Source organism: Clostridium sp. YIM B02500 (assembly GCF_022324665.1).
GTDB classification, from domain to species: domain Bacteria; phylum Bacillota; class Clostridia; order Clostridiales; family Clostridiaceae; genus Clostridium; species Clostridium beijerinckii.
This window is the reverse complement of sequence record NZ_JAKGTE010000016.1, coordinates 14087-71757: the sequence shown is the minus strand read 5'-3', so window position 1 is coordinate 71757 and position 57671 is coordinate 14087. Positions and strand designations below refer to the sequence as shown.

Below are 57671 nucleotides of genomic sequence, written 5' to 3'. Positions count from 1 at the left end.
GGATACAGACCAAATATAGTTGCAAGAAGTTTAAAAACTCAAAGAACAAAGACAATAGGAATTTTACTTCCTGATATATCAAACCAGTTTTACCCAGAAATTGTAAGAGGTGCTGAAGATGTTTCAAATATATACGATTACAATATAATACTTTGTAATTCAGACCTTGATATAGAAAAGGAAAAAGAATACTTAAGGGTACTTAGAGAAAAAATGGTTGATGGTGTAATTTATATGAGTAGTTCTCTTAATGAAGAAATATTAGAACTAATCAATGAATTAGATATAAAAACTGTTTTAGTTGAAACTAAGGATAAAGAAGGAGTTCTACCAAGTGTAACAATTGATAATGTTAAAGCTAGCTATGATAGTACAAAGTTATTAATTGAAAAGGGAATAAAAGAAATTGCCTTTATAGGAGCTGAAAAAGAGAGCAAAAATGCTTGGGGTGATAGATACGTTGGTTATGAAAATGCAATGAAGGAATCAGGAATAGAAATAGATCCTGAACTAGTTCATCTAAGCTCAATGAAAGTAAAGAGTGGATACGAGGGCATACAAAAGTTCATAAAGCAAAATAAGAAATTTAGAGGTGTTGTATGTGCTTCTGATGATATTGCAATGGGCGCAATTAATGCACTAAGAGATAATAACTTAGATATTCCAAAAGATGTAAGTGTAATTGGATTTAATGATAATTTTGCAGCTTCAATTTTCTATCCAAAGATCACAACAATTTCTCAACCAACTTATGATATGGGATCTGTTGCTATGAGAATGCTTATAAAACTTTTAAATAAGAAAGAGCTAGATGAGCCACATTATGTTTTAGAGCATCAGCTAGTTGAAAGAGAAAGTACAGTTTAATAGAAAAATAATCAAATTTTATACTCAGTTAGTATAAATATTAAATGTATATGTTTATAGAGGACTACTTCAAGATAGTTTAGAGCTATTTGGGAGTAGTCCTCTATTAGCGTTAAAGTTATAATTAGTTGCGCACGTAACTAATTTATGCTAATATAGTTTGTATGTAATTATTTGGATATGAAATATGATTATTGTTAATACTATATTAATATGATTAAGATAGGGGAGAAGTAATATGGGTTGCTATCAGCATATAGGTAAGTATATTGGTGAAATACATAGATCTAGCTATATGTATTTTGGCAAGAGATTTAGTAAATTTGGGATAGGGGCTGGTCAGTACTTATTTCTTTTAAATCTTTATGAAAATGATGGTATAACACAAGAAGAATTGACGAAAAAGGTTAGATTAGATAAGGCGACAACAGCTAGGGCAATAAAGAAATTAGAGGATGAAGGTTATGTAAGGAGAATAAAAAAAGAAAGTGATAAGCGTGCATATAGATTGGAACTAACTGAGAAAGCAGAACAAATTAAAGATGATGTATATTCTATAATGAATGAATGGGAATCTGAGATTAGAATGTGTTTTACTGATGAGGAATCTCAAGAATTAATGAATTTGTTGAATAAGTTATCTAGAGTTCTTTAATTAATAAGGAGGATATTCATGAATAAGCAGAATAGATTAGGAGAAATGGGTGTAGGGAAATTGTTGCTTGAGTTTTCAATCCCTGCAATTATAGGAATGTTAGTTAATACATTATATAACATAATAGATAGAATATTTATTGGGCATATAGAAGGCATAGGTGAACTCGCCATGGCTGGTGTTGGAATTACAATGCCAATAATGTTTATAATTTTAGCATTTGGTATGTTAATCGGAATAGGTACAGCTACAAAAGTGTCAATAAAGCTTGGAGAGCATGATAAGGAAGGGGCAGAAAGGCTTCTAGGAAATGCGTTTACATTAATAATAATAATTGGTGTATTGTTAACGTTGTTTGGTCATATATTTGCTAATCCGCTTTTGAAAGCATTTGGAGCGAGTGAAAATATTATAGGTTATGGTGAAGATTTTATAAGGGTAATTATTAGCGGTTGCATATTTAATTTGATGAGTTTCGGTTTGAATCATTCAATTAGAAGTGATGGAAGCCCCAAAATAGCAATGGCGTCTATGCTAATGAGTGCTATTATAAACATCATCTTAGATCCAATATTTATATTCGGTTTAGGTCTTGGAGTTAAAGGAGGAGCCCTTGGAACTGTTGTTGCGCAGACAATAAGCAGTATATGGATTTTATATTATTTCACAAAGGGATCTAGTGTACTTAAGATAAGAAGGAAAAATTTAAAATTGGAGAAGGACGCAGTTTTAAGTATTTTTGCTATAGGGGTCAGTCCATTTAGCATGCAGCTTGCACAAAGTGCAGTTCAAGTGATAACTAATAATTCATTGCAGTCATATGGTGGTGATTTAGCTGTAGGAGCAATGACTATAGTGAACAGCTTAGCTATGATATTTTTAATGCCTATATTTGGATTAAATCAGGGACTTCAGCCTATAATCGGTTATAATTTTGGCGCTAGAAAATATGATAGAGTTAAGCAAGCGGTAAAATACGGGGTTATTATAGCTACAATAATAGTGGTAATAGGATTTATAATAATTGAGGGAATTCCAGAAACATTAGTTAAGATTTTTAATAATGAATCATCGCTTATAGAAGTAACTGCTCATGGAATGAGAATATTTTTAATTATGCTGCCATTTATAGGAGCACAAATTATAATTACGAATTTCTTTCAATCAATAGGAAGAGTAAAAATATCGATGTTTTTAAGCTTATTGAGACAGGTGATAATATTAATTCCATGTCTTATAATAATTCCAAGGTTCAAAGGATTAGATGGAGTATGGATCGCAGGAGCAACATCTGATATACTATCAGTTATAATTACACTCATCGTATTTGTTAAGACATCAAAGGATTTAATGGGAAATGAAAAAGAACAAAAAGTTATTTTAGAAAATTAAAAGAATAGGTATGCCTCAATGTAGTTGTTAATATATTGAGACATACCTATTTTATTTAAAGGATTCCTTCGTTTTTTAGAATATCTTCTAATTTCTGAACTCTATTTGATAAACAAATAAACTTTTCTTTTAACTGTTCTTTTGACGGTTCATCATTGCTTATAACTTTTTCCATGTCTTCTACAGTCTTTAGAGCTTCTTCTACATCTTGTTGAGCTATCTTTAAATTTGAATCGTTCATAAAAATTCTCCTTAAAATAATATAATTATGTTTAGTAATTATATCCTATCACTACTAAAAAATAAGTGCAAGGAATATAAATGTAAAGAATAACTATACTATGGGGGAGAATATGATAAATTATATTTGGTTTTTTCTAATATTTTTTGGAATTCTAGTTGGATTATTGACTGGAAATGGAGAGCTTATTTCCAAAGCAATAATTAGTTCGTCAGGTAATACTGTAACTTTTATAATTGAACTTACAGGAATAATGTGCTTTTGGTGTGGAGTTATGAAGGTTGCGGAAAATAGCGGACTCACTGAGAAATTATCAAAGTTATTAAAGCCTATTCTTAAAAGAATTTTTAAAGAGGCTGCAAAGGATGAAAGGGCTTTAGGTGCTATTGTCATGAATCTTACTGCTAATATGATGGGATTGTCAAATGCAGCAACCCCTTTTGGAATAAAGGCGATGGAAGAAATGGATAGACTTAATTCAGATAAAGAAACAGCCTCAAATGATATGGCGCTTTTTCTTGTCTTAAATGCTACATGTATACAGTTAGTTCCATCGACGATAATATCTATAAGAGCAGCATGTAACTCGGTTAATCCTGGAATAATAATATTGCCAACGATAGCATCAACGGCAACAGCTGCAATAGTTGGAGTAATATGCTGCAAGATATTACAGAAATATTTTTAGAAATATCAACATTAGAATTTAATTAGAAATGCTTCAAGGAGGATTATAGAATTATGTTTAATTACTTAAGTAAAAGCATAATACCAATAATATTTTTACTTATAATAACATATGGTATGTTCAAAGGAAGAAAGGTTTATGAATGGTTTATAGAGGGTGCTAAGGACGGATTGATGGTAACCTTAAGAATATTTCCATATCTTTTAGCTATGATAATTGCAGTGCAAGTATTTAGAGAGGCAAAATTAATGGATTTACTAAATAATCTAATTGCTCCACTTGCAAATTTAATAGGATTACCTAAAGATCTAATACCATTACTAATAATAAAACCACTGTCAGGAAGTGGTGCAATTGGTGTGTTTACAGATATAATAAAAAGTTTAGGACCAGATACAAGAACAGGTCTTATAGCGTCAGTTGTAATGGGAAGCACAGAAACTATATTTTATACAATTACAGTGTATTTTGGAGCAATTAAGGTAAAAAAGATAAGGCATACTTTATGGGCAGCAGTATTTGCTGATGCAACAGCAATAATTATGGCTATATTTATGGTAAATATATGTTTTTAAAATAACAAGTTTAATTATTTGATAAAATTTGTTAGTCAGAATATTTATTAGTTAGAATCATTGGAGTATTATATTAACATAGGAATATATTTTAATAGTAGAAAAGAGGCTAAATTATGAATAAAGATACTTATATAGAAAACAGAAGCAAACTTATGAATAGTGTAGAAGATAATTCAGTAATGATATTATTTGCAGGTAAACCAGCTAAAAAGACTGGAGATGAATTCTATCAATTTACTCCAGATAAGAACTTTTATTATTTAACAGGAATACAAGAAGACGGACATTTGATTGTATTATCTAAATATAATAATATAGTAAGTGAAAAGTTATTTTTGACAGATTTAGATTTGGATAAAGAAATGTGGAGTGGAAAAACATTAAGAGATTTTGAGGGAAAAGAGATATCTGGAATAAATGATGTATCTTATATGAAGGAGTTTACTTCCTACCTAAATGTATTAATAAAGGGAAAAGAAAAAGTTAATTTGTATCTAGATTTGGATAGAGAAGAGTTTGAAGAAAGTGATTCTGTATCAAATAGATTTGCAAAAGAGATTATTAGTAAGTATCCACATATTAATATAAAGAATTTTACAAGTATAATTGCACCTCTAAGAATGGTTAAGTCTGAGAATGAGATAAAAGAAATGAGGAAAGCAATAGAAATAACTATTGAAGGTGTAAAGTCTTTAATGAAAAATGTGAAGGCTGGAATGAAGGAATATGAAATCGAGGCTTATTTTGATTTTGAATGCAAAACAAGAGGCGTTAAAGATTATGCTTTTAGAACAATAGCAGCAGCAGGGAAAAATGCAACAATACTTCATTATGTAGATAATAACAGTGAGTTAAAAGATGGAGATTTAATTCTATTTGATCTTGGAGCTCAATGGAATTTATATAATGCAGATATAACAAGGGCATTCCCTATAAATGGTAAGTTCACTCAAAGACAAAAGGAAGTTTATGAAGCTGTACTTAGAGTTAATAAAGCAGTAATTGAAAGAATAAAGCCTGGAGTGGATTCAAGAGAATTAAATGTATGGGCTAAAGATTTAATTGCACAAGAATGTATTGGATTAGGGCTTATAAAAGAAAAATCAGAAGTTAACAGATATTATTGGCATAAAATAGGTCACAGTTTAGGCCTAGATACTCATGATTTAGGTATACTTGGTAGAGAATTTACATTTGCAGAAGGAATGGTATTTACAGTGGAACCAGGTATATATATAGCTGAAGAAAATATAGGCATAAGAATTGAAGATGATATTTTAGTTACTAAAGATGGATGTGAAGTTTTAACTAAGAACATGATTAAGGAAATTGATGAAATCGAAGAATTCATGAAATAATATATTGTTGCCAAAATAAGAACCTAATAAGATTAAGATACATATATGTGTTTACTTATTAGGTCTTATGACGTTCTTAAAAAATATATTTAAAAGAGGGAATAAATATGAGAGTATCAGAAAGAATACAAAAATTAAGAGAAATAATGAAAAAAGAGAATATAGATTATTATATAGTGCCAAGTGAAGATTTTCATCAAAGTGAATATGTGGCTGAATGTTTTAAGTCTAGAGCATATATAACAGGATTTACTGGTTCAGCAGGAACAGCATTGATCGGAATGGAAAAAGCAATACTATGGACAGATGGAAGATACTTTATACAAGCCAATGAACAATTAAAAGATTCTGGAGTAGAGCTTTTTAAGATGAGAATTCCTGGATGGCCGACTTTAGAAGAGTGGTTGATGGAAAATATGATGGATGGCCAAACTTTAGGTTTTGATGGAAGAGTATTATCGGTTAATCAATATAAAGAAATTCTAAAAATAAAAGAAAATAAAAATATAAACATAGTAATGAATAAAGACTTAATTGAAGAAGTATGGGAAAATAAACCTAAAATGCCCAAAGAAAAAGTTTTTTTGCATGAAGTAAAGTATTGCGGAAAAACCGCAAATGAAAAGATTCAAGAAGTAAGAAATGAAATGAAAAAGCTATGTGGAAAGTCATATATAATATCATCATTAGATGATATAGCATGGATTTTTAATATTAGAGGAAATGATGTAAAGTATACACCAGTAACTTTAGCATATGCATTAATTGATGAAGAGAAAGCTGTGCTATACATAGATAGAGAAAAGATATCATCTGCTGATGAAAAAACATTAACTAAAGAAGGCATAATAATAAAAAATTATGAGGATATATTTGAAGATATAAAAGAAGTACAAGATAGTGTTATATTAGACCCAAGTAAAATAAGTGCGTATATATACAATCAGATTAATAAAAGAATAAAGAAGATAGAAGAAATAAATATAACTACAAAATTAAAGGCCATAAAGAATAAGAAGGAAATAGAAAATCTTAAAAATTGTCAACTTAAAGATGGAGTTGCAATGGTAAGGTTTATTAAGTGGATCAAAGAAGGTCTAGATAAGGAAGATATAACAGAGATCACCTTAGCGGAAAAGTTATGTGATTTTAGGAGTCAAGGAGATTTATTTATTGAGGAAAGCTTTGGAACAATTGCAGGATATAAAGAACATGCAGCGATGATGCATTATTCTGCAACAGAAGAAAGTGCATATAAGTTAGAAAAAGAAGGAATATTATTAGTCGATAGCGGTGGACAATATTTTGATGGGACTACAGATATAACACGTAGCATTGTTTTGGGAAAATTAACTGAAGAAGAAAAACGAGATTTTACGCTGGTTCTAAAAGCACATATCAACCTTATGAAAGCAAAATTTTTAAAAGGAACTACAGGGTCCAATATAGATATTTTAAGTAGAAGAGTTTTATGGGAAGAAGGAATAGATTACAAATGTGGAACAGGTCATGGGGTTGGATTCTGCTTAAGCGTTCACGAAGGTCCACAAACAATAAGGCCAGTACCGAATACAATAGAATTAGAACCGGGAATGATATTAACTAATGAGCCAGGAATATATAGAGAAGGCAAACATGGAATAAGGACAGAAAATATTATGCTAGTTGTTGAGGACGAAAGAAATGCTGAGTTTGGAGAATTTTATAAATTTGAAACCATGTCATATTGTCCAATAGACTTAGGTGGAATCAATGTTGAATTGCTGACAGAGGATGAAAAAGAATGGCTAAATAATTATCATAAAGAGACTTATGATAAATTAAGTCCATTCTTAAGTGATAGTGAAAAACAATTTCTTAAGGAATCAACTAAGGAAATATAATTTAAACATTATAAATAGGTTATTGCACTTGTAAGCAACAAATAGTATAATGTAAATAATTTGGGGATTAATATATATTATAGGTTAAAAATTTTATCTATAAAGTTTGCATAAAATAATCTCTTAAATAAACTAGTATTAATTAAATAGAATGCTATGAAGAGAAGAGTAATAAAAGAATCATTCTATAAGAGAGCTAATATATGCTGAAAGTTAGCGTTTGTGAATTTTATGAAGATGGTCTCAGAGCATGTTTCCTGAGTCAAAATTATTTGGTTAGGGAAATACGGAAGCGACCGTTATATTGCAGGGTGATGTTGGTCACCTACTGAGTTATTTGCTGTGAGGTAAATAAGAATTAGAGTGGTAACACGTATAATACGTCTCTATATAGGTTTTAATACTTATATAGAGATTTTTTTGTGCTTATGAAAAGATTAAAAGATAGAGCCAAGATAATTTGAAGACAAAAACATGAAGATGATAATAATCTTAACAATATATATTCTTTAGAATATATATTCTAATATTCTAATATTCTGAAGAATATGCTTGAAAAATGCGGGCTGGATATGTTATGACACAATATATAGAAGGTAAAAATTAATATTATAATAGAAAAATAGCAATAAATAATTGCTTTAATATAAGGAGGACACAAATAATGTGTACAGATTGTAAAAAAACATATTATATTACGACACCAATTTATTATCCATCAACAAAGCTTCATATAGGTAATACCTATACAACTGTAGCTGCTGATGCTTTAGCAAGATTTAAGAGATTAACAGGCTATGATGTAATGTTCTTAACAGGAACAGATGAACATGGTCAAAAGATCCAAAGAATAGCTGAAGAAAAGGGAATCACACCAAAACAACATGTAGATGAAGTTGTTGCTGGTATTAAAGATCTTTGGAGCATGATGAATATAAGTTATGATAAGTTCATTAGAACTACTGATGATTATCATATTAAAGCTGTTCAAGATATATTTAAGAAATTATATGATCAAGGAGATATATATAAGAGTTCTTATGAAGGTTGGTATTGCACACCTTGTGAATCTTTCTGGACTGATACACAATTAGTAAATGGAAATTGCCCTGATTGCGGAAGACCAGTTGAAAAATCAAAGGAGGAAGCATATTTCTTCAAGATGAGCAAGTATGCTGATAAGTTAATCAAATATATTGAAGACCATCCAGAGTTCATTCAACCAGAATCAAGAAAAAATGAAATGCTAAATAATTTCTTAAGACCAGGTCTTCAAGATCTTTGTGTTTCAAGAACAAGCTTTAACTGGGGAGTACCTGTAACTTTTGATGAAAGTCATGTTGTATATGTTTGGATTGATGCATTATCAAACTATATTACTGCCCTTGGATATGATCAAGAAAATAAAGATTTATATAATAAATACTGGCCAGCAGATGTACATCTAATAGGAAAAGATATTTTAAGATTCCATACTATTTATTGGCCAATAATGTTAATGGCGCTAGATCTACCTCTTCCAAAGCAAGTTTTCGGTCATGGATGGCTACTTGTTGATGGTGGGAAAATGTCAAAATCTAAAGGTAATGTAGTAGATCCAGTTGTTCTTGTAAATGAATTTGGAGTTGATCCTGTAAGATATTATTTATTAAAAGAAATTCCATTTGGAGCAGATGGATTATTTAATAATGAAATATTTATAAAGAAAATAAATTCAGACCTTTGTAATGATTTAGGTAATCTTTTATCAAGAACAGTTGCAATGGTTGAAAAATATTTTGGTGGAGAAATGCCAGCTCAAGATGAAAAAGAAGCTATTGATGATGAATTAATAAATTTAGCATTATCAGCACCAGCTAAAATTGAGGAGGCAATAAACGAATTAAATATACCTCAAGCTTTAGAATATGTTTTTGAATTAATAAGAAGAGCAAACAAATATATAGATGAAACAACTCCATGGATATTAGCTAAAGATGAAAGTAAAAAGGCTAGACTTGGAACAGTTCTTTATAATTTAGCCGAAAGCTTAAGATTTGCATCAGTAATGATTTCAGCGTTCTTGCCAGAAACATCTAAGAAGATTAATGAGCAAATTAATACTACAGAAATTTCATGGGAATCATTAAAGTCATTTGATGGAATTAAGGCAGGAACTAAGGTAGTAAAGGCTGACAACTTATTCCCAAGAATAGATGTAGATAAGAAATTAGAAGAATTAGAAGCTTTAAAGGCTGCTCAAACACCAGCTAAGAGAGAAATTACACCTATAAAGGAAGAAATAACAATAGATGATTTTGAAAAGGTTGATTTAAGAGTAGTAAAAGTATTAGCATGTGAACCAATAAAGGGAGCTAAGAAACTATTAAAATTAAAAGTTGATTTAGGTGGAGAAGAAAGACAAGTGGTTTCTGGAATATCTAAGTTCTATAAACCAGAAGAAATAGTAGGTAAAAATGTAGTTTTAGTTGCTAACTTAAAGCCAGTAAAACTTAGAGGCGAATTATCACAAGGAATGATTTTATGTGCTGCAACAGATGATGACAGTATATTAAAAGCAGTGGATCCAGGTGAGATTCCAACAGGTAGCATTGTAAGATAATTATAAAAAATAGAACGTCTCACTTAGGGGAGTGAGACGTTCATTAACCATACTAAATAAATGGTTAAAAGGGGTAAATAATAATGCTTTAACTACTTTACAATATTAATTTTAATGCATTAATATGTCATTTAAGTGTCAAATAATAAATTCGTAAAAAAATTAGTATTTACGAATTTATTTTTATTTTAATTGCTATGATTTGCATTTGATCATATAGTTTTAAGTAAAGATATCATAAAGAGGTATAAGTAATAATTTTATGTTATTATTTAAATAAGTAATCCTAAATTTAAATGCAGTAGTTTTAGAATATGACAATTTGGAAATAATGTTAATAGGAAAGGAATATTGGTTTATGAATCAAAAATTTAAAATAATAGATAGTCATGCTCATTATGATGATGAAGCTTTTAATGAAGATAGGGAATCCTTGCTAAATGAGATTAATCAAAATGGAGTTATTGGAATCCTAAATTGCGCATCATCATATGATAGTTTAAAAACAACAGATCAACTAACTAAAGATCATAATTTTATCTTTGGAGCTTTAGGAATACATCCGGAAAATGCGAATGAGATGAAAGGCGATACACTAGATGAAATTAAATCTTATATTAAGAATAATGACAAAATAGTAGCTATTGGGGAGATTGGATTAGACTATTATTGGGATGAAAATCCACCTAAAGATATTCAAAAGGATGTATTTAGAAGTCATATGAATTTAGCTAAAGAACTAAATTATCCAGTTGTTATTCATGATAGAGATGCACATCAAGACACATTAGAAATAATTAAGGAATTCCCAGAAGTTACAGGTGTAGTTCACTGTTTTTCAGGGAGTGTAGAATTTGCAAGGGAATGCGTAAAACTAGGATATTATATAGGAATAACAGGTGTTGTTACATTTAAAAATGCAAAAAAAGTTGTTGAAGTAGTTAGAGAAATCCCTTTAGAAAAAATACTTGTAGAAACTGATTGCCCGTATATGGCACCTGAACCAAACAGAGGAAAGAGAAATAAATCAGACTATATTGAATATATAATAACTAAGATAGCAGAAATTAAGAATATTGACCCTTATGAGGCAAATTTGAGATTTAACGAGAATTTTTTTAGATTGATAATAAAGGAAAAATAAGGTAAAATATTAAATGTACACTTTAAATATAATTTTTGTATTCAACATAAAGTAAATCTAATATTAAACTGAAATTATCATTAAGTTTAATAAATGTTTCTATAATTTCATATCATTAAATTTTTAATTTCATAATGAAGTAATATTAAATACCGCTATCATTTTTATATATTATATTTTATGCACAAAGTGCATTATTACAATGCTTCATTATATTGCAAGAGTTTACTAATTTGACAAGTCTAGAATATTAATATATAATTCAAAAGACACTCTTGCCAAAGGAGGGAAAATAATGATAGAAAAATTGAGACAATTTATTAGGCAAAGTTTTTCTAACGGTCCGAAGGCAAAAATTATAATTGGAACAATTGCGATAGCATTTGTAGTTGTTACAGCAGTGACTATAATGAGCATAAGAAAAACGCTCGTAATAAGTATAGACGGTAAAGAAGCGACTTTTGTCACTTACAAGGGGACTGTTAAAGGTGTGTTGCAAGAAAATGGGATAGAAGTATCGCCTAAAGATAAAGTGCAACCGTCCTTGGAATCCAAAGTATCTGAAAAAGAAACTATTAAAGTAAAAAAGGCTGTTCCAGTAGATATTAAGGCTGGTGGAATGGAAGTACAATTGCAAACGGCAGAGGATACGGTTGAGGATATGCTGGATGCAGAGAAAAATACATTAAAAGATCAAGGAATAGAATTTGACAAAGACGTAGATGAAGTATCACCATCCCTAGAGTCTAAGTTAGAGGGTAACGAAAGTGTCCAACTTGTCAAAGTGGAAACAAAAGATGTCACCGAAAAACAGCCAATTAACTTCGATACAATTGTAGAAAAAGATGAAAATTTGGACAGTAGTGTTCAGAAGGTTAAGAGTGAAGGAGTTAATGGTGAGAAACAAATTACTTATCAAATAATATATAAAGATGGGGTAGAAATTTCTCGTAATGTAAAGAGTACTAAAACCATATTGGAACCACAAAATGAAGTTGTGGTCAAAGGAACTGGTCAAGTGTACGCAAGCAGAGGTGGAGACAGAATAACTTATAAGAAAAAGATTAATTGCACAGCAACAGCTTATAGTAACCATTCTACTACAGCTACAGGAAGAACGCCTGTTAGAAATCAAGGTGGTATGAGTACGATTGCAGTAGATCCATCCGTAATACCACTAGGAAGTAAAGTATATGTGGAAGGGTATGGATATGCAATTGCATCAGATACAGGTGGTGCTATAAAGGGCGACAGAATTGACATATACCTTAATTCGTCAAATGAATGTGATTCGTGGGGAAGAAGACCAGTTGATGTATTAGTAGTTGCTTACCCAGGGCAATGGTAAGCTATTTTAAGAGATAACAGATGTTATCTCTATTTTTTTCTTTGAATTTGTGGATGTTTTATCATATTATTAGAAATGAGATAAAATAAATTTAATGCTATTTTATGGTATAGATATATGAATGCAATAAAGTAATTATTAATAAAGAAAGGAAGTAACGCATTGATAAAAGAAGTAATAGTCGTTGAGGGTAGAGATGATGTTGACGCTGTAAAGAAAGCTATAGATGCAGAAATAATCGCTGTAGGAGGATTTGGAATAAATGCAAAGGTCATAGCAAGAATACAGGAGGCCCAGAAAAGAAAAGGGGTAATTGTATTAACAGACCCAGATTTCGCAGGGGAAAAAATAAGAAGAATAATAGCAAAAAGAGTTAAAGGAATAAAACATGCATATATTGCAAAAGAAGATGGACTTAAGAACGGAGATATTGGAGTAGAAAATGCATGCCCAGAAGTTATTTTGAAGGCGCTTGAAATGGCAAAGATAACACAAGAAGAAAAACAATCATTTTTTACTATGCAGGATATGTTTTATTTCAAGCTTACAGGAGATAATACTTCAAAGATTAGAAGAAATATGCTTGGTAAGTTATTAGGAATAGGTTATGGAAATGCGGCGCAGATGGTTTCTAGATTAAATAATTATGGAATAACTAAAGAAGAATTTACTAATGCTATAAAAGAAATAGAAAAACAATTGGAAGTAGGTAAGAAATAAATGGATTTAAAAGATATAAAAACTCAGGAACTAGTCAAAAAATATAATTTTAAGTTCTCAAAAAGCCTTGGGCAAAATTTCTTAGTTGATGATTCTGTTCTTGATGATATAGTTAATGGAGCAGAAGTTAACAATGAAGATTTTATTATAGAGATTGGACCAGGTGTAGGTACGCTTACCGCTCAACTTTTGATGAAAGCTAAAAAAGTAACATCTATTGAATTAGATAATGATTTAATTCCGATACTTGAGCAAGAGTTGGGGGAGCACAAGAATTTTAGTTTAATACATAAAGATGCACTTAAAGTGGATTTTAATGAACTTATTGGAGATGAGAAAAGTGTTAAGCTTGTAGCAAATCTTCCATACTATGTTACAACCCCTATAATAGTTAAGCTTCTAAAAGGTGGATATAATTTTAAATCATTAACTATAATGATTCAAAAGGAAGTTGCAGAGAGAATTAATGCTGAACCTAATTGTAAGGAATATGGTGCATTGTCGGTTTTAGTTCAGTATTATTGTAATACAGACATAATAAGGAAGGTACCACCAACTTGTTTTATTCCTAGACCAAAGGTTGAATCTATAGTAATAAGACTAGATAGATTAGATGAACCAAGAGTTAAAACTAAGGATATCAATATTATGTTTGAGATTGTAAGAGCAGGTTTCAATATGAGAAGAAAAACTTTATGGAATGCAGCAAAAACATTAAAAGTAGATAAAGAGAAATTAGAAGAAGCATTTAAGAAATCAGGAATTGATCCTAAGAGAAGAGCTGAAACATTAACATTAGAAGAATTTGCGGCCTTATCAGATTGTATATATGATATAAGAAACTAAAAGGTGGAGAATGAGTAATTATTGAATTATTCGTTCTCTACTTTTTAGTTTCTATTAAAATTGCTGGGCTATATAGAGTATGAAAATATAGAAAAGTATTAGTTAAATCATAATTCTAATTTCCAAACATATACTATATGGAATAAATATATGTGGAGGGAATATAGGGTTGGCACACAACAAATTGTATAGAAACTTTATAATATTACAAGAAGATGAAAGAGGATATTCTCAATCTAATGATAAAGCTTTGTCTGGATATGCTAAGGTGGAGGCTAAAGGTGATAAGTGTAAAATCTCATTTTATGCGCAGAATCTTAGGCAGGAAGATAATTATTCCATGGTACTTATATGTTGTAAGAAGGATTTAAAACAATTAATTGATATTGGACCTTTAGCAATAAATGAAGTCGGAAAAGGAGATACTAGCAAAGAATATTATGTAAATAACATAGCTAGTCTTGGAATATCTTATGAAAAAATATCTGGTGCTGCTATATGTAGGGTAAAAGATAATGAAACAGAATTTGTAATGCATGGTTTTATGAATGGAGAAGAATCTGCTGATAATTGGAGAAAGTTTAAGATTATAAAAGCTGATTCTAGGAAATATGTTGATAAAACAACATTACAAACTAAGGAAAAAGAAAATTTGACTGTAAGTACATTAAATAAAACTATCACTCAATCAGGTACGAAAGAGGATGAATTAGTAAAGGCACCTAAATTACAAGATGAATCAGTTGAACGAAAAAAAGATGATATTGATCTTCAACCTAAAGCGAACATAGAATCTAAAGTTGAAGATAAACAAAATAGGATTCCAGAAGATCATCAAAACATAACTGAAACTATAGATAATTTAGATGAGGAAAGAAACAAGAATAAAGAGAGCAAAAAATGTGAGAAAGATTATAAACATGACAAGTGCGATAAGCATGATAAAGAAGATAAATATGATAAGTGTGATAAACACGATAAATGTGATAAAGAAGACAAATATGATAAGTGTGATAAACACGATAAATGCGATAAAGAAGAAAAATACGATAAGTGTGATAAACATGATAAATGTGATAAAGAAGATAAGTGCGATAAACATGACAAATATGATAAAGAGGATAAATATGATAAGTACGACAAATATGATAAATGGGATAAAGATGAAAAATATAATAAGTGTGATAAATATGATAAACATGATAAGTATGACTATTTCGAAAAAGAAGAAGATATAGATGATGTTATTGGTAAAATAGCTAAGAAATTAGATACTTATGATGGTGTAATAGATCTAAAAGTAAGTCATCACATGTATGAAGATGTTATAGTATATGGATTTATAAAGGATAAGAAGAATCATAATTCTAAATGGAAGAAATTCAAATTAGAAAAGAAATGTAGAAATGAAAATCAGGATATAGATAATGTGCAAGTTAGCTCTAGGAGAATAGAAGAAAACTTTAAATTGGATAAATTGAATGACGTGGATACATCAGACAGAATGGACATAATAGATTTCGATGAATATGAAAATAATATTCAACAAGGAAATTTAGGTGGAGCCACAGGAGCAAATGATACATCTACGATGAATACGACTGGTACAGTGGAGTCTATGGAGCAAGGTAACTCAAATACTGGAATGGGCCAGGTTGATACAGGAACAATGTGGCAACCATGGTCAGGGAACTCGGCAAATCAGACTAGCACAGGAGATATGAACCAGACAGGCACTAATACTGTAACAGATCAAACATCATCAAATGCTGGAATGAATCAAATGAACACAGGAACAATGGGACAGCCAGAGACTAGCGGTGAAACCGGAGGCATGGGACAGCTAGACTTAAATATGGGAGATACATCAAATGAAAATAATAATAATCAAAATGCCTCAAATCAGGGATTCACTATAAGTGGAGATATAGGTAAGTATTTTGAGAAGTTAGCACAAGATTTTAAACCGTTTATTGGAAAATTGAATGATATAAACTTCTGTAAGTGGTATAAAATCATTGTAAATGGTATAGAAGATTTATCAAATGATTCAAATTATAACAAATATACATTAGCATATTATCCAATGTTAAATTATTATCCTTACATTAGTAAAACAGGACATTTCTTATTAGGATATAAATGTAATAAAGATGGAGAAATGCAATATATTATATATGCAATACCAGGAAGCAAAGAAAAAAATGATCAACCGTATGGTGGAAGAACAGGTTTCGTAACATGGACTAATGATGGTAATAATGGCCAAGGATATTGGTTGATGTTCTATGATTTTAAAAATTCTTCAATCGTAATTCCGGCAAGATAGAGAACATTGTTATGAATAAGAAGCAGTTGATTGTTACGTCAATATTGTTATCATTGATGTTGATACTGGTCATAACCCAGGGCTTCTTTAAAGAAAATTTCGAACAGGTAATTCTTATGGATCAGGGGATAAGCAAATTTAAAGAATATTCTTTTGACGATAATAAATATGTTATATCTCTGCCAAGTGAATGGAATGTGGAGGAAAAAGAAAGTAAAGGGCAATATGTGAGTTATGAATTGGATTTTAAAGACAAAAATAATAAGCTTACTGGTTTATTGCAAGTAGTAAATACCAAAGAGGATATAAACGTGTTTGCAGAAAAAGATTTAAATAGTCAATGCCTAGAATATTATAATTCAGAATTAACATCTTTTAAAAATTCCTATAATTCTGGGGTATTAGTTAAATATGAAACAAAAGTAAAGAATGGATATGATTTTAACAATGAATGCTATTATCTAAATTTAGGAGAAGGTAAAACAGCAAAGATATTATTTAATCTTAAGTCAAAGGATTATAAGGATAATATGAAGACTATTTTAAATACGATTATTTCAAGTATTAAATCATCTCAAAGTTGAAATTAGCCAATTTATTGTATATAAAGTTTTATGGATTATAAGTGGTTAATATGAAAAGACTACATTATATGTTTGATATAAAATATATAATTGTGTGAATGTTGAGTTGATGAGTTAAATAAGATTTGCCAAGGATAAGCATAAGTATTATAATTTAAGTATCAAGGAGAGGCCAGAATAGCTTCTCCTTGATACTTATTTGACGTTTGGAGGCGAGCAATGAGGATAATATTATTTGAGATATTTGGGATACAAATAAAGAGTTATGGATTAATGATTGCAATTGGAATAATAGTTGCAGCTGCTATATTTATAAATAAAGGAAAGAAAAAAGGCTATGATGAGGATTCTTTATTAAATTTAGTAATTTTAGCTGTAATAGGTGGAGCGCTTGGTGGAAAGGGATTATTTATATTAACTGAGATTAAAGATATTATTAAAGAGCCAAGCATATTACTGAACTTTGGATATGGATTTGTTATATATGGTGCCATAGGTGGAGGAGCCTTGGCTATGTACTTATATTCTAGGAAAAAGTCTTGGAACATTGTTGAAATGTTGGATATGACGGTTCCAGGTCTTGCAATAGCCCAAGGTTTTGGTAGAATTGGATGTTTTCTGGCTGGATGTTGTTATGGAGCAGAAACCAAATTACCAATAGGTGTTACATTTCCAAAAGGATCTTTAGCACCAGCAGGAATACACGTGCATCCAACGCAAATTTATTCATCAATATTTGACTTTTTGCTAGGATTTATACTTTTGTACTATAGTAAGAAAGAAAAACAAACAGGAAAGATAGTGGGACTATATTTAATAGTATATAGTATAGGTAGATTTTTAGTAGAGTTTTTAAGAGATGATCCAAGAGGGAGTATCGGGATTCTATCAACATCACAATTTATCGCAATATTTACTTTGGTGATTGGTATTGTTGTATTTAATAACCATAGGATTTTCAAAGGAGCGAAGAAGAACAGTGAGAAATAGTAAGTTTTTAACAATAGTTTTACCATTGGTATTGGTCTCTAGTATGATGCTCTCAGGATGTAGCTTCATTGATAATATAGAAGTTAAAATGAATCTTAAAAATCAACAATTTGATTATATAAAGCAAAATAAGGTGGATAAAATTATTATACAAAGTGTTAGAGATAGTGGATTTAGGTTTGTAGTTAATGATCCTAAAGCCATAGATGACATTTACAAGATTTTATCAGATGGAAGTGAAGTTTCAAAGAAAAGCTCATTAGATCCAGATTATATTTTTGAGGTGTGTACCGGAGATGAAGTGAGAAAGTATCAGTATGTAGTTGGAGCTAACGAACATGGGACAGGAAACTTTTATGATGACGATAAGGCATTTTCAGTACCTAAAAATTTAGAGAATACAATAATGCAAAATCTTTCATTCATAAGAAAGCCAAGAGACTTTAATTATATATATTATCAATCAATATTAAAAGTTATTGATAAGAAAAAAGATAGCTTATCCAACGGAAACAAAGTTGGAGTGAACATAGCTGGAGATACAGATTGTTTGAAATACATATTTTCTGTGGATTTAGAAGATTTTAAGAAAAGTTTGAACAAAACTTTACCTAGTGTTGATTTAGTAAACAATAATTATGAAGATTTTGATACAATAATTAAAGTAAAAAATAGAGGATATAATAGTACTGTTTTCAAAACACTAATAACAGTAGATAATAAAAAGGATAATTCCTTTGAAAGTTACTATGTAACGGCAGAATATAATTATAAAGACTGGGATATTAAAATAAGTGAGCCTAATAAGGTCCCACAAGATTGGTAAGTAAAGGAGCATATATAAATGAGTTGTGAAAGTTGTAAAAGTAAAGACACATGTCAATCTAAAGGAACAGGATGTAGTGAAGAAAGTTTAAAGTTAATATCCAGATATGGAAATATTAAAAATGTTATAGGTATTATAAGTGGAAAAGGTGGAGTTGGTAAATCAACTGTAACTGGAATGATGGCAAGTATGTTATCTAAGAAGGGATATAAAGTAGGAGTGTTGGATGCAGATATTACAGGTCCATCTATGCCTAGATTTTTTGGGGTTAACAATAAAAGAGCTAAAATAATTCCATTAGAAAATGATATGGTAAAATTTGAGCCAGTGGAAACAGAAAGCGGGATAAAAATAATCTCCATGAATCTTTTAACAGCGGTAGAAGATGAACCTGTAATCTGGAGAGGACCTGTAATTACAGGGGTGTTAAAGCAGATGTTTGTAGAAACTAATTGGGAAGAGCTTGACTATTTACTTATAGATATGCCACCAGGTACAGGAGATATTGCTTTAACTGTAATGCAGGAATTCCCTATTGATGAAATTGTAATAGTTTCTACACCACAAGATATGGTGTCCATGATAGTCAAGAAAGTTGTTATTATGGCCCAAAAGATAGGGGTGAAGATTAAGGGCGTAGTAGAGAACATGGCATATATAAACTGTCCAGATTGTGATAAAAAGATACGAGTATTTAGCAGAAAGTCATCAGAAGAAAATGCGGAGTATCTTGGAATTCCTTTAATAGGAGAGTTACCAATTAATATTGAACTTACAGAAGCATTGGAGCAAGGAAAAGCAGAGGAATACGTTAAGGAGAATCCGCTATATTCACTAATATTTGAAGGATTGTATTAAAAGAAAACTTTTTTTCCTTATACTATATTTATTTCATCATTTTAAATTATATTATTAAATATACATAACTTAATATTTCTTGGGAAATAATAAGCTTGTAATTTGATATTAGAGGAGATGAAGTAAACCATGAAACCAAAAGTAGATAAAGATACTTGTATAGCTTGCGGATTATGTCCATCTATATGTCCAGAGTGCTTTGACATGCAAGATGATGGAAAAGCAGGAGCTATAGTTGATGAAGTTCCAGAAGGTTGTGTAGATGAGGCAAAAGAAGCAGAAGAAAGCTGTCCAGTAAATGCAATTGAAATAGAAGAATAAAATTTGATTGCAAAATACAACTAAAACGTCTAAAATAAATAATTTATAAATAATAGTTATTTATTATTTGATCAAAAATAGGATTAATTTTGTTTTATAAAACAAAATTAATCCTATTTTTATTCTATATATTTTGCATTAATAAGCTTAAAATGCTGATAAGTGAAATTTTTAGTTACTAAGTATGGCTTCGAAACTAATTGTATATATAAATTGTTTTATATATACAATTAGTTTGAAATAGTATTTACTGATGATGCATGAAAAATTCTTTCTATAGGAAGAACGGCTAAAATTACTAAGCATATGATTCCTTCTATTCCAATCATTGGACCATTAACAAGTAAAGAATAAACTAATGGGGACATCCCTTCTGGGGCAAATGACCCGAAGAAAACTATACCAGAAATAATATGACATAAAAATCTGACCAGTATTGCAATACTCACTCCAACTAATCTTCTTTGTTTGAAGAATCCGGCAAGACCTAATGCTGTAAAGGGCAATGGATAATCAAATAAAACTTGAACCGGATGTAGTATATATGGATCCAGTATTAGGGTTATTACACCATAAAGAAATCCTGTTAAACATCCGACTTCAGGACCGTATATGAATGCTATGAGCAATACTGGTATCATGCTGCCTAAAGTTATGCTACCACCTTGAGGAAAATGATATAATCTTAGCATTTTTAATATAGTGGCTAACGCTAATGCTATACCAATTCTAGCAATTAGTTCTGGCGTGAATTTTATCTTTTTCGCCTTAGCTAATGCTATAAGTAGTAAAATACATCCTAATAAAGTTATAATGGACATTGGACTTGCAAGAATATCTTGAATGTTTTGAGAGAAATTCTGGAAAGGTTTAGAAAATTGTTCGATCCAATCATTAAAAATTGACATAAAAAAAACCTCCTTAATTGTGCTCGGAGATTATCAACCAAATAAATAGTTTAAAGTTTTTAAGAGGTTGCATTCCCTACGCTAGAATTAACTAGATCAGGTTTTAAGGGTTTATGAATATCAAATCTCAGCCTCTCGGCTCCCCTAGCACATTATAAATATATTACACTTATACTATTTTATACCTATTATTATAGATAGTCAATTACATTGTATGTGTTAAATTTGTTATTATTACTTAAATTGGAATGTGAATTTGAGCTAGAAGCAATCAAATTTATAGAGTGATGTGGGATTGTGCTATTTGGTAATCTATTTGATGAAATGGTGAAGATATCATCATTTCTATTAACAATAGTAGCATCTTTATATGTTGAATCTAATATAAAATCTTTCATAATAACAAAACAGTCCTTTCAGTAAAGATTTCTTTGTTATTATTATTTACAAGTAGAAAAGTAAGTATACCTGTAAAAGGCTAAAGAGCTAAATAAAAAATATGAATTTTAATATTTAGCTCTTTAATTATGAGTAAATAGTTAACATAGATATTTTTTGATTAATCTAATCTTTCAACTATAAATCCAACAAGACCAGGTCCAGTATGAACGCCAAGAGCAGGTCCTATTGATCCGCCTAAGGTAAATTCAATTAGATTAGGAAGATCTTTTATAGAATCATAAAGCATTTTAGATTTTTCAGGTGCATCCCCATCTAAAATCCAAACTTTACACTTATGATTTTCTAGATAACTTATTAATATATTTGTTAATTTAGATATGCATTGCTTTATGCCTCTTATTTTACAAACTGTATGATATATACCATCATCTCCAACAGTAATAATAGGCTTTAAATTGAGCACGCCCGCTATAGTTCCGGCAACTTTACCAACTCGTCCTCCCTTTATTAAGTATTCTAATGTATCTATTGTAAAAAACACATCAATCTTATCTCTAAATGAAGGTAAAGTTATCACTATTTCATCAAAGGATTTTTCTTGCTTTATTAGGTTTAGAGTTTCAATGACCATAGCTCCTTCTGACATGGTTAAAGTCATAGAATCAAATACAAAAGTTTTCACTTCAGGGACATTTTCAGATGAAAGTCTTGCAGAGTTATAAGCGCCAGAAAGGCCACTTGATATTGTTATAATAATTGCATGTGTATATCCTTCGTTTTTTACTTGCTCTAAAGCAAATGTAAAATCCTCAACACCAGGCAAGGAAGTTTTAGGTATCTCCTTAGGCAAATATTCATATAGGGCCTTTGGCGTTATATCTATTCCATCAATATACTCTCTATCAGAGAATATAATTTTAAACGGGACTATTTTAATATTATTTTCTATTACGAAATTTGTATTCAAATCAGAAGCACTATCAGTTATTAATGCTATTTTATCCATCTTAGTTCCTCCTAGAAATATATAGTCTTAGTTTAATTATAACACTATTTGTAAAAAATACATTTCTTATATATTACTTAAAGAAATAATTTATATTATATTTTTAGATAATAAACTATGTTTTTCATAAAACTTTTTGGTTCGCACAAGATGATAATTTACAGTAAATTTTAATCAATTTAACTTTTTAGAACACATATAATAATAATTTTCTTATAGTTTGTTATGAAAAAATACTATAAATCATAGTAAATTACAACAATAAAGATTATCTACAATAAGTCAAACATAAAAAAGTCGTAAAAATTGAATAAATCGAAAGATAATAGGATATAAATTGAGATAATTAAAATCTAGTGGTTTAAAAATAAAAAATTAGAAGTGTTGCTAATGAATACCTAATACAGTATAATAGTACGGTAGTAAAAATACTATATATTGTGCCATGGAGGGAATAATAATGCTATATGTTGTGAAACGCGATGGAAGAGAAGTTGAATTTAATTCAGATAAGATAGCTCAAGCAATTAAAGGATCAGCTAGTGAAATCGGTTTAAATTTAAAAGAAAGTCAAGTTCTAGATACTGTACATAAGGTGATTACTTATATAGAAGAAGAGTATAAGAAGACTATAACTGTAGAACAAATACAAAATTTTGTAGAGAAAGCATTAAGAAATGAGGGACACAAAGATATAGCAGTCGCTTATTCAGCATACAGACGTGAAAGAACTAAAGTCAGAGATATAAAATCAGATTTAATGAAGGCTATAAGACAAATTGGAGTTGAAACTGATAGAGATAATGCAAATGTAGGAAATAATTTCAGTTCTAAGTTATTAAGAATAGCATCTGAATCAAATAAGTGGAATACACTAGCTACTATGCCAAAAAATTTGGCAAAGGCTCATGAGAATGGTGATTTATATTATCATGACTTAGATAGCTATAATTTAACTGTAAACTGCTTGCATATACCAACAAAAGAGATATTAGAGAATGGATTTAATACTGGATATGGAACAATTAATGCTCCTAAGAGAATTGAAACTGCTGCTGAATTATCATGTATATTATTGCAATCAACTCAAAATGATATGTTTGGTGGTCAATCTCATCCGGATTTTGATAATGACATGGGTATATTTGTAGAGCCAACTAGAGAAGAAATTAGAGAAGAATTATTGGAACTAGGTGTATCAGAAGAAAAGTTAGAAGCTATGGTAGAAAAGAAAGTAAGAAAAAAGGTACAACAAGCAATGCAAGGTGTAGTTTATAATCTTAATACAATGCATTCTAGAGCAGGATCTCAAGTACCATTTAGTTCAATCAATATTGGTTTACCTACAAGCTCAGATGCAGCATTAGTATGTGAAGTTTTTCTTTTAGAATATGAAAAAGGATTAGGTAAAGGTGAACAACCAATTTTTCCTAATATAATTTTTAGAGTTAAGTCAGGCGTTAATAGGGAAGAGAATGATGAATATTTTTATTTATACAAACTAGCATGTAGAGTAGCTGCAAAGAGAATGAATCCAACTTTTATGAATATTGATGCAGATTTTAATAAGGAATATTACGATAAAGGTTATGTTCCAGCTACAATGGGATGTAGAACTTATCTTATGAAAAATGTAAATGGTGAGCCTGGTTGTAAGGGAAGAGGGAATATAGCACCAACAACTCTTAATCTTCCAAGAATAGGGTTGCAAGCTAAAAATGATATAAATAAGTTTTTCAGTATATTAGATGCAAGATTAGAATTAGCAAAAGATTCGTTAATGCATAGATATGAGATTTTGAAGAATCTAAGAGTTAAGGATTTACCTTTTGTTGCAGGTCAAGGACTTATGAAGGGTTCAGAAGGATTAAAACCTGATGATTCTATAGAACCAATATTAAAGCAAGGAACTTGGGGAATCGGATTCATAGGTGTTGCAGAAGCATTATTAGCTTTGGTTGGAAAGCATCATGGTGAAGATGAAGAAGCAAGAAAATTAGGAATAAAGATTGTTGAACATATAAGACAATATTGCGATAGGCTTACAGAGGAATATAAACTAAATTGGAGTTGTTATGCGACTCCAGCAGAAGGGCTTTCAGGTAAATTTATAAAGCAAGATCAAAAGATATTTGGATTAATAAAAGGAGTAACTGATAAGGAATATTACACAAATAGTTATCATATACCTGTTTCGTACCCAATATCTATTAAAGATAAGATTGATATTGAAGCACCATACCATAAACTTTGTAATGGTGGACATATAAGTTATATTGAAGTAGATGACACACCAGATGCAGAAACAATAATGGATATAATAAATTATGCATATAGAAATACTAATATCAGTTATATGGGTATTAATTTTCATATAAGATATTGTAGAGAATGTGGTACTTATCTTCAAAACAATGAAAGCAAGTGTCCTAAATGTGGCAGTCAGAATATTCAAGGAATATCAAGAGTTACAGGATATTTAAGTTTAGATGAAAGATTCGGTGCTGGAAAGTATCATGAAAGAGAAGATAGAATATCACATACTGAGAGACATGGGCATCACTACTAAAAGCATAATGATAATAGATTTTTAATTTATAAATTATAATATAGAAAAAGAAGATGGATTTATTAATCTCATCTTCTTTTTTATATAAAAATATATCAATATATATTTAATTCATCAGATGTTATATTGGCTTATAAGGCAATATGAAACAAATAATTTTATGAGGAATGAGTTATATAATACAGAAGTTATATATTAAGGAAGCAAAAAAACATATTTTCTATAAGAATTATTAAAAAATAGAGGTATAAAAAGTAAACTTTAATATATTAATGAAATTAATAGAGAATATAATGTAACTATTTGGTATGAACACTAAATGCTTTGGATAAATCTGCTAAAGAAAATGGACTGTTAATTTATCAATGTATTGCAACATCAAAAAAAAAACTTGCAATAATTGAGAGTATTTTCATTAAAAACAATTAAAATTTGAAAATACATGCAGGAGAGTGGCTGTTTCGTTGCAAAAAAAATAAAATAAATCTTGTATAGATTTATTAATATATGATATTATAAATATACAGTAAAAATGTTAATTTATTAAAAATATGCTTTAAGTAATAAGAAAATAATATAAATGGGGGGACTAAAATGGCACTTAGTAATTTAAAAACTAATAAAAAAGTTTCTATAGTAGATACTACTCTTAGAGATGGTGAGCAAACAGCAGGGGTGGTTTTTGCTAATGAAGAAAAAATAGTAATAGCAGAAATGTTAAGTGACTTAGGTGTTGATCAGCTAGAAGTAGGGATTCCTACAATGGGTGGGGACGAAAAGAAGGCTATAAAAGAAATTGTAAAAAGAAATTTAAAACCTAGTATTATGGCATGGAATAGAGCTGTAGTCAGTGATATAGAACAATCAATAGATTGTGGAGTTGATGCAGTTGCCATATCAATATCAGTATCGGATATACACATTCAGCATAAACTTAAAACATCTAGAGAATGGGTATTAGAAAGCATGGTTAAATCTGTAGAATTTGCAAAGAAAAATGGTCTTTATGTATCTGTTAATGGGGAAGATGCATCTAGAGCAGATAAGGACTTTTTAGTTGAATATATTAATGCAGCTAAACAAGCAGGTGCAGATAGATTTAGATATTGCGATACTGTAGGAATTATGGAGCCATTTAAAATTAGAGATGATATTAAATATATATATGATAAAACAGGCTTTGATATAGAAATGCATACTCATGATGACTTTGGAATGGCAACAGCTAATGCGGTAGCAGGTATTAAGGGTGGAGCATCGCATGTTGGAGTAACTGTAAATGGTCTTGGAGAAAGAGCAGGTAATGCAGCATTAGAAGAAGTTATAATGGCATTAATGCTTGTTTACGGATATAACGGTGATGGAATAAATACACAAATGTTTAGAGAAGTATCACAATATGTATCAAGAGCATCAGGAAGAGAACTTCCAATCTGGAAAGCCATTGTTGGAACAAATATGTTTGCACATGAATCAGGAATTCATGCAGATGGAGCAATAAAGGATCCTAAGAATTATGAAGCATTTGATCCAGATATAGTTGGTCTTGAAAGACAAATTGTTATAGGAAAGCATTCAGGAAGAGCTTCAATAATAAATAAATTTAGAGAATATAATAGAGAACTTACAGAGGATGAAGCAAAAGGAATACTTGAACTTGTAAGAGCTACATCAGTTAGATTAAAGAGAACTTTATTTGATAAAGAAGTAGTTCAATTATATAAAGAGTATCATAGACGATTAGAAGAAAGAAATAAGCAATAATAGGGGGATTAAACATGGGAGATAATTTAGTTTATAAGATTTTAAAAAGCCACATTGTTGAAGGTGAATTAAAGGCAGGAGAGCCTATAGCATTAAAGATTGATCAAACGTTAACTCAAGATTCAACAGGAACAATGGCATATCTTCAATTAGAAGCTATGGGAATAGATAGAGTTAAGACAAAGAAATCAGTAGCATTTATAGATCATAATATGTTACAACAAGGTTTTGAAAATGCAGACGATCATAAGTTTATTCAAACAGTTGCATCTAAATATGGAGTATATTTTTCAAAGCCAGGGAATGGAATATGTCATCAAATATTCTTAGAAAGATTTTCAACGCCAGGAGATACATTAATAGGTTCTGATAGCCATACACCAACAGCAGGTGGTGTTGGTATGCTTGCTATGGGAGCTGGTGGATTAGACGTTGCTCTTGCTATGGGAGGAGGAGCTTATAATATTAATACTCCTAAGGTAGTTAAGATTGAGCTTACTGGAAAATTGAATAAAATGGTAGCGGCTAAAGATGTTATATTAGAAGTTCTAAGAATATTAACTGTTAAAGGTGGAGTAGGGAAAGTATTTGAATACGCTGGTGAAGGTGTTAAAACACTTTCAGTTCCTGAAAGAGCAACTATAACTAATATGGGAGCAGAACTTGGAGCTACAACTTCGATTTTCCCAAGTGACGAAAGAACTTTAGAATTCTTTAAGGCACAAGGAAGAGAAGAAGACTTTATAGAATTTAAGCCAGATGCAGATGCTGTATATGACGAAGTAGTAACAATTAATTTAAGTGAATTGACACCACTTACAGCTAAGCCTCATAGCCCAGACAATGTAGCTAAGGTTAGCGAAGTTGGTAAGATTAAAGTTGACCAAGTAGTTATAGGAAGCTGTACTAACTCTTCTTATGAAGACTTAATGAAGGTTGCTAAGATATTAAAAGGTAAAAAGGTACATCCAGATGTTAGCTTAGTAATAGGACCTGGATCAAGACAAGTTATGGAAATGATAGCTAGAAACGGTGCATTAGCAGATATAATTAGTTCAGGGGCAAGAATACTTGAAAATGGTTGTGGACCATGTATCGGTATGGGACAATCACCTGGAACTGATGCAATTTCCCTTAGAACTGTAAATAGAAACTTTTATGGTAGAAGTGGAACATTATCAGCACAAATATATATAGTGAGTCCTGAAACTGCAGCAGTTTCAGCTATAAATGGAGTTTTAACTGATCCAACCGAAGTGGATGTAGATTTAACAATAGATATGCCTAAGGAATTTTTAATAGATGATTCTATGATTTTAGCACCAGCACCAACAAATGCTGAAGTTGAAGTTGTTAGAGGGCCAAATATTAAGCCATTCCCAGTAAGCAAACCATTAGCTGAAGAATTAGATGGTAAAGTATTAATAAAGGTTGAAGATAATATTACAACTGACCATATTATGCCTTCGAATTCTAAGTTATTGCCATTTAGATCAAATATACCTTACCTTGCAGAATACTGCTTCAACACAGTTGACGCAGAATTCCCTAAGAGAGCTAAGGAATTTAATGGTGGATTTATAATCGCTGGAGGAAATTACGGACAAGGTTCAAGTAGAGAACATGCAGCACTTGCACCATTATACTTAGGAGTTAAGGCTGTTATAGCTAAATCATTTGCAAGAATTCATAAAGCTAACTTAATAAATAATGGAATAGTTCCAATTGAATTTAAGAATGAAGCTGATTATGAAAAGATTGATTTAGTTGATGACTTGAAGATGGAAGATATCCAAGCTGCTTTGGAATCAGGAGTAGTTAAAGTTAAGAACTTAACTAAAGGAACTGAATTTGAGGCAACAGTTGATCTAACAGAGAAGGAAATTGCTGTTATTAAAGAAGGCGGAAGACTTAATTACGTTAAAGCAAATAGTTAATTATAAGATAAAGAGTGAAAATGCAGGGTCTTTAAGACTCTGCATTTTTTTATACCAATAAGCATGTAAATGCTTAAGGTCTATAATTCAAATTCAAGATAGCTGTAATAGGCAGGTGATTTGTAAATGTGATTATACTTACGTTATAATTAATTATCTAATAGAATGTATATAAATAGATTGATGAGAAAGAAGTGTAAGTTTAATGGAAAAGACTATAAGATTAGCAGGGATAGCATATGAGAGTTTAGTTAATGGGCCCGGTATAAGGAGAGTATTTTTTTCACAAGGTTGTAAGCATAACTGTAAAAGTTGTTTTAATCCTGATACTCATGATTTTTATGGAGGAGAGCAAAGAGATATAGATGAATTAATTAATGATACATTAAATAATGAAATTATAAAGGGAGTAACATTTAGTGGCGGAGATCCGTGGGAACAGGCAGATAAATTTGCATATATGGCAAAGGAGTTTAGAAAAAAAGGTTTAAATATTTGGAGCTATACAGGATATACTTATGAATATATTTTAGAAAATAAGGATTCGAGATTGGGCTGGAGTGATTTATTAAACAATATTGATGTTCTTGTAGATGGAAAATTTGAAGAAAGTAAGATGTCAGATGGACTTAAGTTTAGAGGTTCAACTAATCAAAGAATAATAGATGTTAAAGAAAGTATAAAAAAAGAACAAATTGTTATTATAGAACTTTAACATTAATATAAGATGTTTTTGAAAATATCCACAAATGTGTGAGTATAATTAAAAAAGTTGTGGATTATTATTTGAACTATGTGGATAAATTTTGGAGTAATAAAATAGGCCCATATATCACAATATAAGTTATATTACTTATAGTGAAAGTTAGGTGAATGAAGCTTGATTTTAAATAAAGAATTTTATAAACAACGTGCATTAATTTTAGCGAAAGAACTTTTGGGAAAAGTTATTATAAGAAAGGTTGACGGAGTGACATTAAGAGCTAAAATTGTTGAAACAGAAGCGTATATAGGAGAAATAGATAAGGCATCGCATGCTTATAATGGAAGAAGGACTGAAAGAACTGAACCTTTATTTAGAGAAGGTGGGATTGCTTATGTTTATTTTATTTATGGAAAATACTATTGTTTTAATGTTATAAGTGGATTAGAAGATAAGGGAGAGGGAGTTCTAATAAGAGCATTGGAACCGTTAAATGAATTTGATTATCTTGCAAAAAAAAGGTTTAATCAAAATTATGATGAACTTTCAGAAACAAAGAAAAAGGCAATTACAAATGGACCATCAAAACTGTGTATTGCATTTTCAATAGATAAATCGGAAAATTATAAAAGGTTATACGATGAAGGTGATTTTTATATAGAAGAAGGAGAAAAAGATACGTTTAAAATAGTGGAAACGAAAAGAATCGGAATAGATTATGCAGAAGAAGCAATAGATTTTCCATGGAGATTTTATATAGAGGGAAATAAATACATATCGAAAAAGTAGCAAACTTTTAATGTAATTCCTATTAAGCATTTAACTAAAATACAAATTTTTACTAAAAAGAAATAAAGAGTAATATATTTAATACGATAAATCTATCATGAGATATTTTTTATAGGAGATAGATTTATGATTACTAGAGTAATTAATAGAAATTTTAGTACGTATAAATATAAAAAGAGAAAAGCATCTTTAAAAATAAAAGTTACTAAAGAAAATATTATATCGTTTAGTGAAATACTCGAGAATGTACAAATGCTTAGGAAAAAAGGAATTATATCAGTATCAGATCTTAATAGAAATATATCTAAGTCTATAAAAAAGTAGTAATATAAAGATGACAGTACATGGATTAATTAAGACATGTATTGTCATCTTTGTATTACTTATTTTCTTTATCAACATTGATTAATTTATCAGAAATGATAAATCTAGGTCTGTGTTTAGCTTCATTATATATTTTTCCGATATATTCTCCTATTACGCCAAGAGATAAGAGCTGAACTCCGCCAAGTACCCAAATGGAAAGGGTTAATGAAGTCCAACCAGTAACTGTACGGCCTGAAATTTTAACTATAAGAGTATAAATTAGGGCTGCGCCTCCAGCAAAAAATATAGTAAAACCAAGGAGGGTTATTAATCTTATTGGTTTTATGCTAAAGGATGTAATTCCGTCCAAGGCAAAGGCAATCATCTTTTTTAGAGGATATTTAGATTCACCAGCAAATCTTTCATGACGTTCATATTCAACAACTGAGTATTTATATCCTATTAATGGAATCATTCCGCGAAGAAATAAATTAACTTCCTTATATTGACTTAACCCGTCTACAACACGTTTGCTCATAAGCCTATAATCTGCATGATTATAGACCATGTCTACGCCAAGAATACGCATTAATTTATAAAAACCTAATGCAGTTGTTCTCTTGAAAAAGGTATCAGTTTCTCTAGTGGATCTTACTCCATAAACAATATCGCATCCATCATAATATTTTTCTACAAATGCATCTATGACATCTATATCATCTTGTAAATCTGCATCTAATGATATAGTCATATCTGAATAATCTTTAGCAACCATGAGCCCAGCAAGTAAGGCATTCTGGTGGCCCCTGTTCCTTGAAAGGTTGATTCCTGAAAATATATTATTTTTGGAATGAAGCTCTTCAATTATTCTCCAAGTTCTATCTTTTGAACCATCATTAACAAAAAGTATTTTGCTTTTATTAGATATTAGGTTATTTGAAATCATAGTCTTAATTTTTACGAGCAATCTTTTACTAGTTTCATGTAAAACTTCTTCTTCATTATAGCAAGGAATTACAAGATATAGTATATCCTTCATAAAATCGCCTCCAATGATTAGTATAACCAAATAAATTAACAATATTATTCAATTGTAATCTTAATATTCATTATTTTATAATTCATATCTTATATTTGATATAACTACAGAGGTTTCGCTTATTAAATTAATTTCAGTGTTAACCCTACCTGGTCTAGAACTTTTAAGAATTTTTACAATAGGCCTTAGTGGGAAGTTAGGTATAGTTTCTTGCACAACAGCTATGTCACCATTACTTAGATCAACTAAAGTTCCTTTTGAGAAGGGAATTACAATTTTGCAGAATATATTAACAATTTCATAGTCAAATTTTTTGCCTGCATTAGACATTAAATATTCAAGAACATCACTTGGAAACATTGCTCTTTTATTAGGTCTACCGGTTGATAAAGAGTCATATGCGTTAGCAATGCTTACAATTTTACTTAAGGTACTTATCTCATCATTAGCTAGCCTATTAGGATAACCTAATCCGTCAGGTCTTTCATGATGCTGTAGTGTTATTATTTTGCTATTAGCACTCAGATTATAAGAGTCTGATAAATATTTATATCCGAGTATTGGATGTTGGTCTAATATTGTAACTTCTTCATCCGTTAGTTCTTCCTCTTTCATAAGAATTTCCTTTGGAATAAATGTTTTCCCAACATCATGAAGCAATGATCCAATACAAAGATATTGAAGTTGTCTTTTTGGAAGCTTCAATGCAATTCCAAGGACTAGTGATATTACGGCAACATTCACAGAATGAGAGTAGATATAATTATCCATGCTTCTTATGTCTATTAGTGAAAGTAAGACACTTTTATTATTTAGAACATTTTCAATTAAATCTTCAGCCATAGACTCAATATTATTGAAATATACTGATTCATTTTTTGAAAACTTATCAGCAACAGTAAGTCTATTTATATTTGAAAAAGCTTCTTTTATTGTTAGAATTGCTTTTTGTCTCAATTCAGGTTTAATAATATCTTCAATTTCATCAGAACTAAATTCATCAATTATATATATTGATAAAATATTTAAATCCTTTATCTTAAAAATAATTCTTTCACTAAGGACCATACCAGCTCTTACTAATACTCTACCATCAGAATCGTATAATGTCTTACCAATAACTGTATTCGGTTTTACACATTCAATTGGAATTAATCTCATATTATCTTCTCCTCAAATGTTGGTTATAGTACAATTTACAACATAATTCTTAGTTAAATGTTAAACATAATAGTAGTATATCAGTAAAATTGGCGTATTTATAGTATTATGATGAAAAAATATATTATTTTGTTTAACATATTTAAAAAATAGAACTAACTACTAGTTAGAAAACAGGTCTGATAATTAGATTTTTATACAACAGATTTGATATAAGATACTAAACTCATAATTGATAATAAATTAAGTATTTTAGCAGATTTAAGTATATATAAGTCCATTAACTTTTTATATCAATAAATGATAATTTTGTTACTTGATATTTAAATTGTGTTATAATATTATAGATTACAAATAAAAATATCAAAGGGGGCTTTTTCAATGTCAAGAGTTTATAATTTTTCAGCAGGACCAGCTGTATTACCGGAGTCAGTCCTAAGAGAAGCTGCGGGGGAAATGCTAGACTACAAGGGGACAGGCATGTCAGTTATGGAGATGAGTCATCGTTCTAAAGCGTTCGAAGAAATCATCACCGATGCTGAAAAAACATTAAGAGAATTAATGAATATTCCGGATAACTATAAGGTATTATTCCTTCAAGGTGGGGCATCACAACAATTTGCAATGATTCCAATGAATCTAATGAAAAATAAAGTTGTGGATCATATTATTACAGGGCAATGGGCAAAAAAGGCAGCGTCAGAAGCAAAAATATTTGGAAAAGTTAATATATTAGCGTCTTCAGAGGATAAAACTTTTTCATATATACCAGATTTAAAGGATTTAAAAGTTTCAGAGGATGCAGACTATGTTTACATATGTCATAACAATACAATCTATGGAACTACGTATAAAGAATTACCAAACGTTGGGGATAAGATATTAGTAGCAGATATGTCATCAGATTTCTTATCTGAGCCAGTAGATGTATCAAAATATGGACTAATATTTGCAGGAGTACAAAAAAATGCAGGACCAGCTGGTGTTGTTGTAGTAATAATTCGTGAAGATTTAATCACAGAAGATGTATTACCAGGGACTCCAACAATGTTAAGATATAAGGTTCATGCAGACAATAAATCACTATATAATACACCACCAGCATATGGAATATATATATGCGGAAAAGTATTTAAATGGGTTAAGAATAAGGGTGGACTAGAAGCTATGAAGAAAATTAATGAAGAAAAAGCTTCTATTTTATATGATTTTCTTGATTCAAGTAGCATGTTTAAAGGAACTGTTGTAAAGAAAGATCGTTCTTTAATGAATGTACCATTTGTAACAGGTTCAGATGAACTAGATGCTAAATTTGTAAAAGAAGCTAAAGCAGTAGGATTTGAAAATCTAAAAGGACATAGAACAGTTGGTGGGATGAGAGCAAGTATATATAATGCTATGCCAATTGAAGGTGTTAAAGATTTAGTAGAATTCATGAGAAAATTCGAAGAAGACAATAAGTAATAGAATAAAAATCAACTGAATTTAAGGAGATAATCAGGTTTTGGTTATCTCCTTAATTAATTTTATAAATAAAATTATACTAATATCTGAATTATAATATGTATTATGTATAGATAATCAATACAATATATACAATTTTAAATATTGTTAGTACATGTAATGCTTTTATAAGCGAATATTAGATTAATTGCCATATAAAAGACATATAAAAGAATACTCAGGTATAGATTACAGATGAAATAAATTTTAAATAAATCTATAGAAGTATAATAGCCATATAAAGATAGTCAAGCAGAATACAAGGTGGAAAAATTTAATATAAATATGTTTTGGATTAGTTCATAAATCTTAATTTGCTAACTAACTTGATAGAATTTTAAATGCAAAGTTACTATTGCAATATATATATATTAAATTAATCATTACATAATATCAAAAAAGGAGCTATCGAATTAATCGATATACCCCTCTTTATTGATAATATAAAATTAACAGTTAAGTAATTAGAACTCGCTTGTTCCAGGAGTTCTAGGGAATGGAACTACGTCTCTAATATTAGTCATTCCTGTTATATACATAATTAATCTTTCGAAACCTAAACCAAAACCAGCGTGCTTAGTTTCTCCATATTTTCTTAATTCTAAATACCACCAGTAATCATCTTCAGATAGGTTTAATTCAGTCATTCTATCTTTTAGCACATCTAGTCTTTCTTCTCTTTGGCTACCACCTATAATTTCTCCGATTCCTGGTACCAAAAGATCAGTAGCAGCTACTGTTTTTCCATCATCATTTAATCTCATATAGAAAGCTTTAATATCTTTAGGATAGTCTGTTACAAATAGTGGCTTTTTAAAGTGTTCTTCAGTAAGATATCTTTCGTGTTCTGTTTGTAAATCAATGCCCCATGATACATCGTAATCAAATTTCTTTCCACACTTTTGTAGTATTTCAACAGCTTCTGTATACGTAACTTTAGCAAAATCTGATGAAACTACGTGATTTAATCTTTCTAATAAACCTTTATCAACAAATTGATTAAAGAACTCTAATTCCTCAGGACATTCATCCATAACATATTTGATAACATATTTAAGCATATTTTCAGCAAGTTCCATATCATCTTGTAAATCTGCAAAGGCAATTTCAGGTTCAATCATCCAAAATTCAGCAGCATGTCTTGTAGTGTTTGAATTTTCAGCTCTGAATGTTGGTCCAAATGTATAGATATTTCTAAACGCTAAAGCAAAGCATTCAGCATTTAACTGACCAGATACAGTAAGATTAGTCTCTTTGCCAAAGAAATCCTTGCTGAAATCTACACTTCCATCTTTACTTAATTCAGGAGTTTTAGGATCAAGTGTTGTTACCCTAAACATTTCTCCAGCACCTTCACAATCGCTACCAGTTATTATTGGTGTGTGAGTATACACGAAATTTTGATCTTGAAAGAACTTATGTATTGCATAAGCAGCAACAGAGCGAACTCTAAAAGTTGCAGCAAATGCATTACTTCTAGGCCTCAAATGAGCTATTGTTCTTAAGTACTCGAAAGTGTGTCTCTTTTTTTGAAGTGGATAATCAGAGTTTGACATACCCTCGATAATAATATTCTTAGCCTGAATTTCAAAAGGTTGTTTTGCTTCAGGAGTAGCAACTAAGATACCAATAACTGAAATTGATGAACTTATAGGTAATTTAGATATTTCTTTGAAGTTATTTAACTTATCGTCAAAAACTACTTGAATATTTTTAAAGAAAGAACCATCATTAACTTCTATAAATCCAAAAGCGTTAGATGATCTTAAAGTTTTTATCCAACCTGATATTGTTATTTCCTTTGATAAGAAATCATCAGTATTTCTGTAAAGACTTCTAATTAAAATTGATTTTGCCATATTGCATGACCTCCATTTTATAATTAATCTTGTGATCAAAACATATTATTAATGAAAAAAATTTTTCACTATTTTAAAATATCATTTATGTAACCTATTACCCTTGATAATAAATAGATTTTACAATACTTTTTTGGTGAATGCAACTTAGGACCTGTCCCTAAACATATAATAAACCAGTGCCTTAGAGCGTCTGAGTATAAATAATACGTGAAATAAATATATAAACTACAAATATATGTAATTTATCATAAAAAAGCTTTATTTTTTATAGTAAAATTATAAAAAATAAAGCTTTTTTTATATTAAGAGTATTTATTTAACATGCTTGTCTATTCTAAGCCGTTTTCAAAACTCTGAATCAATTCTTTTGGAAAGTTTAACATTGTCATATCTTTAACTATCCTTTTATATGCGTAGGGAATTTCTTTTATCCGAACTTTCATTCCATCTTCCTTACTGATATTTAAAATACAATAAGTGCTATTTGGCCTACCAATCTTAGGCTTTCCAACACTACCAGAGTTTATATATACCTTATTTTTAAAATCCTTCATTCCAGGTATATGCGTATGTGCACAAATTAATACATCATTAGAAATGGAGTTCATAACTTCTGAAGTATTATCTCCATCCTTTAAGAGATATTCATCTATTTTATCTGGACTTCCATGAACAAATAAGAGACTTTTATTAGCAATATTCAAAGTTAAAGTTGAAGGTAGATTAGCAAGAAATAGTCTATTTTCTTCTCTTAATTCTTTAACTGTCCAAGGAAGAGAAAAAGCATTAATAGGAGTTTCTCTTATATATGAATATTCATTATCAACTACAGAACTATCATAATTTCCTCTTATGCAAAGAATATGACGTCTCCTGATCATGGAAATTACTTCGTTAGGGTGAGGACCATAACCAACCAAATCTCCTAGGCAAATAATTGTATCAACTTTCTCAATATCAATATCTTCTAAAAGATTAATAAGAGCATAGACATTAGCATGAATATCTGAAATTATTGCTATTTTCATGAGCATTCCTCCTAAGTTATTTAGCAAATTAAGTATTTAGGCTTTTAGGTATTTTTCCCCAACAATAACTACATCACCAGCACCTACTGTTAATAGCAGGTCACCAGAAACTAGTTTTGATTTTACGTAACTAAGTGCTTCATCATGTGAGTGAACATTGATACATTTCAATCCTTTATTTCTTAATGCATCACCAAGTTCGTCAGAAGATACAAGTCCAGTATTTTTCTCTCTAGCTGCATAGATGTCCATTAGTATAAGTTCATCTGCATCATTGAAACATTCTGTAAATTCATCAAATAGGGCCTTTGTTCTAGTATAAGTGTGAGGTTGAAAAATACAATAAGTCTTATTATGATTCATTTGTTTAGCAGTACTTAATGTGGCTCTAATTTCTGTAGGGTGATGAGCGTAGTCATCTATAACAGTTACACCATTTAATTCTCCCTTATATTCAAATCTTTTATGCGCTCCTTTGCAGTTCGATAATCCTTCAATAATACAGTCATTAGAAATATTAAATATAAGAGAAACACAAATCGAAGCAAGGGCATTCAATATATTATGCTTACCTGGCACATTTAAAGTAATATTGAATAAGTTTTTACCGTCCTTATACACATCAAAAGTGGCACAACCATTTGTATTGAAATGAATATTTTTAGCAGTTAAATTAGCATTGTCACTAAATCCATAACTTAGAGTATTGCAATTTGTCTCAGACAGAATTTCATTTACCCTTTGATCGTCAGCATATCCAACAAGATAACCATCTTCTGGGATAAGTCTTGAGAATTGTAAAAATGTATCAGCAATTTCATCTATATCTTTATAGTAATCAAGATGATCAGAATCAATATTTAGAATTATTCCAACGTAAGGTGGGAATTTTAAAAATGAACGTTTATATTCACAAGCTTCAGTTAAGAAATATTCACTATTACCAATTCTGAAATTTCCTCCAATTGCATCTAATTCACCACCAACTAAGATAGTTGGATCTAAATTATCAGTAAGTGTTATATGAGAAAGCATGGATGTACATGTAGTCTTTCCATGAGTTCCAGATATTGCAACACTGTATTTATGCCCCTTCATAATTTGCCCTAAGAATTCAGCTCTGTCCATTAATGCAATATTTTTTTCCTTGGCTTCTAAAAGTTCGGGATTATCAGATGGGATTGCAGCTGTATAGACTACTAAATCTACATTATTAATATTCTCTCTTCTATGACCTATGTAAATTTCAGCACCTGAAGATCTTAATTTATCAATGATTGCAGAATCCTTAAAGTCAGAGCCAGATACACTATAACCACTATTTAATAAAACAGCAGCAAGTCCGCTCATACTAATTCCACCAATGCCAATGAAATGAATTTTTTTATCTTTATCTTTTATAAAATTGAAAGACAAATGATCAACTCCTTTTTAATTAATAAAACTAAATGTTATTATAAGTTCCAAAATTTGAGTATAGAATTTTTAATTTTATACTTTAACTATAATTATATACATTTTTCAAAAAATCAACCATAGTAAAAAATAAATACACAATATTTTATGCATATTTAGCGAGTTTGTGAACAAGTTATAAATATAAATTAACTTTATAACTAAAAATATTGATATTAACTTGAAATTAGCATAAAATATGAATATTAAAGCGATTTAATATAAAAAAAATTCGTGTGGGTGATTTTATGGAGAAGTTTACAAGAAATAATAGGGTAGTTGCCATAACAAAAATATTATTAGAAAACCCAAATAAAATATTGGGATTAAATAAATTTTCAGAATTACTAAATGCAGCTAAATCCACTATAAGTGAAGATATTGTTGTTGTTAGAGAAATTCTAGAAAGACTTGAAATGGGTAAAGTTGAAACAATTGCAGGAGTAGCAGGTGGGATAAAATACATTCCTCAAAGTGGCGAAGAAGAGAAGAAAGCTTTTGCATTAGAATTATGTCAGCAATTAAGTGATGATGGAAGAGTTATACCGGGAAATATAATATATATGACGGATCTAATGTATGATCCTAAGATAATAAATAAAGCAGGAGTCATGCTTTCATCGTGTTTTCAAGGAAAAGAGATTGATTATGTAATAACGGTAGAAACTAAAGGTATTCCTTTAGCTTATGAGGTTGCTAGAAATTTAGGCGTACAATTAGTTATTGCTAGAAGAGATAGTCAAGTAACGGAAGGTCCTACAGTTACTATAAACTATGTATCAGGAAGCAATGGAAGATTGCAACAAATGTCTCTATCAAAAAAGTCCATGAAACCATCAAGTAAATGTATATTCATTGATGATTTCATGAAGGGTGGAGGAACTGCAATAGGTATTAAGGACTTATTGAAAGAGTTCGATAGCGAGCTAGTAGGAATAGGAGTATTAGTCGATAATAAGCAAATTGAAAAAAAATTAGTAGACGAATATGTTTCTATTGTAGAGTTAAAAGCTGTTGATAAATCAGCAATTATAGGGATACAACCTTCAAAAACATTTTCTTAGAATTAACAGAAAATTTTACTCTAAAGATGCTGCGTAATTCCAAATACTTTTAATTCAGTATACATATAAATGAACATTAAATTTGTAGATAGGCCCAACAAAAAAAATATTAATTTTATGGTAAATATTTATTGTTATTTCAAGTTGTCGTGAATAGAAATTGTTCTGAAATTCAAATAGGACAATCCCAGAAATTTGGTATTTGTATAAGATTACACAAAAAAATAAATTTTATAAGGATTTATCAAATATAAAAAAGGAATTTAGAAATTTGTGGAGAAATTATATAATATTAAATATTTTTAAGGCAACTGGGAGGGGTGGAGTAAAATGCAAATAACAGATGTTAGGATTAGAAAAATTGCATCAGAAGGTAAAATGAAAGGAATAGTTTCTGTCACATTTGATAATGAATTTGTAGTTCATGATATCAAAGTTATAGAAGGACAAATGGGTTTATTTATTGCTATGCCTAGTAGAAAAACACCAGATGGAGAATTTAAGGATATAGCTCACCCAATAAATACAGAAGCAAGAGAAAAAATACAAACTGCAATTTTAGAAGCTTATGAAAAAGCAGTCTCAGAAGAAGTTGTAGAAGGCTAGGATTTTAACAAAAGGAAGTTTTAATAACTTCCTTTTGTTTTGTCATAAAGTATTTCTATAGCCAAATATTAAATGTACTAATGGGTTGAAATAAGAGTAGCTTTCCAATATAATTAAATTGATATGAATATTTAACCGATTATTGTAAGTAAATAATCGTGTTAATATAAATTTATAAATGAGGTGTGGTATATAATGTATAAATGTGCACTGGTTTTAGCAGCGGGTCAAGGTAAAAGAATAAAATCTGATTTACCTAAAGTATTGCATAAAGTATGTGGTAAAGAAATGCTAAAACATGTTATAGATTCGATAAGAAAATCAGGAATTGATGATATAGATGTAATTATAGGGAAAGGTGCTGAGCTTGTTAAAGAGAGAACATTAGATAGAAATGTTAGTTATTCAATGCAAGCTGAACAATTAGGAACTGGTCATGCTGTTAAGTGTGCTGAAGAGTTCTTAAAGGATAAGAAAGGAGTAGTCGCAATTTTTACTGGTGATACTCCTTTAATAAAGCAATCAACAATTGAAAGGCTATTTAATGAACATATAGAAGCAAAAAATTCAGCAACTATATTAACAGCAATAGTTAATGATCCTACAGGTTATGGAAGAATAGTAAGAACGAATGACGGCGTATCAAAAATTGTAGAGCATAAAGATTGCACTGAAGAAGAACTTAAGATAAATGAGATGAATTCAGGAATATATTGTTTTGATATTGAGCTACTTGTAGATGCATTAAACAAGATAACAAATAATAATGGACAAGGTGAGTATTATCTTACAGATGCTATAGGAATATTAAAATCTCAAGGTAAAAAAATAGGTGCAGTCGTAACTGAATATGAAGAAACTATAGGAGTAAATTCAAGAGTTCAGTTAGCAGAAGCAGAAGAAATACTTAAGAATAGAATAAATCTTATGCATATGGAAAATGGAGTTACTCTAATTGATCCTAGAACAACATATATAGGGATTGATGTTGAAATAGGCAAAGATACAATAATATATCCTAATAATATTTTAGAGGGAAATACAAAGATAGGTAATAACTGCTTAATTTATCAAAATTCAAGAATTGTTGATAGTAATATTGGTAATGAGGTAGATGTTCAAGCTTCAGTTATATTAAATAGTAATATTGGTGATAATACTACTGTTGGTCCGTTTGCGTATATAAGACCAGAAACGACAATTGGTAAGCATGCAAGAATAGGAGATTTTGTAGAAATAAAGAAATCTACTATTGGAGATGGAACTAAAGTCTCTCACTTAACTTATATAGGAGATGCAGAAGTGGGATCGGAATGTAATTTCGGATGTGGTACAGTAGTTGTAAATTATGATGGTAAGAATAAACATAAGACTATTATAGGAGATCATAGCTTTATAGGCTGTAATACCAATTTGGTATCACCTGTCACAATTCACGATAATACTTATATTGCGGCAGGATCGACCATTACATCTGAAGTAAAAGAAGGTGATCTTGCAGTTGCAAGAGCTAAGCAAAGAAATATCAGTGGATGGGTAGATAAAAAGGGATTAAAAAAATAATTTTTTAATAATAAATCAGCCAAAATTTTAAGGAGGTCTTCTCAATTATGATAACTCATGGAAGAAATATAAAAGTATTTACTGGAAATTCGCACTCACAGTTAGCTCAAGATATAGCAGAGATTTTAGGAGTTCCAGTAGGAAACTCTAAGGTTTCAACTTTTAGCGATGGTGAAATATCTGTTGATATTAATGAAACTGTTAGAGGGAATGATGTGTTCATAGTTCAATCTACATCTTCACCTGTTAATAACAATCTAATGGAATTGCTAATTATGATTGATGCATTTAAAAGGGCATCAGCGGGTAGAATTACAGCGGTTATTCCGTATTATGGATATGCTAGGCAGGATAGGAAAGTTAAATCAAGAGATCCTATAACCGCAAAACTGGTTGCAGATTTATTGACTGCAGCGGGAGCAAACAGGGTCTTAACTATGGATTTACATGCATCTCAGATTCAAGGATACTTTAATATTCCAGTAGATCATTTACTTGGAGCACCAATACTTGCTGAGCATTATATATCAAAAGGATTAGTAGATCAAGATGATGTTGTTGTAGTTTCACCAGATTTAGGAAGTGTAACGAGGGCAAGAAAATTTGCGGATAATTTACATGCTCCAATAGCAATCATAGATAAGAGAAGGCCAAAGGCAAATGTTTCAGAAATAATGAATATTATTGGTGATATTGAAGGAAAAAGATGTATATTAATTGATGATATGATAGATACAGCAGGAACTATTGCAAATGCAGCGAATGCACTTAAGGATTTAGGGGCTAAGAATGTATATGCTTGCTGTACACATGGAGTATTGTCTGGCCCTGCAATGGACAGGATAAATACTTCAGCAATTGAAGAATTAGTACTATTAAATACAATTCCGTTAAAAGAAGGTAACGATAATAGCAAAATTAGATCTATATCAGTAGCCCCTTTATTTGCAGAAGCAATAAAGAGAATTTATGATGATCAACCAATAAGTAAGTTATTTGAATGTCAACAATAAATAATAATTTAAAGAGTTTTTAAATAAATAAGATATTGAAAGGAATGTATATTTACTCTAAGTAATTAGGGTGAATATATATTCTATTTTTTATAGTTAAATAAATTTATTTTATTAAGTCAATATTAAGATTGTAAACGAGAAAAGTTTTATGATTTAATTAAAATAGGATCTATTAAATAATTATTATACTTATATATTTTTAGAATATTTATTATAATTAAAGGATAATTTTGTTTTCTATAATAAATAGTATATTTATGTTATATTAGGATATGAATGCTTATGTAATAGTAATAAATTAAGGAGGAAAGAAGAGTGGATGGAGTTACAACCAAGGTTCTGATTGTGGATGACGATGAAAACATTAGTGAAGTTATAGACATGTATTTAAAAAGCTCTGGATATAATACAAAGATAGCCTTGAATGGTAAAGAGGCTCAAGAATTTTATTTAGAATATAATCCAGATATTGTCTTGCTTGATGTTATGATACCGTATATAGATGGAATTGATATTCTAAAATGGATACGAAAACAGAAGGAAACTCCAGTTATAATGATTACAGCAAAGGGGGACACCTTTGATAAGGTTTTAGCACTGGAAATTGGTGCAGATGATTATATAGTAAAACCTTTTGAACCTAAAGAGTTGTTAGCCAGAGTAAAAGCTGTATTAAGGAGATATTCTTCAGAGAATATTAAAAATGAAGTAATAAAATTAAGTGATTTATCAATAGATTCAACTTCGTATAAAGTTATATATAATGAAGAAGAAATAAAAATGCCACCAAAGGAATTTGAACTATTATATTATTTGGCTAATAATAAAAATAAAGTTTTTACGAGAGAGCAATTACTTTGTGAAGTATGGGGATATGATTATCCAGGAGATTCTAGAACTGTAGATGTTCATATAAAAAGATTAAGAGAAAAATTAAGTAGTGGAGAACAGTGGGAAATCCAAACAGTATGGGGTGTTGGTTATAAATTTGAGGTAAATTAAATGAAAAAGAGTGGAAGCTTACTTCAAAAACTTATAATAACATTTATAGTTATTTTGACTATTGTTTTAGTTTCATTAGCTTGGTTATTATCTATATGGTTTAGAATAACATATTTTACTGAAAAGAAGGTGCAGTTTCAGAAAGATGGAGAGTATATATCCGAATCTATAAAAACATACAATTCTAACAAAAATTCATTGGAATATGATAAATTACAGGCTATAGTGGATATGTCAAGTGTTGGAGCAAATGCTGATATTACTGTTTCTGATAAGTTTGATAATATATATATATACTCCAAAACTTCAAGTACTAAGGAGATAGACAATAAACCAGAGAATCTAGATAATAGTAAATATTCTTTATTGGATGGAAAGCCAGTAGAGTATATTGGAGATCGTTACACCTATATATATCCGATATTAGAAGATGATGAGTTTCAAGGATATATTGTCATGACAGCTCCTTTATCAACAATAGGTAAACAGTTGCATAGAATATATCTTATTGTATGGATATCGGCATTAGGAGCAATGGTATTTGCATCTGTAGTTTTATCATTAGTTTCAAAGAAAATATTGATTAATCCTTTAGCTGAAATAAACAAGGCAGCCAAAAGGTTTGCTAATGGAGAAGTTAATAAAAGAGTTCATATAGAATCGTGTGATGAGATTGGTGAGTTGGCAAGTTCATTTAATATAATGGCGGAGTCTTTAGAAAAGGTTGAGAATAATAGAAGAGATTTTATATCAAATGTTTCTCATGAGTTGAGATCACCAATAACTTCTATAAAGGGATTTATTGCTGGAATAATAGATGGAGTAATTCCAAGGGATAAAGAAGGATATTATTTAGACATAGTATACAGTGAGATAAAAAGACTTACAAGATTAATTAATGATTTACTAGATTTATCAGCCATTGAATCAGGTAAATTAAAATTCAATATAAGAAAGAACGATATAAATGAGTTAATTAGATTATGTGTTATAAATAATGAACAAAAGATAAGAGAAAAGCAAATAATGTTAAAAATAGATTTGAAAGACCAGAATTGTTATGTAAAAGCTGATGAAGACAAGACAATGCAAGTCATAACTAATTTATTAGATAATGCAATAAAATACTGCGGAAATAATGGAATTATAAGAATTAGTACATATTCCAAGGGGTCTAAAGTATTTGTTGAGATATATAATAATGGACCTAAAATTGCAGATGAAGAAATAAGGCATATATGGAATAGATTTTATAAATCAGATAAATCTAGAACAAACAAAGTTAGTACTGGACTCGGATTGCCAATAGTAAGAATGATAATTATGCAACAAGGTGAGGAAGTATGGGTCAAGAATCATCCTAATATAGGAGTCACATTTACATTTTCTCTTACAAAATATAAAAATAATAAGATTAGATAAGAGCGCTAAGGAGGACACAAGTATGTTTTTAATAGTAGGTCTTGGAAACCCAGGGAATGAGTATGAGAATACAAGACATAATATTGGTTTTAAAGTTATTGATAATATTGCAAAAGAGTATAATATTGAAATAAACAGGCAAAAATTTAAAGGTATGTATGGAGAAGGTTTTATAAATGGAAAAAAGGTTATGCTTTTAAAGCCAACTACTTACATGAACTTAAGTGGTGAAAGTGTAAGAGAAGTAGTTGATTTTTATAACCTTAACAACGATGAGATACTAGTTATATATGATGATATCAGCCTAGAAGTTGGAAAATTAAGAATAAGAGAAAAAGGAAGTGCTGGAGGGCATAATGGAATAAAGAGCATTATAGCACATTTAAATAGTGAAATTTTCTCAAGGATAAAAGTAGGGGTAGGACAACCTAATGGAGATTTAGTAAAGCATGTATTAGGTAAATTTACAAAAGAAGAAACTGCTATTTTAAGTGAAAGTATAGAAGCGTCCACAAAGGCGGTGGCGGAAATAATTAAAAATGATGTTAAGACAGCTATGAATCAGTTCAATGGGTTCAAGGCGAGTACAACAGTTTAAGGAAGGTGCATGGGATGAGATTAAAAGGGTTATTGGAGCCCTTGGAAAGTAGTTTAGAATTTCAAGACATAATACAAGGGATTGAAAGTAAAAGATACCCTATTGGTATATATGGTGCATCTGAATCAGGTCGAGGATACATTATAAGTGGAATATTTGAAAATACTAACAGATCAATTGTGATTGTAACTCAAAGCGATATGGAGGCAAAAAATCTTTATGAAGATTTGATATTTTATACTAGTGAGGTATATTATTTTCCAGTAAAGGAAATGGTTTTCTATAATATTGATGCCATCTCTGGAGATTTGAGATGGGCAAGATTAAAAGTAATAAATGAAATATTAAATAATAAGAAAAAAATAATAGTGACATCAATAGAAGCTTTTGCTGCAAAATATACTCCTCATAATTTGTTTTTGGAATACAGCATGAAATTTAAAGAAGGCGATGAAGTTAATCTTGCCGATATATCAAAGAAATTAATTCAATCAGGTTATGAAAGAGTGGAAATGGTTGAGGGCAAAGGACAATTTTCACTTAGAGGAGGCATATTAGACGTATTTCCAACAGGTTCAACTTATCCATATAGAGTTGAACTTTTTGGCGATGAAATAGAATCAATAAGAACCTTTAATACAGAATCTCAACGAAGTATTGAGAAAGTTAAAAAGATAGATATTTTCCCAGCAAAAGAAGTAATAGTTTCAGAAGAGATGTTAGAGGTTGGAAGAAATAAGCTTAAGGAAGAGTTTAATAAAATTGCGGAAAGTGATAAAGATAGTGAAAGAGTAGAAAAACTAAGAAAAATATTAAATAAAAACTTAGAACTACTAGAAGAGACTTCGTCTTTTGAAACAATAGATAGTTATCTTCCGTACTTTACCAAAGAAACAGAAAGTCTTTTTGATTATTTTAAGAATTATTTCTTTATAGTAGATAATGTTCAAAGATGTAATGGAAAATTAGAATCAACTTATTTAGAGTTTGAAGAAAATTTCACAGCTTTTTCTCAAAGAGGAGATATATTTCCCGGGCAAGGAAATTTATTAATAAATAAAGAAGAAGTATTAGAATCATTTGAAGATGAAAAGATTGCTTTTATCGAAGCATTGACAAAAGTTTCTGGCTGGCTAAAGCCACTATCAATAGTAAATGTAGCTCAAACAACATTAAATAACTATCAAGGTCAGCTAGATTTATTAATTGACGAAATATTAGGTAAAAAGAATTTAGGATATAAGACACTAATTTTATCAGGAACTCGAGCTAGAGGGGAACGTTTAGTTGGAACATTAAGAGATAGAGGTATAGAAAGTGTCTATAAGGATACTGTTGATAAAATTGAATATGGTGAAGTTGTAATAACTTTTGGTAATCAGTTGAGAGGATTTGAATATCCCCAATATAAAGTATGTATAATATCAGATAAAGAAGTATTTGGTGCGGCAAAGAGAAAATTAAAAAGTAGTAAAGCAAAGAAAAAGGGAATTTCTAAAATCAAGAGCTTTGCGGAATTAAAGCCGGGAGATTACGTAGTACATGCAAATCATGGTATCGGAGTATACAAGGGAATTAAACAAATAGATGTTGGAGGCCATAAAAGAGATTATTTAGATATTGTTTATGATAAAGGCGATAAATTATATGTTCCAGTAGATCAATTAGATTTAATTCAAAAGTATATTGGAAGTGAAGGAAAGTCACCTAAAGTTAATAAACTTGGAAGCGCTGAATGGCAAAAAGCAAAAGCAAAGGCAAGAAAATCAATAAATGAAATAGCTGAAGATCTAGTTAAGCTTTACGCAATGAGAAGTACTGTAAAAGGACATAAGTTTTCCAAGGATACTGAATGGCAAAAACAATTTGAAGATGAGTTTCCGTTTGAAGAAACTCCAGACCAATTAACATCACTAGAAGAAATAAAGATAGATATGGAATCTGATAAACCTATGGATAGACTTTTATGTGGAGATGTTGGATATGGTAAAACAGAAGTTGCTATAAGGGCTGCATTTAAAGCAGTAATGGATGGAAAACAAGTTGCTCTTTTAGTTCCAACTACCATTTTAGCAGAGCAACATTATAAAAATATAAAAAATAGATTTTCGGATTTTCCGATAAAGATAAACATGGTCAGCAGGTTTAGGACGGCGAAACAGCAAAAAGAAATACTTCAGAAGGTGAAGGAAGGTAATTTAGATATTTTAATAGGTACTCATAGATTGGTATCTAAAGACATTCAATTTAAAGATCTGGGCTTATTAATAGTAGACGAGGAGCAAAGGTTTGGAGTTAAGCAAAAAGAAAAGATTAAGGGAATTAAGAAAAATGTTGATGTTTTAACTCTAAGTGCAACTCCAATTCCTAGAACCCTGCATATGTCGCTAAGTGGAGTTAGAGATATTTCAGTCATAGAAACACCACCAGAAGAAAGATACCCTGTCCAAACATATGTTGTTGAACAAAATGATCAGCTTATAAGAGACGCAATTCTTAGGGAAATAGGTAGAGGCGGTCAAGTTTACTTCGTATACAATAGAGTGGAAGATATCGAAAGGATGGCTAAGTATGTTCAATCGTTAGTTCCAGAGAGTAAGGTCGGAATTGCTCATGGTCAAATGGCAGAAAGACAACTTGAGAAGGAAATGTTTGACTTTATGTCAGAAGAGTATAACGTATTAGTCTGCACTACTATAATAGAAACTGGAATGGATATTCAAAATGTAAATACTATAATAATATATGATGCAGATAAGATGGGACTTTCTCAGTTATATCAGCTTAGAGGTAGAGTTGGAAGATCAAATAGAATTGCATATGCGTATTTGCTATATACTAAGGATAAAGTATTAACAGAAGTTGCTGAAAAAAGGCTTAAAGCATTAAAGGATTTCACTGAATTGGGCTCTGGTTTTAAAATAGCTATGAGAGATTTGGAAATTAGAGGTGCAGGTAATATGATGGGATCTTCTCAACATGGACATATGGCCTCTATAGGATATGATCTGTATTGCAGAATGCTTGAAGATACTGTTAAACTTCTTAAAGGTGAAATTCAAAAAGAACCTATAGAAACAACCTTAGATATAAAAGTAGATGCCTTTATATCAGAAAATTATATAGAAGATGAAATTCAAAAAATTGAAGTTTATAAGAAAATTGCTGCAATTGAGGGATTAGACGATTATAGTGATATCAAAGAAGAACTAGAAGATAGATACTCTAAGATACCAGAACCTGTGTATAATTTAATGGATATTGCTTATATAAAGAGTAGAGCTAAATCTATATTCATTGAAGAGATAAAAGAAACTCCAAAAGAATTATTGTTCAAGTTTTCACAAGGTGAAAGTGAATATAAAAATATATTTAAAATATTGATGGAAAAATATAAGAATAGCGTAGTATTAAAGTTTGGTTCAAACCCTTATTTCGCATTTAAATTAAAATATATTAAGAAGGAAAATAAATTGGAGTTTCTGAAGGAAGTTTTCGATGACATAATATTGTAACAAATCTATGATATAAAAGAAAAGTAGAAGAAATAAAATAGTGTAAAAAATTTGAATTATAAAAGCAATATTGATATACTAATGTTATGAATTTTTACAGTAAGAAACCTAAAAGAATAATATTGTCCGACAAAAATTAATTTAGCTTTTCAAATTTCGTTTTATAATTCTAGAAAGTTTTGTTTAAGTAGAATTTGAAAAGTGATTTTAGCTTGTCTAAATTATATATATTTATGTGGAAAGTTATTTTTAGTGGGTTTAAATCTAGAATAAGCGAGGGGAAAACTTTGAAAAAATTAAAAAAATTTGTTGCAGCTTTAGCTATGGTGACAATTGCGGTATCAGCTATGGGTTGCAAAATGATTGAGAAAACACCAGAAGCGATACAGAAAACAGTTCTTGCAACAGTTGGAAATGAAAAAATAACAAAAGGTGATTTAGATAAAGAAATGGAAAAGTATACTGCACAACTAAAACAGCAGTATGGAGATAATTATGAAAGTAATGCTCAAGTTAAAGATCAGTTACAACAAGCAAAAAAACAGGAATTAGATAGCTTAGTAACTCAAAAAGTAGTATTACAAAAGGCTACTGAGTTAAATCTTAAGCCATCTGATGATGATATAAATAAGCAAGTTGATGATCAGATAGCTCAAATTAAATCCCAATATTCAGAAGAAGGACAATTTGAAAGTGTTCTAGAGCAAAATGGATTGACTGAAGATCAGCTAAAAGATGTTGTAAAAAATAATGTTATAATGCAGGCTGTTCAACAAGATATAGTGAAAGATATAGAAGTTACTGATGACGATGTTCAAACATATTATAATGAAAATAAGGATTCAAAATATACACAAGGAGCTGGAGCGAATGCATCACATATTCTAATAGCTGAAAAGGCTAGTGATGGATCAATAGATTATGATGCATCATTAACAAAAGCTAACGCTATAAAAGCAAAATTAGATTCTGGAGCTGATTTTGCGAAATTAGCTAAGGAAAACTCAACAGATTCAGGAACTAAAGATAATGGTGGTAGTTTAGGATTTGTAGCATATAACTCAACACAATTAGTTGCTGAATTTATGGATGGGTTTAAGAATTTGAAAGAAGGGGAAATTTCAGCGCCAGTAAAGAGTCAGTTCGGATATCATATAATTAAGGCTACTGGATTAAAAGACTCACAAGTAACTCCTTTTGAACAAGTTAAAGATCAAATAAAATCATCATTATTACAACAAAAGCAACAAGATGCTTTAAGTTCTAAGATTACAGAATGGAAAACAGACCTAAAAGTAAAAACTTATGAAGATAAATTATAATACTAAAATATAATTAGGTAGCTATTAATAATTTAGCTGTTAATAATGAAAGTTAGGACTACTTTGAAATATCTCTGATTATTCAAAGTAGTCCTATTTTTGTTTCTACTATATGTATTACATTGAAATAACAGCATTTATATTAACAAAAAAATAATTAATATAAAATTTGTCTATAAGTGTATAAAATTTCTAGAAATTCAAATAATAATAGTGCAACCAATTAATAGAGTTCAAAGGAGGTTATATAACCAATGAAGGCAACAGGAATTGTTAGAAGAATTGATGATTTAGGAAGAGTAGTAATACCAAAGGAAATAAGGAGAACCTTAAGAATAAGAGAAGGGGATCCTTTAGAAATTTTTACCGATAGAGATGGTGGAGTAATTTTAAAAAAATATTCACCGATTGAAGAACTTACTAACTTTTCAAAGGAATATTGTGAAAGCTTGCAACAAGTTATAGGTCATGTAGTACTAATAGCTGATAAAGATGCATTTGTTTCAGTAAGTGGTGCACCAAAAAAAGACTACATAGAAAGAAAAGTAAGCAGTGAGCTAGAAAAGATAATGGACGGAAGAAAAACTGTATTATTAAATAAAGCTGATAACGCAGTAATACCATTACATAATGATGACGATGAAACAGAGTATACTAGTCAAGTTATATCACCAATCATAGCTGAGGGTGATGAAATAGGAGCTGTAATTATTCTTTCAAAAGAAGATGGAGAGCTTGGTGAAGTTGAAACAAAGCTAGTTGAGACAGCAGCAGCATTCTTAGGTAAACAAATGGAGCAATAATACTTATAAATAACCACATTATGAAAATAAAAGGAATAATACCTCCAAACTTACAATAATAATTAATTAGTAACATGTAAGGTTGGAGGTGTTTTATGAAAAAACAATCCCTAATAAGAGGGAGCATAATTCTTGGAGTTGCAGGAATATTAACAAGATTTTTAGGTCTATTCTTTAGATGGCCACTAATAATGTTAATTGGAGATGAGGGAATTGGATATTATCAAATGTCATACCCGCTATATATGTTTTTTATAGCTATGGCTTCTGGAGTTCCAGTTGCAATTTCTAAGATGATATCAGAAAAGAATGCAACAAATGATATATATGGAAGCTTTGAAGTAATGAAAGAATCTGCTATTTTAATGACAATAATAGGGACAGGCACAACTTTAGCATTATTCTTTTTTGCAAAACCAATAGTATTATTTTTGAAGTGGGATCCAAAAGCGTATTATTCATTAATCGGAATATCATTTGCACCAATTGTAATATCATTTGTAACTATATTTAGAGGATTCTTTCAAGGGCTGCAAAATATGACTCCGTCAGCTATATCACAGATAATAGAGCAGATTGGTAGAGTCATATTCGGTGTTGGACTTGCTGTATTTTTACTACCTAGAGGCATAGAGTACTCAGCAGGTGGTGCAGCATTTGGAGCAACTGCGGGAGCTGTTCTTGGAGGAGCTTATTTATACTCGAATTATAAAAGAGTAAAGAAACGTTATGCCATTAAAAAAATAAAAAGCAATCCAGAAATATTAAATACTATATTAAAGATTGCAATACCAATATCATTAGGTACTACAGTATCAAGTATTATGAATTTAATAGATTCCATTTTAGTACCACAAAAACTATTAGATGCGGGCTTCACAAATGTTCAATCAACTGTATTATATGCGCAACTAACAGGAAAAGCGTCTGTAATTGTAAATATTCCATTAACTCTTTCTATGGCTATTTGTACATCTCTAATTCCTATCATAGCTGAGAATTTTATACTTAAGAAACAGAAAGAACTAAAAGGCAAAATAGATGCATCTATGAAAATGGCATCAGTAATTGCTATTCCGTGTACTTTTGGATTATTCTTTTTAGCTGAACCAGTAATGAAGTTTATATTTCCGGGTAGGTTTGAAGGAATAGAGATATTAAAATATTTATCATTAACAATTCCTTTTATAATAATTACTCAAACAACAACAGCAATACTACAAGGAACAGGGCATTATATAAAACCTGTTATTAACCTCTTGATTGGGTGTTTGATTAAAATTGTATTAACGTGGGTATTAGTTCCTATGCAAATGTTTAACATATATGGTGCTGTTTTGGCGAGCTTTGGAGCTTATTTAACAGTAAGTATTTTAAATATAGTGATGATGAAATTTACACTAAGAGTAAGGCTTAATTTATACGAAATATTAATAAAACCTTGCTATGCATCCAGTATTATGATGTTAATTGTATTAATAAGTTATAATATTTTATATAAGAATACAATTAGTAATGGAATATCTTGCTTGACATCTATATTTTTGGGTATGATAGTATATATTATAATGATAATTGTATTCAAGGTATTTAATGTTGAAGAAATAAGAGATAGATTTAAAAGAAAGTAAAAAGGAGAGAAATTCTAATGATTAAGATAGTGGGATTAGGACCAGGAAGTAAGGATGCATTGACAATAGGAACAATAAATGAACTCGAAGCAAGCAAGCATATATTTCTAAGAACAGAAAAGCATCCAACAGTAGATTACCTGAAGGAAAAAAATATTGTATTTGATACTTATGATAATATTTATGATAGCATAGATAATTTTGATGAAGTATACTTAAATATCGCAAAAGACATAATTAATAAACATAAGAATATGACTGATTTAATTTATGCAGTTCCAGGTCATCCATTGGTTGCAGAAAAATCAGTATTTAACTTAATAGAACTATGTAAAGAAAATGGAATAGAATATAAAGTTATACCAGCAGTAAGTTTTATCGATGCAATGATTGAAAGCCTTAAGATTGATCCTATAGAGGGGTTAAAGGTTATAGACTCTTTTGACATAAGTAACCAAATTTTAGACAAAAGAATAGGAACAATTGTTACTCAGGTATACAATCAATTGATAGCATCAGAAGTTAAATTAAGATTGCTAGAATGCTATAATGATGAAACAGAGATTTATTATGTAAGAGCAGCCGGAATAGAAGGTCAGGAAAGCATAAGAAAGATACCGTTATTTGAACTGGATATGCAGGAGGACATAGATTATTTAACATCTATTTATATACCAAAGGATTTAAAAAACAAAAAAGACTTTAATGACTTTTTAGATATAATAGAAGTTTTGAGAGGTGAAGATGGATGTCCGTGGGATAGAGAACAAACTCATAAGTCTCTTAAGAAGGCTTTAATAGAAGAAAGCTATGAGGTAATAGACGCAATAGATCAAGATGATGATAATTCGTTAATCGAAGAATTAGGAGATGTACTTCTTCAAGTTGTTTTTCATGCATCTATTGGAAAAGAAGACGGATATTTCGATATAGGAGATGTGATAGAAGGAATTTGTAATAAAATGATAAGTAGGCATCCTCATGTATTTAAAGATGCTGATGGATTGAATTCCTCAGAAGATGTACTAATGAAGTGGGATGAGTTAAAGAAGAAAGAAAAGGGATATAATAGTGTTGGAGATGAAATGAAAGGAATAACAAAGGGACTACCTGCACTTTTAAGAGCACATAAGATTCAAGAAAAAGCAAGTAAGGTTGGATTTGACTTTGAAAATATAGATTTTGCTGTAAGTAAGGTAAAAGAAGAGTTAAAAGAAGTAATTGATGTATATAATACAGAAAATGTGGAGAAAATAGAAGAAGAAGTCGGAGATTTAATATTTTCATGTGTAAATATTGCAAGGTTTCTGAAAGTAGACGAAGAAATAGCATTAAATTATACTATAGACAAGTTTATGAAAAGATTTCAGTATATTGAAAGAGCAGCTAAAGATAAGAATATTGAATTAACAAGTATGACTTTAGATGAAATGAATGAACTATGGGAAATTTCAAAAAACTTAGGTTAATAGGTAATTTAAATAAAGGAATTTTCTAGTTTATGAAGAATAATAATTTTATAAAGAACTACTTTGTAACGATTTATTGGATTATTTAGTTATATATAGGAAAAGAAAGCGTTTTTCTATAGACGGGTAGCTGAAGAGGTTATATAATAAAGAAGTGCAATTTAGTACATAAAGAAAACAGTTAGAAAATATGTAACTGGATTTTAAGGAGGATGTTATTGTGAATAAAGCAGAATTAATTACTAGTATGGCGGAAAAAAGTAAATTAACAAAAAAAGATGCAGAATTAGCATTAAAAGCTTTAATTGAAAGTGTTGAGGAAGCACTAGAAAAAGGAGAAAAGGTTCAATTAGTTGGATTTGGAACTTTTGAAACTAGAGAAAGAGCAGCTAGAGAAGGAAGAAATCCTAGAACTAAAGAAGTTATAAACATTCCTGCAACAACAGTTCCAGTATTTAAAGCAGGTAAGGAATTCAAAGATAAAGTTAACAAGTAATAAAATACAAGTTAGACAGAGTAAATATGAACCCGAGTTTTCTCGGGTTCTTTTGAATGGAGGAGAAATTGTGAGGCTAGATAAATATTTAAAGGTATCGCGTATTATAAAAAGAAGAACTGTAGCGAAAGAAATATGTGAGAGTGGCCGTATATTAATAAACGGGAAAATAGCAAAGCCTTCTACAAAAATAAAAGAAGGGGATATAATTGAAATAACGTTTGCTAATAAAGTATTAAAAGCAGAAATTGCTAGTGTAGTAGAACATGTGAGAAAAGAAGAAGCAAAAGAAATGTATATTATCCTTGAGGGTGAAGAAGATAAAGAGTAGAAACTATATAGTTTATCTACTCTTTATCTATATATGGGTATTGAACAAAAAAGATTTATGTTAAGTGAAATTATCATAAATAATAACACTTAACAGCTTTTAAGAAATAAATTCCACTATACTTAACTTATTAAAGGTTCTAAATTCTAAAATGCAAAATACAAACATATATTGTATAAGAAAAATAAATGGAGGAATTTTTAATGGAGAAAAGAGTGGAAAATAAAGTAGAAGATAATAAATCAAGTTTATCTCTAGAGAATAGAAAAAAATTAACTTTAAGTGGTGTTATAGAGGTTATAAGTTTTGATGAGCAAAAAATAGATTTAACAACTAATCTAGGAAATTTAACTATCAAGGGAGAAGAGTTAAAAATGAACAAGTTGGATGTGCAAAATGGTGATGTTATAATTGCTGGAAGCATTGCATCTATGGTATATAACGGAAAGATATCTAAGAAAAGCAATGAAAGCATAATAAGCAGATTGTTTAAGTAGGAATATAGTATGCCTTTAGGATTGAATATGCAGATTAATCTTGTTATATGCAGCTTAATTGGAGGTGTTATAACGGGAATATTGTTTGATATATATAGAGGAATAAGAGGATTAAACTCTATAAAGATATTAACAATAATAGAAGATATGCTATTTTGTGTACTTATTGCTTTGATTGTTTTTACCTTTTTATTATATACTAATTATGCATTTTTAACTCCCTATGTATATATTTTCATAATTATGGCCATTATATTATACTTCAAATTTATTAGTAAGTATTTTTATAACAGCGAGATGCTGATTGCAAAATTATCTTATAAATTGATTAGAATTTTATTAAAAAATTTATTGTATCCATTAAAAATAATTGCATATAAAATTACAGATAAAAGGAAATGATAAAAAATTACTTGAATAATACTAATATAGTGTTTACAATAGACTTAAGAGAATTTGCAAAATAGAGGTTCTTATAGATGAAAACGAAGTTAATATTAAAGCGGACAATAATTACTGGATTTATCATTTTCTTTGCCTTTAGTTATATTAGGCAAAGTATAACAATGAATAGAATTCAAAAGGAAATTGACAGTAAGCAAGTTCAGTTAAATGAAATTAATCAAAAAAACGAAAGACTTCAAGATGAAGTTGATAAAATTAATTCAAATTCATCGGATTATCTTGAAAAATTAGCAAGGGAAAGACTTGGGATGATTAAGCCTGGTGAAAAAGTTGTTAATGGAGAGATAACAAATCAAAATTAAATTTCAATTTATAGAAAAACTTATAAAACTCTGGTAATATTATAGTAGCTAAATAATTAAATTTGTATTCTAAATTAAAGAGCATCTGCACAGCAGATTTGTTCTTATAAATTTATATATTTTTAAATTTAAGGAGGAGTCTTTTAAACATGACCTTAATGGCAGGAAACATAGTAGAGGGCACAGTGATAAACATCACAAACTTTGGAGCTTTTATTGAAGTTGAAGGCAAAACTGGATTAGTTCATATTTCAGAAGTGGCAGATTCTTACGTAAAAGATATTAGAGAACATCTTAGTGAGCAAGATAAAGTGAAAGTGAAAGTTATCTCAATTGATGATAATGGTAAAATCAGTCTTTCAATAAAGCAAGCAAATGTTCAAAGAAAATCGGTTAAACCAGCAGAGATTGATTGGAAGGCACCTGATAAGAAGAAAACTACTAATTCAGGAAATTTCGAAGATATTATGTCTAAGTTTCTAAAAGATAGCGAAGAAAGAATGCAAGATGTAAAGAAACATCAAGAATTTAAAAGTAAAGGTGGAAAAAAAGGCTGTTAAAAATTTTTGAAATCTTTATTAGGAAAATAAATATAAAATTTGCTTGATAAATTTCAAATGTAGAATAGATTTGTAGAGAAATTTTTATATTTGTTTACAGTTTATTCTGCATTATTAAGATTATAAATGGATATTTATAGTGCTTAAAACTTGTGATTTACTGATTATTGCAATTAAAATTTTAAATATATAAGATTAATAAAAAAATATTGTTGACACTAAAAAGAATATGTATTATAATTAGCTTTGTCGTTGGCACTTAGTTTATAAGATATGCCGAAGTGGCGGAACTGGCAGACGCACAGGACTTAAAATCCTGCGGTGGTTAAACACCGTACCGGTTCGAT

52 protein-coding genes, 1 riboswitch and 1 other annotated feature (1 of these 54 cut by a window edge) are annotated in these 57671 nt (G+C 29.8%); of the genes, 43 read left to right on the top strand and 9 right to left on the bottom strand.

The genetic code is table 11. The features are described from left to right. From L1S46_RS14530 to L1S46_RS14520, 3 genes are all read left to right on the top strand, one after another. Positions 1 to 867, top strand: partial view of a LacI family DNA-binding transcriptional regulator gene (locus L1S46_RS14530; RefSeq protein ID WP_011967412.1) — the 3' portion only. It extends 132 nt beyond the left edge of the window; only the last 867 of its 999 coding nucleotides appear in the window; its start codon lies beyond the left edge, outside the window; it ends in the stop codon at positions 865 to 867. A 238-nt stretch (positions 868 to 1105) separates the two neighbouring features. Beyond that, positions 1106 to 1522 carry a MarR family transcriptional regulator gene (locus L1S46_RS14525; RefSeq protein WP_238900316.1) on the top strand — a complete coding sequence of 139 codons (417 nt, stop codon included), beginning with the start codon at positions 1106 to 1108 and terminating at the stop codon, positions 1520 to 1522. Positions 1523 to 1540: 18 nt separating this feature from the next. Beyond that, positions 1541 to 2914 (top strand): MATE family efflux transporter, encoded by a 1374-nt coding sequence (locus L1S46_RS14520; RefSeq protein ID WP_238900315.1) that lies wholly within the window; start codon positions 1541 to 1543, stop codon positions 2912 to 2914. Positions 2915 to 2969: 55 nt separating this feature from the next. Here L1S46_RS14520 and L1S46_RS14515 read toward each other — a convergent pair whose 3' ends face one another. Next, the gene (locus tag L1S46_RS14515) at positions 2970 to 3155 is read right to left on the bottom strand and encodes a hypothetical protein (RefSeq protein WP_011967415.1); all 186 of its coding nucleotides are present in this window, start codon (positions 3153 to 3155) and stop codon (positions 2970 to 2972) included. 112 nt (positions 3156 to 3267) lie between these two features. Here L1S46_RS14515 and L1S46_RS14510 point away from each other — a divergent pair, with 112 nt between their 5' ends. The 15 genes from L1S46_RS14510 to L1S46_RS14440 all read left to right on the top strand — a co-directional run bounded on the left by L1S46_RS14510 (position 3268) and on the right by L1S46_RS14440 (position 20230). Beyond that, the gene (locus L1S46_RS14510; protein ID WP_023975936.1) at positions 3268 to 3843 is read left to right on the top strand and encodes a nucleoside recognition domain-containing protein; all 576 of its coding nucleotides are present in this window, start codon (positions 3268 to 3270) and stop codon (positions 3841 to 3843) included. Positions 3844 to 3896: 53 nt separating this feature from the next. Next, a complete protein-coding gene (locus L1S46_RS14505) occupies positions 3897 to 4418 on the top strand; it encodes a nucleoside recognition domain-containing protein (RefSeq protein ID WP_011967417.1) in 522 nt (173 codons plus the stop codon). A 116-nt stretch (positions 4419 to 4534) separates the two neighbouring features. After that, positions 4535 to 5779, top strand: coding sequence for an aminopeptidase P family protein (locus L1S46_RS14500; protein ID WP_238900314.1), 1245 nt, complete (start codon positions 4535 to 4537; stop codon positions 5777 to 5779). Positions 5780 to 5886: 107 nt separating this feature from the next. Next, entirely contained in the window at positions 5887 to 7662 is a 1776-nt protein-coding gene (locus L1S46_RS14495) for an aminopeptidase P family protein (protein ID WP_011967419.1), read from the top strand. Between the two features lie 147 nt (positions 7663 to 7809). Continuing rightward, positions 7810 to 8053 (top strand) — a binding site (T-box leader). A gap of 273 nt (positions 8054 to 8326) precedes the next feature. Continuing rightward, entirely contained in the window at positions 8327 to 10264 is a 1938-nt protein-coding gene (metG, locus tag L1S46_RS14490) for a methionine--tRNA ligase (RefSeq protein ID WP_238900313.1), read from the top strand. 358 nt (positions 10265 to 10622) lie between these two features. Continuing rightward, entirely contained in the window at positions 10623 to 11408 is a 786-nt protein-coding gene (locus tag L1S46_RS14485; protein WP_023975931.1) for a TatD family hydrolase, read from the top strand. Between the two features lie 295 nt (positions 11409 to 11703). Further along, on the top strand, positions 11704 to 12756 hold the full coding sequence (locus tag L1S46_RS14480) for a 3D domain-containing protein (protein WP_011967422.1): 1053 nt from the start codon (positions 11704 to 11706) through the stop codon (positions 12754 to 12756). 162 nt (positions 12757 to 12918) lie between these two features. Then, positions 12919 to 13476, top strand: a complete 558-nt coding sequence (gene rnmV, locus L1S46_RS14475) for a ribonuclease M5 (RefSeq protein WP_011967423.1) — start codon at positions 12919 to 12921, stop codon at positions 13474 to 13476. After that, the gene (gene rsmA, locus L1S46_RS14470) at positions 13477 to 14322 is read left to right on the top strand and encodes a 16S rRNA (adenine(1518)-N(6)/adenine(1519)-N(6))-dimethyltransferase RsmA (RefSeq protein ID WP_011967424.1); all 846 of its coding nucleotides are present in this window, start codon (positions 13477 to 13479) and stop codon (positions 14320 to 14322) included. Between the two features lie 169 nt (positions 14323 to 14491). After that, positions 14492 to 16651 carry a hypothetical protein gene (locus L1S46_RS14465; RefSeq protein WP_238900312.1) on the top strand — a complete coding sequence of 720 codons (2160 nt, stop codon included), beginning with the start codon at positions 14492 to 14494 and terminating at the stop codon, positions 16649 to 16651. Positions 16652 to 16662: 11 nt separating this feature from the next. Beyond that, positions 16663 to 17235, top strand: a complete 573-nt coding sequence (locus L1S46_RS14460; RefSeq protein ID WP_011967426.1) for a hypothetical protein — start codon at positions 16663 to 16665, stop codon at positions 17233 to 17235. Positions 17236 to 17454: 219 nt separating this feature from the next. Beyond that, positions 17455 to 18225: a prolipoprotein diacylglyceryl transferase gene (locus L1S46_RS14455; RefSeq protein WP_077854027.1), complete on the top strand. Its 771-nt coding sequence runs from the start codon at positions 17455 to 17457 to the stop codon at positions 18223 to 18225. Continuing rightward, the gene (locus L1S46_RS14450; RefSeq protein WP_011967428.1) at positions 18215 to 19051 is read left to right on the top strand and encodes a hypothetical protein; all 837 of its coding nucleotides are present in this window, start codon (positions 18215 to 18217) and stop codon (positions 19049 to 19051) included. The genes L1S46_RS14455 and L1S46_RS14450 overlap by 11 nt, the downstream gene beginning before the upstream one ends. 18 nt (positions 19052 to 19069) lie before the next feature. Beyond that, positions 19070 to 19909 carry an Mrp/NBP35 family ATP-binding protein gene (locus L1S46_RS14445; RefSeq protein WP_011967429.1) on the top strand — a complete coding sequence of 280 codons (840 nt, stop codon included), beginning with the start codon at positions 19070 to 19072 and terminating at the stop codon, positions 19907 to 19909. A gap of 129 nt (positions 19910 to 20038) precedes the next feature. Next, positions 20039 to 20230: a ferredoxin gene (locus L1S46_RS14440; protein ID WP_011967430.1), complete on the top strand. Its 192-nt coding sequence runs from the start codon at positions 20039 to 20041 to the stop codon at positions 20228 to 20230. Positions 20231 to 20460: 230 nt separating this feature from the next. Here the strand turns inward: L1S46_RS14440 and thiT are convergent, their stop codons facing one another. From thiT to L1S46_RS14425, 3 genes are all read right to left on the bottom strand, one after another. Beyond that, positions 20461 to 21138: an energy-coupled thiamine transporter ThiT gene (thiT, locus tag L1S46_RS14435; RefSeq protein ID WP_238900311.1), complete on the bottom strand. Its 678-nt coding sequence runs from the start codon at positions 21136 to 21138 to the stop codon at positions 20461 to 20463. Positions 21139 to 21193: 55 nt separating this feature from the next. Beyond that, a riboswitch (TPP riboswitch) is annotated at positions 21194 to 21294 on the bottom strand. 35 nt (positions 21295 to 21329) lie between these two features. Continuing rightward, entirely contained in the window at positions 21330 to 21536 is a 207-nt protein-coding gene (locus L1S46_RS14430; protein WP_238900310.1) for a hypothetical protein, read from the bottom strand. A gap of 161 nt (positions 21537 to 21697) precedes the next feature. Further along, a complete protein-coding gene (locus tag L1S46_RS14425) occupies positions 21698 to 22546 on the bottom strand; it encodes a DegV family protein (protein ID WP_238900309.1) in 849 nt (282 codons plus the stop codon). A gap of 460 nt (positions 22547 to 23006) precedes the next feature. On the opposite strand from L1S46_RS14425, the gene L1S46_RS14420 reads away from it, so the two are divergent. The 6 genes from L1S46_RS14420 to L1S46_RS14395 all read left to right on the top strand — a co-directional run bounded on the left by L1S46_RS14420 (position 23007) and on the right by L1S46_RS14395 (position 30632). Beyond that, complete coding sequence (locus L1S46_RS14420) at positions 23007 to 25115, top strand: anaerobic ribonucleoside triphosphate reductase (RefSeq protein ID WP_238900308.1); 2109 nt, start codon at positions 23007 to 23009, stop codon at positions 25113 to 25115. Positions 25116 to 25709: 594 nt separating this feature from the next. Continuing rightward, entirely contained in the window at positions 25710 to 26879 is a 1170-nt protein-coding gene (nifV, locus tag L1S46_RS14415; protein WP_011967434.1) for a homocitrate synthase, read from the top strand. Positions 26880 to 26893: 14 nt separating this feature from the next. Further along, a complete protein-coding gene (locus tag L1S46_RS14410; protein ID WP_238900307.1) occupies positions 26894 to 28816 on the top strand; it encodes an aconitate hydratase in 1923 nt (640 codons plus the stop codon). A gap of 205 nt (positions 28817 to 29021) precedes the next feature. Beyond that, positions 29022 to 29531: an anaerobic ribonucleoside-triphosphate reductase activating protein gene (nrdG, locus tag L1S46_RS14405; RefSeq protein WP_011967436.1), complete on the top strand. Its 510-nt coding sequence runs from the start codon at positions 29022 to 29024 to the stop codon at positions 29529 to 29531. Positions 29532 to 29696: 165 nt separating this feature from the next. Next, the gene (locus L1S46_RS14400; RefSeq protein WP_238900306.1) at positions 29697 to 30308 is read left to right on the top strand and encodes a DNA-3-methyladenine glycosylase; all 612 of its coding nucleotides are present in this window, start codon (positions 29697 to 29699) and stop codon (positions 30306 to 30308) included. A 126-nt stretch (positions 30309 to 30434) separates the two neighbouring features. After that, positions 30435 to 30632 (top strand): hypothetical protein, encoded by a 198-nt coding sequence (locus tag L1S46_RS14395; protein ID WP_038457010.1) that lies wholly within the window; start codon positions 30435 to 30437, stop codon positions 30630 to 30632. Positions 30633 to 30687: 55 nt separating this feature from the next. On the opposite strand, the gene L1S46_RS14390 is transcribed toward L1S46_RS14395, so the two are convergent. Beyond that, positions 30688 to 31653, bottom strand: coding sequence for a glycosyltransferase family 2 protein (locus tag L1S46_RS14390; RefSeq protein ID WP_011967438.1), 966 nt, complete (start codon positions 31651 to 31653; stop codon positions 30688 to 30690). Between the two features lie 75 nt (positions 31654 to 31728). Beyond that, entirely contained in the window at positions 31729 to 32814 is a 1086-nt protein-coding gene (locus L1S46_RS14385) for an HD-GYP domain-containing protein (RefSeq protein ID WP_011967439.1), read from the bottom strand. A gap of 381 nt (positions 32815 to 33195) precedes the next feature. Between L1S46_RS14385 and serC the strand changes: the two genes are divergently transcribed. After that, positions 33196 to 34278, top strand: a complete 1083-nt coding sequence (gene serC, locus L1S46_RS14380) for a 3-phosphoserine/phosphohydroxythreonine transaminase (RefSeq protein WP_011967440.1) — start codon at positions 33196 to 33198, stop codon at positions 34276 to 34278. Positions 34279 to 34781: 503 nt separating this feature from the next. Here the strand turns inward: serC and asnS are convergent. From asnS to murC, 3 genes are all read right to left on the bottom strand, one after another. Further along, positions 34782 to 36176 carry an asparagine--tRNA ligase gene (asnS, locus tag L1S46_RS14375; RefSeq protein ID WP_171787371.1) on the bottom strand — a complete coding sequence of 465 codons (1395 nt, stop codon included), beginning with the start codon at positions 36174 to 36176 and terminating at the stop codon, positions 34782 to 34784. Positions 36177 to 36508: 332 nt separating this feature from the next. Next, positions 36509 to 37207 (bottom strand): metallophosphoesterase family protein, encoded by a 699-nt coding sequence (locus L1S46_RS14370; RefSeq protein WP_238900305.1) that lies wholly within the window; start codon positions 37205 to 37207, stop codon positions 36509 to 36511. 36 nt (positions 37208 to 37243) lie between these two features. Further along, positions 37244 to 38623: a UDP-N-acetylmuramate--L-alanine ligase gene (gene murC, locus L1S46_RS14365; RefSeq protein ID WP_238900304.1), complete on the bottom strand. Its 1380-nt coding sequence runs from the start codon at positions 38621 to 38623 to the stop codon at positions 37244 to 37246. 287 nt (positions 38624 to 38910) lie between these two features. On the opposite strand from murC, the gene purR reads away from it, so the two are divergent. From purR to L1S46_RS14275, 18 genes are all read left to right on the top strand, one after another. Further along, positions 38911 to 39726, top strand: a complete 816-nt coding sequence (gene purR / locus L1S46_RS14360; protein ID WP_011967444.1) for a pur operon repressor — start codon at positions 38911 to 38913, stop codon at positions 39724 to 39726. 330 nt (positions 39727 to 40056) lie between these two features. Beyond that, positions 40057 to 40332, top strand: coding sequence for a septation regulator SpoVG (spoVG, locus tag L1S46_RS14355; protein WP_011967445.1), 276 nt, complete (start codon positions 40057 to 40059; stop codon positions 40330 to 40332). Positions 40333 to 40527: 195 nt separating this feature from the next. Further along, complete coding sequence (glmU, locus tag L1S46_RS14350) at positions 40528 to 41895, top strand: bifunctional UDP-N-acetylglucosamine diphosphorylase/glucosamine-1-phosphate N-acetyltransferase GlmU (RefSeq protein WP_011967446.1); 1368 nt, start codon at positions 40528 to 40530, stop codon at positions 41893 to 41895. Positions 41896 to 41942: 47 nt separating this feature from the next. Next, entirely contained in the window at positions 41943 to 42908 is a 966-nt protein-coding gene (locus tag L1S46_RS14345; protein WP_011967447.1) for a ribose-phosphate diphosphokinase, read from the top strand. Between the two features lie 318 nt (positions 42909 to 43226). Next, positions 43227 to 43913: a response regulator transcription factor gene (locus L1S46_RS14340; RefSeq protein WP_011967448.1), complete on the top strand. Its 687-nt coding sequence runs from the start codon at positions 43227 to 43229 to the stop codon at positions 43911 to 43913. Continuing rightward, positions 43914 to 45335 carry a HAMP domain-containing sensor histidine kinase gene (locus L1S46_RS14335; RefSeq protein WP_238900303.1) on the top strand — a complete coding sequence of 474 codons (1422 nt, stop codon included), beginning with the start codon at positions 43914 to 43916 and terminating at the stop codon, positions 45333 to 45335. It abuts the gene before it with no gap. A 22-nt stretch (positions 45336 to 45357) separates the two neighbouring features. Then, positions 45358 to 45933 carry an aminoacyl-tRNA hydrolase gene (gene pth, locus L1S46_RS14330; protein WP_238900302.1) on the top strand — a complete coding sequence of 192 codons (576 nt, stop codon included), beginning with the start codon at positions 45358 to 45360 and terminating at the stop codon, positions 45931 to 45933. 14 nt (positions 45934 to 45947) lie between these two features. Next, entirely contained in the window at positions 45948 to 49448 is a 3501-nt protein-coding gene (gene mfd, locus L1S46_RS14325) for a transcription-repair coupling factor (protein ID WP_238900301.1), read from the top strand. Between the two features lie 287 nt (positions 49449 to 49735). After that, the gene (locus tag L1S46_RS14320) at positions 49736 to 50770 is read left to right on the top strand and encodes a peptidylprolyl isomerase (protein ID WP_238900300.1); all 1035 of its coding nucleotides are present in this window, start codon (positions 49736 to 49738) and stop codon (positions 50768 to 50770) included. Positions 50771 to 51024: 254 nt separating this feature from the next. Then, positions 51025 to 51573, top strand: a complete 549-nt coding sequence (spoVT, locus tag L1S46_RS14315) for a stage V sporulation protein T (protein ID WP_011967453.1) — start codon at positions 51025 to 51027, stop codon at positions 51571 to 51573. Between the two features lie 95 nt (positions 51574 to 51668). Further along, a complete protein-coding gene (locus L1S46_RS14310; protein WP_238900299.1) occupies positions 51669 to 53204 on the top strand; it encodes a polysaccharide biosynthesis protein in 1536 nt (511 codons plus the stop codon). Positions 53205 to 53221: 17 nt separating this feature from the next. After that, the gene (mazG, locus tag L1S46_RS14305) at positions 53222 to 54673 is read left to right on the top strand and encodes a nucleoside triphosphate pyrophosphohydrolase (RefSeq protein WP_238900298.1); all 1452 of its coding nucleotides are present in this window, start codon (positions 53222 to 53224) and stop codon (positions 54671 to 54673) included. A gap of 220 nt (positions 54674 to 54893) precedes the next feature. Beyond that, positions 54894 to 55169 (top strand): HU family DNA-binding protein, encoded by a 276-nt coding sequence (locus L1S46_RS14300; RefSeq protein ID WP_008422747.1) that lies wholly within the window; start codon positions 54894 to 54896, stop codon positions 55167 to 55169. 70 nt (positions 55170 to 55239) lie between these two features. Next, positions 55240 to 55500 carry an RNA-binding S4 domain-containing protein gene (locus L1S46_RS14295; protein WP_238900297.1) on the top strand — a complete coding sequence of 87 codons (261 nt, stop codon included), beginning with the start codon at positions 55240 to 55242 and terminating at the stop codon, positions 55498 to 55500. A 203-nt stretch (positions 55501 to 55703) separates the two neighbouring features. Continuing rightward, positions 55704 to 55997 carry a sporulation protein YabP gene (gene yabP / locus L1S46_RS14290; protein ID WP_011967457.1) on the top strand — a complete coding sequence of 98 codons (294 nt, stop codon included), beginning with the start codon at positions 55704 to 55706 and terminating at the stop codon, positions 55995 to 55997. 9 nt (positions 55998 to 56006) lie between these two features. Further along, entirely contained in the window at positions 56007 to 56399 is a 393-nt protein-coding gene (yabQ, locus tag L1S46_RS14285; protein WP_011967458.1) for a spore cortex biosynthesis protein YabQ, read from the top strand. Positions 56400 to 56476: 77 nt separating this feature from the next. Next, a complete protein-coding gene (locus L1S46_RS14280) occupies positions 56477 to 56764 on the top strand; it encodes a septum formation initiator family protein (RefSeq protein ID WP_077837368.1) in 288 nt (95 codons plus the stop codon). Positions 56765 to 56913: 149 nt separating this feature from the next. Further along, positions 56914 to 57324: a S1 domain-containing RNA-binding protein gene (locus tag L1S46_RS14275; RefSeq protein WP_011967460.1), complete on the top strand. Its 411-nt coding sequence runs from the start codon at positions 56914 to 56916 to the stop codon at positions 57322 to 57324. Positions 57325 to 57671 lie beyond the last annotated feature (347 nt).

Excerpts from the sequence above, each read along its gene's own strand:
- L1S46_RS14495 (WP_011967419.1), top strand. The coding sequence starts at position 5,887 with ATGAGAGTATCAGAAAGAATACAAAAATTAAGAGAAATAATGAAAAAA.
- rsmA (WP_011967424.1), top strand. The coding sequence starts at position 13,477 with ATGGATTTAAAAGATATAAAAACTCAGGAACTAGTCAAAAAATATAAT.
- L1S46_RS14510 (WP_023975936.1), top strand. The coding sequence starts at position 3,268 with ATGATAAATTATATTTGGTTTTTTCTAATATTTTTTGGAATTCTAGTT.
- L1S46_RS14370 (WP_238900305.1), bottom strand. The coding sequence starts at position 37,207 with ATGAAAATAGCAATAATTTCAGATATTCATGCTAATGTCTATGCTCTT.
- L1S46_RS14485 (WP_023975931.1), top strand. The coding sequence starts at position 10,623 with ATGAATCAAAAATTTAAAATAATAGATAGTCATGCTCATTATGATGAT.
- L1S46_RS14505 (WP_011967417.1), top strand. The coding sequence starts at position 3,897 with ATGTTTAATTACTTAAGTAAAAGCATAATACCAATAATATTTTTACTT.
- mazG (WP_238900298.1), top strand. The coding sequence starts at position 53,222 with ATGATTAAGATAGTGGGATTAGGACCAGGAAGTAAGGATGCATTGACA.
- L1S46_RS14520 (WP_238900315.1), top strand. The coding sequence starts at position 1,541 with ATGAATAAGCAGAATAGATTAGGAGAAATGGGTGTAGGGAAATTGTTG.
- L1S46_RS14500 (WP_238900314.1), top strand. The coding sequence starts at position 4,535 with ATGAATAAAGATACTTATATAGAAAACAGAAGCAAACTTATGAATAGT.
- thiT (WP_238900311.1), bottom strand. The coding sequence starts at position 21,138 with ATGTCAATTTTTAATGATTGGATCGAACAATTTTCTAAACCTTTCCAG.
- L1S46_RS14390 (WP_011967438.1), bottom strand. The coding sequence starts at position 31,653 with ATGAAGGATATACTATATCTTGTAATTCCTTGCTATAATGAAGAAGAA.
- nifV (WP_011967434.1), top strand. The coding sequence starts at position 25,710 with ATGGCACTTAGTAATTTAAAAACTAATAAAAAAGTTTCTATAGTAGAT.
- L1S46_RS14395 (WP_038457010.1), top strand. The coding sequence starts at position 30,435 with ATGATTACTAGAGTAATTAATAGAAATTTTAGTACGTATAAATATAAA.
- yabQ (WP_011967458.1), top strand. The coding sequence starts at position 56,007 with ATGCCTTTAGGATTGAATATGCAGATTAATCTTGTTATATGCAGCTTA.
- L1S46_RS14345 (WP_011967447.1), top strand. The coding sequence starts at position 41,943 with ATGATAACTCATGGAAGAAATATAAAAGTATTTACTGGAAATTCGCAC.
- metG (WP_238900313.1), top strand. The coding sequence starts at position 8,327 with ATGTGTACAGATTGTAAAAAAACATATTATATTACGACACCAATTTAT.
- L1S46_RS14275 (WP_011967460.1), top strand. The coding sequence starts at position 56,914 with ATGACCTTAATGGCAGGAAACATAGTAGAGGGCACAGTGATAAACATC.
- L1S46_RS14280 (WP_077837368.1), top strand. The coding sequence starts at position 56,477 with ATGAAAACGAAGTTAATATTAAAGCGGACAATAATTACTGGATTTATC.
- L1S46_RS14480 (WP_011967422.1), top strand. The coding sequence starts at position 11,704 with ATGATAGAAAAATTGAGACAATTTATTAGGCAAAGTTTTTCTAACGGT.
- L1S46_RS14515 (WP_011967415.1), bottom strand. The coding sequence starts at position 3,155 with ATGAACGATTCAAATTTAAAGATAGCTCAACAAGATGTAGAAGAAGCT.
- L1S46_RS14430 (WP_238900310.1), bottom strand. The coding sequence starts at position 21,536 with ATGAAAGATTTTATATTAGATTCAACATATAAAGATGCTACTATTGTT.
- L1S46_RS14445 (WP_011967429.1), top strand. The coding sequence starts at position 19,070 with ATGAGTTGTGAAAGTTGTAAAAGTAAAGACACATGTCAATCTAAAGGA.
- L1S46_RS14410 (WP_238900307.1), top strand. The coding sequence starts at position 26,894 with ATGGGAGATAATTTAGTTTATAAGATTTTAAAAAGCCACATTGTTGAA.
- purR (WP_011967444.1), top strand. The coding sequence starts at position 38,911 with ATGGAGAAGTTTACAAGAAATAATAGGGTAGTTGCCATAACAAAAATA.
- L1S46_RS14440 (WP_011967430.1), top strand. The coding sequence starts at position 20,039 with ATGAAACCAAAAGTAGATAAAGATACTTGTATAGCTTGCGGATTATGT.
- yabP (WP_011967457.1), top strand. The coding sequence starts at position 55,704 with ATGGAGAAAAGAGTGGAAAATAAAGTAGAAGATAATAAATCAAGTTTA.
- L1S46_RS14525 (WP_238900316.1), top strand. The coding sequence starts at position 1,106 with ATGGGTTGCTATCAGCATATAGGTAAGTATATTGGTGAAATACATAGA.
- L1S46_RS14335 (WP_238900303.1), top strand. The coding sequence starts at position 43,914 with ATGAAAAAGAGTGGAAGCTTACTTCAAAAACTTATAATAACATTTATA.
- glmU (WP_011967446.1), top strand. The coding sequence starts at position 40,528 with ATGTATAAATGTGCACTGGTTTTAGCAGCGGGTCAAGGTAAAAGAATA.
- nrdG (WP_011967436.1), top strand. The coding sequence starts at position 29,022 with ATGGAAAAGACTATAAGATTAGCAGGGATAGCATATGAGAGTTTAGTT.
- L1S46_RS14385 (WP_011967439.1), bottom strand. The coding sequence starts at position 32,814 with ATGAGATTAATTCCAATTGAATGTGTAAAACCGAATACAGTTATTGGT.
- L1S46_RS14310 (WP_238900299.1), top strand. The coding sequence starts at position 51,669 with ATGAAAAAACAATCCCTAATAAGAGGGAGCATAATTCTTGGAGTTGCA.
- mfd (WP_238900301.1), top strand. The coding sequence starts at position 45,948 with ATGAGATTAAAAGGGTTATTGGAGCCCTTGGAAAGTAGTTTAGAATTT.
- spoVG (WP_011967445.1), top strand. The coding sequence starts at position 40,057 with ATGCAAATAACAGATGTTAGGATTAGAAAAATTGCATCAGAAGGTAAA.
- L1S46_RS14420 (WP_238900308.1), top strand. The coding sequence starts at position 23,007 with ATGCTATATGTTGTGAAACGCGATGGAAGAGAAGTTGAATTTAATTCA.
- L1S46_RS14425 (WP_238900309.1), bottom strand. The coding sequence starts at position 22,546 with ATGGATAAAATAGCATTAATAACTGATAGTGCTTCTGATTTGAATACA.
- serC (WP_011967440.1), top strand. The coding sequence starts at position 33,196 with ATGTCAAGAGTTTATAATTTTTCAGCAGGACCAGCTGTATTACCGGAG.
- spoVT (WP_011967453.1), top strand. The coding sequence starts at position 51,025 with ATGAAGGCAACAGGAATTGTTAGAAGAATTGATGATTTAGGAAGAGTA.
- L1S46_RS14455 (WP_077854027.1), top strand. The coding sequence starts at position 17,455 with ATGAGGATAATATTATTTGAGATATTTGGGATACAAATAAAGAGTTAT.
- asnS (WP_171787371.1), bottom strand. The coding sequence starts at position 36,176 with ATGGCAAAATCAATTTTAATTAGAAGTCTTTACAGAAATACTGATGAT.
- pth (WP_238900302.1), top strand. The coding sequence starts at position 45,358 with ATGTTTTTAATAGTAGGTCTTGGAAACCCAGGGAATGAGTATGAGAAT.
- L1S46_RS14460 (WP_011967426.1), top strand. The coding sequence starts at position 16,663 with ATGAATAAGAAGCAGTTGATTGTTACGTCAATATTGTTATCATTGATG.